Below are 57,671 nucleotides of genomic sequence, written 5' to 3' on the forward strand. Positions count from 1 at the left end.
ATGCACCAATAAAATCTTTACATGTTGATCAAATGTCTACAGCTTCTTATACAGAAGAAACTGCTAACACAGAATCAAACGAACCTGTACAAGTAACAAGAAGTAATGCACCTACTTCAAATTACTCAGAATACAGAACAACAACTGCTTCAAATATGTCTACAGGGTCAAATGCATCAACAACACCAGTTAGTGGCGATGTTGCTTCAATTGCAAATGGCATGGCAGCAGGGAAATCATATGTTTATGGTGCAAACTCAGGTTCAGCTGTTGACTGTTCAGCATTTGCACAACAAGTAATGGCTTCAATGGGTAAATCAATTCCTCGAACAACATATGCGCAAATGGCAGCTGGAACTCAAGTTTCAAATCCACAACCAGGAGATTTAGTATTCTTTAATGGTGGTAGCCATGTAGGTGTTTACATTGGTAATGGACAAATGGTAGATGCATTAAATCCATCTGAAGGTGTTAAACAACGTGCAGTAAGCTATGTAAGTGGATCAGTTACAGGCTACTATAGATATTAATTTTGTATTTAATACAATTCATAGCATATTAAAAACCACAGATTTTGAATCTGTGGTTTTTTTATGTAATTATAAGAATTTAATTGTCTGATTTTTCAAAACACAAATTATATTTTAATAATAAATGAAATGAAAAAAGAAGTATGTTTTATTTCTAATTTATGTGAGAAACATTCTAAATGAACAAAAAATTCACTAAAATCGTCGTTGTTAGCAAATTTCAATACCACTGTAATATGAATGCAAAGTTTATGTTTTTGCATAACACTTATATTACAGCTTGTTAACATTGGCTTTTTTAATCAATTTTAATGGTATTATCATTTATGTTAATAAAACAAAGTACATTTACAGAATTCACGGAGGAAAGAAACATTATGAAGAAGATTGTTATATCAATATTATCATTATTTGTAATTTTGACTACCGCAGAAATTACTGATACAAATATTATTCAAACTAAAAAAGCAGAAGCTTATGGATCATACCGTTATTCATCAAATCCATACTACTGGGGAAGTTGTGCATACTATGCATACAATCGACGTGCACAATTAGGACGTCCTGTAGGTAAGTATTGGGGCAATGCAAGAAACTGGGCATATAATGCAAGACGTGCTGGTTACAAAGTAAGTCACAAACCGAAACGTGGTGCTGTTATGCAAACAACAAAAGGTTATTATGGCCACGTTGCAGTAGTAGAGCGTATTAACCGTAATGGTAGCATTTTAGTATCTGAAATGAATTTCCCTTATCAAGGTGTTAAAACATACCGTACAATCTCTAAATATCAAAAAAAATATTACAATTACATTTATTAAAGTTAAAAAGTCCAAACACTGTTTGGGCTTTTTATTTGTATGTAAATCAATAATTTTATAGGATTAACATTAAATATTTAATTAAGTTCACTTAAGTAAATTACCCGAAACTGCTATAATATAAACAATATAAAAATAGAGGTGCAAAATGAAAAGGTTGATAACAGTCATTTTAGCGATTGTATTTGTTGTGTTATGTATTTTCTCGATTAAACAAGTGATGCAATTTAATCAGAAAGCACCCAAGCATGTGACACTACAAAAGCATGAAATAACAGGTAAAATGATTCAAGATGAAGATGTTGTTAGTTTAGATAGTTCTAAAGAAAAGTTTGGACAATATTTAACAAAAGAAATTAATGTCGTTAATATTTGGGCTTCATGGTGCGACCCATGTAAAAAGGAAACGCCCGAATTAATTCAATTTAATAAGAATTTGCCTCAAAATGTTAAGCTTATTGGTTTAAATGTTAAAGATAAAGCACAGCAAAGAAAAGCATTTCTTAATAAATATAATCCAAATTACCAAATGATAATTGCAAATGAAGCGTTTATGGAGCAATATAAAATAAATTTTGTGCCAACCACTTTATTTGTATCAAAAAAAGGTGAAGTACTTGGCGTTTATACGGGGGAACTGACAGAAGAACATTTAAAAACATTAATTGATTCAGTAAAATCTAAATTATAAGGAGGCCATTATGGGAGTACATCAATATTTTAAAAGTTTATCAGATTTAGAGAAATTAGTAAGATGTCCTGGAAAATTTAAATATCAAGAACATAATGTCGCAAGCCATTCCTTTAAAGTGACTAAAATTGCACAGTATTTAGCGACTGTTGAAGAATGTCATGGTGAAAAAATTAATTGGAAATTAGTTTATGAGAAAGCTTTAAATCATGATTATCCAGAAATTTTTACTGGAGACATTAAAACACCTGTAAAATATGCTTCCAAAGAATTGAAGCATCTATTTTCTGAAGTTGAAGAAGAAATGACGCGTAAATTTGTCGATACAGAATTTCCTGAAATGTATCGTGATATTTATCATGAACGATTAAAAGAAGGTAAAGATGATACGATTGAAGGGAAAATTCTTTCAGTTGCGGATAAAATCGATTTATTATATGAATCATTTGGTGAAATTCAAAAAAGAAATCCAGAACCATTATTTTTTGAAATTTATGAAATGAGTTTAAGGACGATTATAGAATTTGAGGAAATGCACTGTGTTCAAGATTTCTTAAATAATATTTTGCCAGAAATGTTACAGGAACGCTTTATCCCAAGGTCTGAACTTAAAGAAATTACTTATGCCATCCTTAAGATAAAAGATACACAGTAATATGACGATTTGGTATATTTTAGCATTTTTTATTCCTGCGTTGATGGTTATGGTCTTTAGTATGGTGGCGCGCAATAAATATTCTGGATTATTCATTGCGACCATTGTCATCGGCGTTTCAGTTTATAAAGGATTCTTTCATTCAGAAATGATTGTATTTTTAGACACGATGAGTTTGATTATTGGTTATTTACTTGTTGATTATTACAAAATGGATAAAGAAGAAACAAAATAAAGGCTTAAGGCCTTTTTTTGTTTTTACGAACAAATGTTTGTATTTATTTTTTGAAATTTGATAAAATATAAGACATTAGGAGGGACGTATGGAGCATAAAGATTTTGTCATTCATTCAGAGTATCACCCCGGTGGAGATCAACCTAATGCGATTAAAGCATTAGTTAAAGGAATAAAAGAAGGTAAGCGTCATCAAACTTTACTTGGAGCGACAGGAACAGGTAAGACGTTTACGATGAGTAATGTGATTAAAGAAGTAGGTAAGCCAACTTTAATTATCGCGCATAATAAAACATTAGCTGGACAGTTATACAGTGAATTTAAAGAATTCTTCCCAGAAAATAGAGTCGAGTATTTTGTGAGCTATTATGACTATTATCAACCTGAAGCTTACGTACCATCAACAGACACTTTTATTGAAAAAGATGCATCGATTAACGATGAGATAGATAAATTACGACATTCTGCAACGAGTGCATTGTTTGAAAGTGATGATGTAATTGTAATTGCCTCTGTAAGTTGTATATACGGCTTAGGGAATCCAGATGAATATAGAGATTTAGTTGTGAGTGTTCGTGTCGGTATGGAAATGGAACGCAATCAATTACTGCGTAAATTAGTCGATGTACAATATACAAGGAATGATATTGATTTTAGACGTGGTACTTTTCGCGTAAGAGGTGATGTGGTTGAAATTTTCCCAGCATCAAGAGATGAACAATGTATTCGTGTGGAGTTTTTTGGTGATGAAATCGATCGCATTCGAGAAATCAATTATTTAACAGGAGAAGTGTTGAAAGAGCGCGAACATTTTGCAATTTACCCAGCCAGCCACTTCGTTACACGTGAAGAAAAGATGCAACTTGCAATTGAACGAATTGAAAAGGAACTAGAAGTTCAACTTAAAAAGTTTCGTGATGAAAATAAATTACTTGAAGCGCAAAGACTTGAGCAAAGAACGAATTATGATTTAGAAATGATGCGTGAAATGGGCTTTTGTTCTGGGATTGAGAACTATTCTGTTCATTTAACTTTACGTCCTACAGGTTCAACACCATATACGCTTTTAGATTATTTTGGTGATAATTGGTTAATTATGATTGATGAGTCGCATGTTACACTTCCTCAAATCCGTGGTATGTATAATGGTGATAAAGCACGTAAAACAGTCCTCGTTGATCATGGATTCAGATTGCCGAGTGCTTTAGACAATAGACCATTGAAATTTGAAGAGTTTGAAGAAAAAGCACATCAGTTGGTGTATGTGTCAGCAACACCAGGTCCATATGAAATTGAACATACAGACGAAATGGTTGAACAAATTATTCGTCCAACCGGGCTTTTAGATCCTATCGTTGAAGTGAGACCTTCAGAACATCAAATTGATGATTTAATGGAGGAGATTCAACAGCGTATTGAAAAAGATGAACGTGTGTTGATTACGACATTAACTAAAAAGATGAGTGAAGATTTAACAACGTATTTAAAAGAAGCGGGTATTAAAGTGAATTACTTGCATTCAGAAATAAAGACATTAGAACGAATTGAAATCATAAGAGAATTGCGTATGGGTACATATGATGTTTTAGTTGGAATCAACTTATTAAGAGAAGGTCTGGATATTCCTGAAGTGTCATTAGTTGCTATTTTAGATGCCGATAAAGAAGGGTTTTTACGTTCTCAACGTTCGTTAATTCAAACCATTGGCCGTGCTGCACGTAATGCTGAAGGTAGAGTTATTATGTATGCAGATAAAATAACAGACTCAATGAAAATAGCACTCGAGGAAACCGCTAGAAGACGTGAAATTCAAATGGAATACAACAAAGTTCACGGCATTATACCTAAGACTATTAATAAGAAGATTCGTGATGTTATTAGTGCGACTATAGAAACAAAAGAAGATAAAAAGCCATCAAAAGCGAAAAAGAAATTAACGAAAAAAGAGCGTATTGAAACAATTGAACGTATCGAAAAAGAAATGAAAGAAGCTGCAAAAGCGTTAGACTTCGAACGTGCGACAGAATTACGTGATATCTTATTTGAATTGAAAGCAGAAGGATGATTTGATGAAAAATAAATCCATAATAGTTAAAGGTGCAAGAGCACATAATTTAAAAAATATAGATATTGAAATACCTAGAGATAAATTGGTAGTCATGACCGGCTTATCTGGATCAGGTAAATCAAGTTTAGCTTTTGATACGATTTATGCTGAAGGACAACGCCGTTATGTTGAAAGTTTAAGTGCGTATGCACGACAATTTTTAGGCCAAATGGATAAGCCAGAAGTGGATACTATTGATGGTTTATCACCAGCAATATCGATTGATCAAAAAACGACAAGCAAAAATCCTCGAAGCACAGTTGCAACTGTGACAGAGATTTATGATTATTTAAGATTATTATTCGCTAGAATTGGTGTGCCATATTGCCCAGAACACGATGTTAAAATTGAATCTCAAACGGTCACTCAAATGGTTGATCGTATCAAATCCTTAGAAGAAAGAACTAAAATTCAAGTATTAGCTCCTGTGATTAGTGGAAAAAAAGGGACGCATAAGAAATTAATTGAAGACATTTCGAAAAAAGGATATACGCGTATTCGTGTAGATGGTGAAATGTATGATGTTCATGACAATATTGATTTAAATAAAAATCAAAGTCATGATATTGAAGTCATTGTGGACCGTTTAGTTGTTAAGCCTGATATGGATGCACGTTTAGCTGATAGTTTAGAAAGTGCATTATTGTTAGGTGAAGGCAATGTATTGATTGATGTCATAGGAGGCACACCATTAAAGTTTTCTGAACATCACGCGTGCCATATTTGTGGTTTTTCGATTGATAAATTAGAACCGAGAATGTTTTCGTTCAATTCACCATTCGGTGCATGTCCAGATTGTGATGGATTAGGAACGAAATTATCTGTGGATTTAAAATTAGTTGTTCCTGATGATAAATTATCACTAAAAGAAGGTGCATTGAAACCTTGGGAACCGATTAGTTCTAATTATTATCCAACTTTATTACAACAAACATGTAAACATTTTAAGATTGATATGGATAAGCCATTTCATAAATTATCAAAAAAGCATCAAGATATTATTTTTTATGGACATCCAGATCAAATCAGCTATACATTTAAACAAGAAAATGGTGTTAAACGCGAACGTACAATGGCATTTGAAGGAATTGTCAACAATATTGAAAGAAGATATAAAGAGAGCCCTTCAGAGTACACACGTGAACAAATGAAAAAGTATATGCAAGATGAAGCATGTCATACATGTGGAGGATATCGTCTTTCTAAAGAAGCAATGAGTGTTAAGATTGATGGCTTACATATAGGTCAAGTTGTTGAAATGTCTATTGGTAAAGCATTGGCTTATTATGAACAATTGAAATTATCTGATAAAGATGCACAAATTGCGAAACTTGTTTTAAAAGAAATAACAGAGCGTTTATCATTTTTAAATAATGTAGGTTTGGAATATTTAACATTGAACCGTGCATCAGGCACATTAAGTGGTGGTGAAGCACAACGAATTCGTTTGGCAACGCAAATTGGATCAAGATTATCTGGAGTCATGTATGTATTAGATGAGCCCTCAATTGGGTTACATCAACGTGATAATGATCGATTAATCGATACATTAAAGTCAATGAGAGATATGGGTAATTCATTAATTGTTGTTGAACATGATGAAGATACAATGCTTGCAGCGGACTATTTAATTGATATCGGTCCGGGTGCAGGTGTCCATGGTGGAGAAGTGGTTGCGGCAGGCACACCAAATCAAGTGATGAAAAATAAAAAATCATTAACGGGTCAATATTTATCAGGGAAAAAGAAAATTGATATGCCTACTGAAAGAAGAAAATCAGATGGTCGTTCAATTAAAGTTTACAATGCATCAAGTAACAATTTAAAAAATGTTGATGCTGAAATTCCTTTAGGTATGATGACTGTTGTAACAGGTGTCTCAGGATCAGGAAAGAGTACTTTAGTAAATGAAGTATTATATAAAGGGTTGGCAAAATCACTGTATCAAACGAAAGCAAAGCCTGGTCAATTTGATAAAATAGAAGGTGTTGAACATATCGATAAAATCATTGATATTGATCAATCACCTATCGGTAGAACACCAAGAAGTAATCCTGCAACATATACTGGCGTTTTTGACGATATTCGAGATGTATTTACGCAAACAAATGAGGCAAAAATACGTGGGTATCAGAAAGGACGTTTCAGTTTTAACGTGAAAGGCGGTCGTTGCGAGGCTTGTCGTGGAGACGGTATCATAAAGATTGAAATGCACTTCTTACCAGATGTCTACGTGCCTTGTGAAGTGTGTGAAGGAAAACGTTATAACCGTGAAACGCTTGAAGTGTTATACAAAGGAAAAAACATTTCTGATGTATTAAATATGACGGTTGAAGATGCGTATTATTTCTTTGAAAATATTCCTAAAATAAAAAGAAAACTTAAAACGATTGTAGATGTAGGGTTGGGATATATTACTTTAGGTCAACCTGCGACGACATTATCTGGTGGTGAAGCGCAACGTGTGAAACTTGCCTCTGAACTACATCGTAGAAGTAATGGAAAAACATTATACATATTAGATGAACCAACAACAGGTTTACATGTAGATGATATTAAACGATTATTGCAAGTTTTAAATCAATTACTTGAGCAAGGTGATACAGTATTGATTATTGAACATAACTTAGATGTAATCAAAACAGCAGACCATATTATTGATTTAGGACCTGAAGGTGGAAGTGGTGGTGGAATGATCATCGCCAGTGGTACACCTGAGCAAATTATGGAAACGCCTGCATCATATACAGGTCAATATTTAAAACGACATATTGAAAGAATATAAATTCATAAGGATGAATTTAGTCGAATGCTAGGGTGAAGACTACTATAGTTCTCATCCTAGTTTTTTATGTTTGTACCATTGGATTTTCTGAATCAATTGTAATATTTTAAAACTTTCATTAAAATTAAAGTAATGAAAATTGGAGGCGTCATATGATAACGAGTAAAGCATTGTGCGAAAAATTTGATTTACAATATATTGCGGGTGATTTAAGTGAAACTCATCAAGTACAAAATACAAACATTTCACGACCTGGTCTTGAAATGGCAGGTTACTTTTCACACTATTCATCAGATCGTATACAAGTATTAGGGACTACAGAAATTTCGTTTTTTGAGATGCTCTCAAAAGAAGAAAAAGTTGATAGAATGCAAAAATTATGTCGTAAAGAAACACCTTGCATCATCATCACGAGAAACATAGAACCACCAGTTGAATTAATTGATGCATGTAATGAAAAAGGTACACCTTTACTATTAAGTAAAGATGCGACGACAAGTTTAATTAGTAAATTAACAAGTTATTTAGAACATGAATTGGCACCTACAACGAATCTTCATGGTGTATTTGTTGATGTTTATGGCGTTGGTGTCCTAATTACAGGAGATTCTGGTGTTGGTAAAAGTGAAACAGCATTAGAACTTGTAAAGCGTGGTCATCGATTAGTCGTTGATGATAATGTCATTATTAAAGAAGTTTCTAAAAATGTGTTGATGGGCTCAGCACCTAAATTAATTGAACATCTTCTAGAAATTCGAGGATTAGGTATTATTAATGTGATGACATTGTTTGGTGCAGGAAGTATCTTAACTGAAAAGCGCGTGATGCTTAACATCAATTTAGAACTTTGGGATAAAAATAAAGTCTATGATCGCGTTGGACTTGTTGAAGAAACGTTAAGTATTTTAGATTCAAAGATTACTAAAAAAACAGTACCTGTCCGACCTGGTCGAAATTTAGCTGTTATTATTGAAGTTGCTGCAATGAATTACAGACTCAATAAATTAGGTATTAATACAGCGGAAGACTTTAATAATCGCTTAAATGCACAAATTAAAAGCCAAAGTGAGGGGATGATTTAATGCCGTTTAATCCTGTTGCATTTGAATTAGGTCCTTTATCGGTGCGATGGTACGGCATTATCATTGCATTTGGCATATTAATTGGTTATTTAATTGCTCAAAAAGAAGCAAAGAAAAAAAACTACCAAGAGGAAACATTAATAGATGTGGTGATTTGGTCTGTCATCATTGGTATTATTTGTGCACGTATTTATTATGTCACGTTTGAATGGTCGTATTATAAAAATCATCTTTCTGAAATTCCGATGATTATGAATGGTGGTATTGCAATTCACGGAGGACTTATCGGTGCGTTAACAACTGCGTTTATTATTACTAAACGTAAAGGTGTTTCATTCTTCCATTTAGGTGATATCGCTGCGCCAAGTATTATTTTAGCGCAAGGTATAGGCAGATGGGGGAACTTTATGAATCAAGAGGCGCACGGTGGCGAAGTAAGTCGAGGATTTTTAGAAAGCTTACATTTGCCAAATTGGTTGATCAATCAAATGAATATTGAAGGGACTTATTATCATCCAACATTTTTATATGAATCGATTTGGAATGTCATTGGTTTTATTATATTAATCAGTTTAAGAAAGCATCTTAAAATAGGACAAACATTATTGAGTTATGCCATTTGGTATTCAATCGGTCGCTTCTTTATTGAAGGTATGAGAACGGATAGTTTAATGTTGACGGAACATTTAAGAATGGCGCAGATGATTTCCATTGTCATTATTATATTAAGTATTGGTATTATGCTTTATCGTCATTTCAAGTACCAATTACCACAATATAAAAATGTAAATCATCCTTATGGTAAAGATTATGCGAAACTATAAACAATATAAAATTGAGGGACCGAATAGCATATGGCAAATGTATCGAACGATTTCTTTTTTTAAAGTTGCCTATCAGTTTATAATTATTGAATGTTCAAGAATATGTCCGTCTGTTAAAGTAAAGCATTTCTTATATACAAAATGTTTGAAAATGAAACTTGGGAAACACACATCATTTGCATATAAAGCTATGCCAGATTTAATGTTTCCAGAAAATATTACCATCGGTGACAATTGTATTATTGGTTATAATGCAACATTACTTTGTCATGAATACTTGGTAGACGAGTATCGTATAGGAGAAATTAACATAGGTAATCATGTGTTGATTGGTGCCAATGCGATTATCCTGCCAGGGGTAACGATTGGAGATCATGCAAAAGTTGGTGCGGGGTGTGTTGTAACGAAAGATGTTCCAGCTGGCGCTTTATGTTATGGCAATCCGATGCAAATAAAATAAAGGGGGAATAGTAATGGAAAAAGTGATTGTACTGAATCAAGAAAATCATCATGTTCAAATCGGACAAAAGAAATTAAAACAACAAAATTATCAAGAAGCAATCACGCATTTTCAAATGGCTTTTTCTAAAAATCCCTCTTTTGAAATCTTAAAAAATTTATTGGATTGTTATAAGGCACTAAAACAATACAATAAAGCAGAAATGCTTGTATTTCATTATTTGGCAGATCATTTTGATGAATATGAATGCTTCTATGAATTGAGTCAAATTTATATTGGATTACGAAATGCGAATAAAGCCTTTTTATTTGGGATGTATTATGTTCAAATGGTCAATGATGAGTCTTACTTAGATGAAATGGCGACTTTATTTGAAGTGATTTATCATGACAAGGAAAGGGCAATATTTGAAAGCAAAGTCTTTGTAACGCAAATGGTTTTTCAAAATTTTTACGGTCAAGGTAGAATTGAAACGGCCCTTGATTTTATTGAAAACGCGCCATTTGAGGTACAAAATGAGTTTGATATAAGAAATTTAAAAGCAATGGCTTTACTCTTTTTAAGTCGTTATGATCAAGCTTCAAAAATGTTAGTACAGCTACTTGAAGAAAGAGAATACGATATTAACGCATTATGCCATTATACGCTTTTACTATATAACACACATCAAACAGAACGTTATGATCAATTTTTAAAGAAATTAACCAAATTGACACCAATGAATGACGATGAAAGATTAAAATTAGGTATTGTCCTGAGTTATTTAAGTGAATATGAAAGCTCGAAAGACTTGTTATATCCGCTTTATAAAAAAGGGATTCAGAGTGCACAATTACTTTATTCATTAAGTAAAAATTTATTTTACCTTGATGACGTCGACCAATCTGAAACATTATTTCAAGCATACAAAGCACTTACTAATGCACAACAACCAAGTCCAAAAGAACGATTTGAGCAAGAACAGATGGTTAACGAAAAAATATATCCATTAGTAACACATATTGATTTACATCATCGTTTATTAGGGATTTATTATATTTCTAAATATAAAGATCAATCTATTTATATTACAGATGAAATATGGGATGTATTAGAAAACATGTCTGATTTTGAGACGTTGTATTTATCTTTTATATTTAATAAACTTACTGTTAAAAAGACAGGATTTATACATGAAGGATTAGTAAAATTAGATCAACTCAACCCCAATTATGACGCGCTATTCATATACTGGATTGATAAAGCTTCTGCTATCATAGCAGCTAAATTACCTTTAAAATATAAATCCGCTTATATTGCAGCAACGTATTATTTATTTGAATCACAAGAAAGAAGTATTACTAAAAAGGAAGTAATCAATGAATTTGATGTAACGATGTATCAATTTAATAAAGCATTATTATTGTTTAAGCAAAATGATATATAAGTCATTTAAAAAAGTGTATAGTAACAGTACATATTATTGATGGAGGATATAACAATGACAGAAATTCAAACTTATGATGTAATAATTGTTGGTGCTGGTCCAGCAGGGATGACCGCAGCAGTATATGCATCACGTGCAAATTTAAAGACTGTGATGATTGAACGTGGTATGCCTGGAGGTCAAATGGCAAACACTTCAGATGTAGAGAATTTCCCTGGTTTTGATATGATATCTGGTCCGGATTTATCTACGAAAATGTTCCAACATGCACAAAAATTTGGTGCAGAATATGCATATGGAGACATCAAATCTGTTACAGTTGAAGGTAACGATAAAATTGTTGACTTAGGAGATAAAAAGTTAAAAGCAAAAGTTGTTATTATTGCGACTGGTGCAGAATATAAAAAAATCGGTGTACCTGGTGAAGCAGAATTAGGTGGCCGTGGTGTATCTTATTGTGCAGTATGTGATGGTGCTTTCTTTAAACAAAAAGACTTAATTGTTATCGGTGGTGGAGATTCAGCAGTTGAAGAAGGTATTTACTTAACAAAATTTGCTGAAAAAGTAACAATCGTTCATAGACGTGATAAATTAAGAGCTCAAAAAATCTTACAAGATAGAGCGTTTAAAAATGAGCAAATTGATTTCATTTGGAATTCAACATTAAAGTCTATTAATGAAGCGAATGGTAAAGTAGGTTCAGTCACTTTAGTTGATAACGAAGGAAATGAATCAGAAGTTAAAGCAGATGGTGTATTTATTTATATAGGTATGCAACCTTTAACAAAGCCATTTTTAGATTTAGGCATTACAGATGAAGCGGGTTACATTGTAACGAATGAAGAAATGGAAACAAGTGTACCTGGTATTTTTGCAGCTGGTGACGTGCGTCAAAAGAAATTACGTCAAATCGTTACAGCAACAGGCGATGGTAGTATTGCTGCACAAAATGCACAACATTATATTGAATCACTATTAGATTAAAACTTTGATGTAATTTTTTTATAATAATGAAATATTAAATAAAATAATTTTAAAAATAGATACGCGAGACGCGTGTCTATTTTTGTGAAATTGTGTAAAATGATAATGAACATTACTACTTACTGGAGGATACCATGACACATACAGATGAGAAAATGAAAGAATTAGTAATTGTAACAGGTATGAGCGGTGCAGGAAAATCTGTAGCAATTCAATGTTTAGAAGATTTAGGGTATTTTTGTGTCGATAATTTACCACCAATTTTATTGCCTAAGTTTGTGGAATTGATGGAAGGGAATAATCCATCTTTATCGCGTGTCGCGATTGGTATTGATTTACGTGGTCGTGATTTCTTTGAAAATTTAAGAGAAGAAATTCAAAACATTGATGCAAAAGATGTGATCGTTAAAATATTATTTATTGAGGCGAATGACAATGTACTTGTTACACGTTATAAAGAAACTAGACGTACTCATCCAATAGCAGATGGTAGAACGCCACTTGAAGCCATACATGAAGAAAAGAAATTATTAGCAGATATTCGTGGTATTGCAAATGAAATCATAGATACTACTGATTTGAAACCAAAAGACTTACGTACAAAGGTTATTGAGTTATTTGGACAAGGAAAAAATAATATCTTTAGAATTAATGTTATGAGTTTTGGCTTCAAGCATGGTATTCCAATTGATGCAGATATCGTTTTTGATGTTAGATTTTTACCAAATCCATACTATATTGAAGCATTAAGACCTTTAACGGGTATGGACATTTCAGTATATGATTATGTAATGAAATGGAAAGAAACAGATATCTTTTATCATAAATTGATGGACTTATTAAAATTTGTGATTCCTGGTTATATGCGTGAAGGTAAATCACAAGTTGTGATTGCGATAGGTTGTACTGGTGGACAACATCGTTCCGTTGCACTTGCAGAGCGTATTGGACATGATTTAAAGGATTTCTTTGATTTTGAACTCAACACCCATCATCGTGATGCCTTAATAGAAGGTAAGTTGAGTGAGACGCCTTAAACTTTGTTTAATCGGTGGTGGAACAGGTCTTTCAGTAATGGCACGTGGGCTAAAGCATTATCCTGTAGATATAACAGCGATTGTTACAGTTGCTGATGATGGGGGAAGTACAGGTAAGATTAGAGATGTTATGGATATCCCGGCACCTGGAGATATTCGTAACGTTTTAGCGGCCTTAAGTGATGTTGAACCGTTACTTGAAAAGTTATTCCAATACCGATTTAAATCAGAAGCATTAGGTAATCATCCAGTAGGCAATTTAATGATTGCTGCGATGACTGATGTGACAAGTGACTTTGGTCATGCGGTAAGTGAGCTAAGTAAAATATTGAATGTAAAAGGAACTGTCATTCCATCAACCAATACAAGTCCAATATTAAATGCGATTATGGAAGATGGAGAAATCGTTGTTGGTGAATCACTGATACCATTAAAAAACAAAAAAATTGATAGTGTATTTTTAACACCGTCACATATTAAGGCAATGGATGAAGCTGTAGATGCAATTAATGAAGCGGATTTAATTGTCTTAGGACCAGGAAGCTTATATACAAGTATAATTCCGAACATTGTATTAGAAGATATAGGTCAAGCTTTGATACACTCTGAAGCTAAAAAATTGTATGTTTCTAATATTATGACACAACCAGGGGAAACGACTGGATATACTGTATCTGATCATATAGAAGCCATTCATAAACATGTTGGAGAACCTTTTATACAATTTGTTATTGCTAATATTGAAATGTTGAATGAAAATATTACAAAAAATTATATTGCAAGAAATGCAACACAAGTTGCATGCGATATTGGTGCAATAGATGCATTAAATATTAAGCTGATTACAGATCCTGAACTTGTTTCAGTAAACATGGATCATATGGTTAGACATAATAATGAAATACTTGCAGAGATGATTTATGAACTTGCTCTGAGTGAAATTAGTACGATAGAGTTCAAAGAGGGTGAGGATTAAAGATGTCGTTTGCTTCTGAAATGAAAAATGAATTAACGAGAATAGAAACAGATGAATGTTGCATGCGTGCAGAGTTGTCTTCTTTAATTCGTATGAATGGTAATTTGAGTATCCAAAACATGAAATTTGTGATTAATGTGCAATCTGAAAATGCTGCAATTGCACGACGCGTGTACAGTTTAACAAAGAAAATATTTGGTGTTGAAATCGAATTGCTTGTTCGTAAAAAAATGAAATTAAAAAAGAACAATGTATACATTTGTCGTATTAAAATGAAAACAAAAGAAATTTTAGATGAACTTAAAATATTAAAGGATGGTCAGTTTATGCAAATGATTCATCCTGATTTGATTCAAAATGAATGTTGTAAAAGAAGCTACTTACGAGGTGCATTTTTAGCAGGAGGATCAGTAAATAATCCTGAAACTTCATCGTATCATTTAGAAATATTTTCACTTTACGAAAGTCATTCATTAGATTTAACGGCTTTAATGAATGCATATGAATTAAATGCTAAAACATTAGAACGTAAAAAGGGATATATCACTTATTTAAAAGAAGCTGAAAAAATTTCAGAGTTTTTAAGTATTATCGGTGGGTATCAAGCGTTGTTAAAGTTTGAAGATGTACGTATTGTAAGAGATATGAGAAATTCAGTTAATCGACTTGTCAATTGTGAAACAGCGAATTTAAATAAAACAATTGGAGCTGCTTTAAGACAGGTTGAGAATATTAAATTAATTGATCAAGAAATAGGGATAGAAGAATTACCTGTAAGATTAAGAGAAATTGCAAAGTTAAGAGTTGAGCATCAAGAGGTTTCATTAAAAGAGTTAGGAGAAATGGTTTCATCAGGTACCATTTCAAAATCAGGAGTGAATCATCGATTAAGAAAACTTGATGAAATCGCAGAAAAACTACGCAATGGAGAAACAATAGATTTAAAAAAATGAGGACGGGACAAAAGTGTTCAGCAACAAGTAAAAACCGAATAAGAACCAAAATCATACTTTATTTTGAGTGATTGTGAGGTTGTTTACCGCAGTTGCTGCTTTTGTACCACTGATAATACGAAAAACGAGGTAGAGACATGATGTCTCTACCTCGTTTTTCGTATTATTTTAAGAATGAGAAAATGTGTTTTGCGTTGTTAGTATTTTCTTGTGCACCACGGAATTTTTCGCTACCAGGACCATAAGCATATACATGAACTTCTTCACCAGTATGTACTAATGAACCCCAACCAGCATTTGCACGTTTGTCTACAATTTTGTTAATTGCAAACATAGTTTTTTGTTGATCTTTCGCTTTTGCAGCATCAACAATTGCAGCACGCTCTTCAGCTGTAACGTCTTCGATTTTGATGTTGTCATTGATTAATTTTTCAATATCAGCACCATCTTTAGTTAATTCAAATGATAAACCTTCTGAAGTCATTTTCATTTTATCAACAATTTGTGGGTGGAATTCATAATCTGAACCAGATCCTACTGATAAACCACCAGTTGCGTGGTCGGCTAAAGCGATAACTAAAGTGTTACAATCTTTTTTAGCGAATTTCATTGCTGATTGATATGCTTTATCGAAAGCTTGAATTTCACTCATCATACCAGTTAAATCATTTGCATGACCTGACCAATCTACTTGAGAGCCTTCAACCATTAAGAAGAAACCTTTTTTATTTTTAGATAATTTTTGAATTGCAGCTTCAGTCATATCTTTTAATGCAGGCTCTTTTGCAGGACGATCTTTATCTTTTGCCATTGCACTTGGTGCAAATAAACCGATTACTTTAGAAGATTTATCCTTTTTTAATTGAGCTGCTGAAGTAACATAGCTGTACCCAGAGGCTTTTAATTTATTAACTAAGTCTAATTTCACTTTGCCATCTTTATCTTTTTGTTTGAAGAAGTCAACACCACCACCAAGCATAACATCTACTAAGTGTGTTTTACCTTTGATTTTTTTAACCATTTGTTTTGCGATGTCCATTTCTTCTTTACGAGAAGCTTGGTGAGATGCAAAAACTGCAGGCGTTGCATGCGTTAATTCACTTGTAGCAACTAAACCAGTTGATTTACCAGCTGCTTTCCATGCTTCTAATACAGAACGTACAGGCTTTTTATTTTTGTCTACTGAAATTGCACCATTGTAAGTTTTTACGCCAGTTGCTAATGCAGTACCAGCCGCACCTGAATCAGTAATATTTAATTTAGGATCATCACTGATTGTGAAGTGTGAACCAACAAGATAGTCATCAAAAGATAAACGAGATAAACCAGCCTTTGTTGTATCATCTTTGTAATAACGGTAAGCACCTAATTGAGAAACACCCATACCGTCACCAATCATTAAAATAACGTTTTTAGGTGTTTTTTTGTTACATGTAGCAACTTTAGTACTTTTAGAAACTTTCGCAGATGCGTTCACATCATTTGCAAAAAAAGGTGTTGCTGTTGATAAAACAGTTGTTGCAACTAATGTAGATGCAGCGATTGACTTAATATTTACCATGAAAAAAAGCCTCCCAAATATTTAAGAATAATGATTACTCATTAAATATAGCAAGGCTTTGTAAATTTGTTGTTTGAATTTTGTAAATTAATTTTTAATAAAGTTTACTGTTTTGTAAATATTTTTATTTAATTAATGATTTGGATACATCACTTCATCAACTAGTCCATAAGCTTTAGCTTCTTCTGCTGATAAGAAATTGTCACGATCTGTATCACGTTCAATCGTTTCGATAGATTGACCTGTATTTTCTGCTAAAATTTTATTTAACTTTTCACGAGTTTTTAAAATGTGTCTAGCAGCAATTTCAATTTCAGTAGCTTGACCTTGAGCACCACCTAATGGTTGGTGAATCATTACTTCTGAATTTGGTAATGCAAAACGTTTACCTTTTGCACCTGCTGATAATAAGAATGATCCCATAGAAGCGGCCATACCTACACAAATTGTTTGGACGTCAGGTTTAATGTGTTGCATTGTATCATAAATTGCCATACCAGCAGTTACACTACCACCTGGTGAATTGATGTATAAGTAAATATCTTTTTCTGCATCTTGTGCTTGTAAAAATAATAATTGTGAAACGATAGAGTTTGCGACATTATCATCGATAGCTGATCCTAACATAATGATTCTATCTTTTAATAAACGTGAATAAATGTCATATGCACGTTCTCCACGGTTTGTTGATTCAATGACTGTAGGAATTAAGTTCATCTTCATCTCTCCTTTATTGATTTGATAATAATATACACTATAAAGTCAAAAATAGTCAAAGCATTTAGCTTATGTGAATTAACAATTGAAAGTTATAATGTAAGCATGTAATAAATTACGAAAGAAAATACATTTATAATCAATTTAATTATATGTTAATTAACAATTGGTGAAAATTAATATAAGAAGAAAAAATAATAATATGAAAATTGGGGAAATATTATGAATGAGAAACAAAGTAATAAGATGATTTTATTTACGCAACCGAATTGTGGCTTATGTGTTGATGCAAAAATTCAATTAGATTTGATTAAGGAAGAATTGAAATCTCAATCATTAGAAATCGAAGAAATAAATATCCAAACAAATGAAGATTTACTTCAACAATATATGTTAAGAGTTCCTGTATTAATATACCGTGATCATATCATTCAAGAAGGGAATATTGATTTTGTGACAGTTTTGGACAAACTTAAATCGCTTACATAAAAAATATTGAGATAATTATGATTAAATGACTTGATTATTAAATAGGGCCTTGTTATTATGTAAATGTAACGAGAGTTAGTTTTTGACCCATACGGGACAAAAGGAGTCCCAACTCTTGTTGAGGAGGACATATGAATCGATTATTTGAAATTCAAAAGAAACTGATGCCAGATATTTTGGATAAAATGTATCGTAGATTTATGATCTTATCCTCAATTCATACACATCAACCTATTGGTAGAAGAAATTTAAGTGAATATGTTGATTTAACAGAACGTGTTTTACGGACAGAAGTGGATTCCTTAAAGACATTTCAATTAATTCAAATTGATAAAAAAGGAATGACTGTAACAGAAGATGGTATTCAAGTGTTGAATGAAATGAAACAATATATGGATACATATATTGAAACAAAGCGTTTAGCACAAGATATTAAGTCTTTTTATGGCATTAAAGATGTCATTGTTGTAAAAGGGAATTCTGAAAAGGATCCATTAGTAAAGATTGCACTAGGAGAAACAACCAGTCAATATTTACAAAATATCGTTAAACATGATTGTTTTATCACAGTCACTGGTGGGTCTACCATGGCAAGTGTGGCCAATGAATTAAAACCGTTTAAGCATCATGTCACATTTACACCAGCTAGAGGCGGTTTAGGTGAGGATGTTGTGTACCAAGCCAATGCAATTGTTAGTACAATGGCAAAGCGATCAAATAGTACATTTCAAACTTTGTATGTACCAGATCAAGTTAGTGAATCAGCTTACCAAATGTTATTGAATGAACCGAGTGTTCATAAAAGTCTTAATGATATTAAACAAGCTGACATTGTAATACACGGTATTGGTGAAGCAATAAAAATGGCGAACAGAAGGCATTCAGATGAAACGTTAATTCAAACGTTAACTTATCAACATGCTGAAGGTGAGGCGTTTGGTTATTATTTTAACCAAAAAGGTGAAATCGTTTATAAAGTCAGAACAATTGGACTTCAATTAGATGACTTAGAATCGAAGGAGCACATTATAGCTGTTGCTGGTGGTAAGACTAAATCACGTGCGATCGCATCGTATTTAAATATTGCCCCAAAACAAACAGTACTTATTACAGATGAAGTTGCGGCAAAGGATATCGTGTCTTTATTACAGCTTCAAAAAGAAAAAAGCGAATAATAGTGTAAATATTTTTATTTTTATACTTTATTCATTATAATTAAATGGAATAAGAGGTTAACGCCTTTTAAATAACTTACACATTAAAGGAGGCCATTAATCATGGCAGTAAAAGTAGCAATTAACGGATTTGGTAGAATCGGACGTTTAGCATTTAGAAGAATTCAAGAAGTAGAAGGCATTGAAGTAGTAGCAGTTAACGATTTAACTGACGACAAAATGTTAGCGCACTTATTAAAATATGATACAACTCAAGGTCGTTTCAAAGAAGAAGTACAAGTTGTTGATGGTGGTTTCTTAGTAAATGGTAAAGAAATTAAATCATTCTCTAATCCTAACCCAGCTGAATTACCATGGGGTGAATTAGAAATCGATGTAGTATTAGAATGTACTGGTTTCTTCACAAGCAAAGAAAAAGCAGAAGCACACATCACTGCAGGTGCTAAAAAAGTATTAATCTCAGCACCAGCTACTGGCGACTTAAAAACAGTTGTTTACAATGTTAACCACGATATTTTAGATGGATCTGAAACAATCGTTTCTGGTGCTTCATGTACAACAAACTGTTTAGCACCTATGGCTAAAGCTTTACACGATAACTTCGGTATTATCGAAGGTTTAATGATGACAGTTCACGCATTTACTGGTGACCAAAATACATTAGATGCGCCACATGCTAAAGGTGACTTCCGTCGTGCACGTGCTGCTGCTAACAACATCGTTCCAAACTCAACAGGTGCAGCTAAAGCAATCGGTTTAGTTATCCCTGAATTAAAAGGTAAATTAGATGGATCAGCTCAACGTGTTCCAGTTCCAACTGGATCAGTAACTGAGTTAACTTCTATCTTAGAAAAAGAAGTAACAGTTGAAGAAGTAAATGCTGCAATGAAAGCTGCTTCTAACGAATCATTTGGTTACACTGAAGATGAAATCGTTTCTTCTGATATCATCGGTATTACTTATGGTTCATTATTTGATGCAACACAAACACGTGTTATGACTGTTGGTGACCACCAAATGGTTAAAACAGTTTCATGGTATGATAACGAAATGAGTTACACTGCTCAATTAGTACGTACATTAGAATACTTAGCATCTCAAGCAAAAGATTTATAATTGACGCGTAAGCGGGGGAAGATTACGCTTCTCTCGCTTCTTTTTATTCTTAAAGATTTATAGTAAGATAAACTTGAGTAAATAAATTTATGGGGGATTTATCATGGCTAAAAAAATCGTTTCAGATTTACAATTAAAAGATAAGAAAGTATTAGTACGTGTCGATTTTAACGTACCAATGAAAGATGGCAGTATTACAAATGATAACCGTATTGTTGAAGCATTACCGACGATTAAATACATTATCGAACAAGGTGGGAAAGCAATTTTATTTTCTCACTTAGGTAAAGTTAAAACTGAAGAAGACAAAGAAAAATTATCATTAGCACCAGTTGCAAAACGTTTAAGTGAATTATTAGAAAAAGAAGTAACATTCGTACCTGAAACACGTGGTGAAAAATTAGAATCTGCAATCGACCAATTAAAATCTGGGGACGTATTATTATTTGAAAATACGCGTTTTGAAGATTTAGATGGTAAAAAAGAATCTAAAAATGATCCTGAATTAGGTAAATACTGGGCTTCTTTAGGTGATGTGTTTGTTAATGATGCATTTGGTACAGCACACCGTGCGCATGCTTCAAACGTAGGTGTTGCATCTAACTTAGAATCAGCTGCTGGTTTCTTAATGGAAAAAGAAATTAAATTTATTGGTGATGTTGTTGCCAATCCAGAACGTCCATTCGTTGCGATTTTAGGTGGTGCGAAAGTATCAGATAAAATTGGTGTGATTGAAAACTTATTAAACGTTGCTGACAAAATTTTAATCGGTGGCGGTATGGCTTACACATTCTTAAAAGCACAAGGTAAAGAAATCGGACAATCATTATTAGAAGAAGATAAGATTGACCTTGCAAATGATTTATTAGCGCGTGCGAATGGCAAAATCGTTTTACCAGTTGATGGTTTAGTAACGAAAGAATTCTCTAATGACGGTGAAATTAAAGCAGTTTCAGTTGATGAAATTCCACAAGATTTACAATCATTAGATATTGGACCTAAAACAATCGAATTATTTAAATCAGAATTACAAGGTGCTAAAACAGTAGTATGGAACGGTCCTATGGGTGTCTTTGAAATGAGTAACTTTGCTAAAGGTACAATCGGTGTTTGTGAAGCAATCGCTGAATTAAGTGATGCAACAACAATCATCGGTGGTGGTGACTCAGCAGCAGCAGCAATGCAGTTAGGATTCGCTGAAAAATTCACTCACATTTCAACTGGTGGCGGTGCATCTTTAGAATATTTAGAAGGTAAAGTATTACCAGGTATCGATTCAATTTCAGAAAAATAAAAAGGGGTTTATATCATGAGAAAACCAATTATTGCAGGAAACTGGAAAATGAACAAAACGGTAAGAGAAGCAAAAGCATTTGCTGAACAATTACCAACATTACCATCAAGTGATGCAGTGGACACAGTGATTTGTGCCCCAGCAATTCAATTAGATGCATTAATTAGTGCAAATGTTGAAAATTTAAACATCGGTGCGCAAAACTGTTATTTTGAAACAAGTGGTGCATACACTGGTGAAACATCACCTACAGCTTTAAAAGACTTAGGTGTAAAATATGTTGTTATCGGTCATTCTGAACGCCGTGAATACTTCGGTGAAACAGATGAAGACGTAAATAAAAAAGCTTTAGCAATTTTTGAAGCGGGTATGACGCCAATCATTTGTTGTGGTGAAACTTTAGAAGAACGTGAGTCAGGTCAATTTGAAACGCGTATCGCTTCTCAAGTAAGTGCAGCTTTAAAAGGCTTCACAAAAGAACAAGTAGCACAATCAGTTATTGCTTATGAACCAATTTGGGCAATTGGTACTGGTAAATCTGCAACGAGTCAAGATGCAGAAGATTCTTGTAAATTCGTTCGTTCAGTCGTTGAACGTGACTTTGATGCAGAAACAGCTCAAGCTGTACGTATTCAATATGGTGGATCAGTGAAACCTGAAAATATTAAAGAATACATGGCAAATGAAAACATCGATGGTGCTTTAGTCGGTGGTGCATCATTAGAAGTAGACTCTTTCGTAAAATTGTTAGAAGGTGCTAAGTAATGAAAAAACCTACTGCATTAATTATTTTAGATGGATTTGCAAATCGCGATGAAGTGAAAGGAAATGCCGTAAAACAAGCGCATAAACCAAACTTCGATCGTTATTATGCGGAGTATCCACACAATGAATTAAAAGCAAGTGGATTAGATGTTGGATTACCTGATGGTCAAATGGGTAACTCAGAAGTTGGCCATTTAAATATTGGTGCTGGTCGCATTGTGTATCAATCATTAACACGCATCAATAAATCAATTGAAGATGGCGACTTCTTTGAAAACAGTGTCTTAAAAGAAACAATGGCACATGTTGTTAAAGAAGATAAAGCACTTCATTTAATGGGCCTATTATCTGATGGTGGTGTACATAGTCATTACAATCATTTATTTGCACTTTTAAAAATGGCAAAAGATGAAGGCGTTAAAAAAGTTTATGTACATGCATTCTTAGATGGTCGTGATGTTGGTCAAGAAACAGCATTACAATTTATTGAAGAAACAGAACGTCAATTTAAATCAATTGGAATTGGACAATTCGCTTCAGTTTCAGGTCGATATTATGCGATGGATAGAGATAAGCGTTGGGACCGTGAAAAGTTAGCATATGATGCAATGACTTATGGTGATGGTAAAGTATTTGCAACTGCTGCAGAAGGTGTAAAAGCAAGTTATGCAGAAGGTATTACAGATGAGTTTATTGTACCATTCGTTGTTCGTGATCATGAAGTGGGGTCTGAAAATACAGGTGTGAATGATGGAGATGCTATGATTTTCTTCAACTTCCGTCCTGATAGAGCGGCCCAATTATCTGAAGTTTATACAAATGAAGAATTTGTTGGTTTTGAAATGAATAAACGATTAATCGGTATTCAATTTGTTACGTTTACGAAATACAATGACGCTGTTAAAGCGAAAGTTGTATTTGAAAAAGAAGATTTAGTGAATACAATTGGTGAAGTTGCTGAGAAAAATCAATTAACACAATTACGTATAGCTGAAACTGAGAAATATCCTCATGTAACTTACTTCATGAGTGGTGGACGTAATGATGAATTTAATGGAGAACGTCGTGTTCTTATTGATTCACCTAAAGTCGCAACATATGACTTAAAACCAGAAATGAGTGCATATGAAGTACGAGATGCTTTATTAGCTGAGTTGGATAAAGGTGATTTAGATTTAATCATCTTAAACTTTGCAAATCCAGATATGGTTGGACATTCAGGTATGTTAGAACCAACGATAAAAGCTATTGAAGCTGTAGATGAATGTTTAGGTGCCGTTGTTGATAAAATTTTATCAATGGATGGTCATGCAATCATAACTGCCGATCATGGTAACTCAGATGAAGTAATTACTTTAGATGACAAACCAATGACTGCGCATACTACAAATCCTGTACCAGTTATTGTTACTAAAAAAGACGTTACATTACGCGACGGTGGTCGTTTAGCAGATTTAGCACCGACATTAGTTGATTTATTAGGTGTCGAAAAACCAGCTGAAATGACAGGAGAATCATTGATTCAAAAATAATTTCAGATGAAATAAATTGCAATTTATTTATGGATTTACAATAATATAAATGAATACATATTAAAAGGAGAGTTAAACATGTCAATTATTACAGATGTTTATGCACGCGAGGTATTAGATTCAAGAGGTAACCCTACAATTGAGGTTGAAGTATTAACTGAAAGTGGTGCATTTGGACGTGCATTAGTACCATCAGGTGCTTCTACTGGTGAATACGAAGCAGTTGAATTACGTGATGGAGATAAATCTCGTTATTTAGGTAAAGGTGTTTTAAAAGCAGTTGAAAATGTAAACGAAATTATCGCACCTGAAATCATTGACGGAGAATTCTCTGTATTAGAGCAAGTTTCTATCGACAAAATGTTAATCGCTTTAGATGGTACTGAAAACAAAGGTAAATTAGGCGCTAACGCAATCTTAGGTGTTTCTATGGCTGTAGCTCGTGCTGCTGCTGACTATTTAGGTCAACCTTTATACAAATATTTAGGTGGATTCAATGGTACACAATTACCAGTACCTATGATGAACATCGTTAATGGTGGTTCTCACTCAGATGCACCAATCGCGTTCCAAGAATTTATGATTTTACCTGTAGGTGCTGAAAGCTTTAAAGAAGCTTTACGTTGGGGTGCTGAAATCTTCCATAACTTAGCTAAAATCTTAAAAGGCCGTGGCTTAGTAACTGCTGTTGGTGATGAAGGTGGATTTGCACCTACATTCGAAGGTACTGAAGATGCAGTTGAAACAATCTTAGAAGCAATCAAAGCTGTTGGTTTAGAACCAGGTAAAGATGTATTCTTAGGATTTGACTGTGCTTCATCTGAATTCTTTGAAAATGGTGTGTATGACTATGCTAAATTCGAAGGTGAAAAAGGTGTTAAACGTACATCTGCTGAACAAGTAGATTACTTAGAAGAGTTAGTTAACAAATACCCAATCATTTCTATCGAAGACGGTATGGACGAAAATGACTGGGATGGTTGGAAAGCTTTAACTGAGCGTATCGGTGATCGCGTACAATTAGTAGGTGATGATTTATTCGTTACGAACACTAAAAAATTATCAGAAGGTATCGAGCGTGGTATCGGTAACTCTATCTTAATTAAAGTTAACCAAATTGGTACTTTAACTGAAACATTTGAAGCAATTGAAATGGCTCAAAAAGCGGGTTACACTGCAGTAATTTCACACCGTTCAGGTGAAACTGAAGATACTACAATTTCAGATATCGCAGTTGCAACAAATGCTGGACAAATCAAAACAGGTTCATTATCACGTACTGACCGTATTGCGAAATACAACCAATTATTACGTATCGAAGATGAATTATATGAAACAGCTAAATTTGAAGGTTTAAAATCTTTCTACAACATCAATAAATAATAATATGATGAATGAATAAAGTGGTGCATGACGATGCGCCACTTTATTTTGTTTTCAAATGTTGTAAATTGTGATAGAATAGATAAAGTTATTATAAGTAGGAGGACCATCCATGAACACGTTATTAACAGTATTGTTAGTCATCGACTGTATCGTATTGATCGCAATTGTACTTTTACAAGAAGGTAAAAGTAATGGATTAAGTGGTGCGATTAGCGGTGGTGCTGAACAGTTATTCGGAAAACAAAAAACACGTGGTGTTGATTTAATTTTAAAACGTATTACAATTGTAGCAAGTGTATTTTTCTTTTTAATCACAATTGCAATTGGTTATTTTAATCTGTAAGAGTCCGGATGTGTTTCCGGGCTTTTTTATTTTTAAATTGTTTATTTTCACGTACAATAGAATTAACATGTATTAAAGAGGAGAAGATTTATGAAAATTCAATTACCAAAACCATTTTTCTTTGAAGAAGGGCCAAGAGCAGTTTTATTTTTACATGGCTTTACAGGTAATTCATCTGATACAAGACAAATGGGGCGTTTTCTACAAAAGAAGGGTTATACTTCATATGCACCTCACTATGAAGGCCATGGAGAGCCGCCAGAAGCTTTATTGGCTTCGAACCCAAATATATGGTGGAAACAAGTATTAGAAGCATATGACTTTTTAAAAGAAAAAGGATATGAAGAAATCGCAGTGGTTGGATTATCTTTAGGCGGCGATTTCGCATTGAAATTAAGTCAGCATAGAGATTGTATTGGTATTTCGACAATGTGCAGTCCAATGTACATTAAAACGACAGGCAATATGTTTGAAGGTGTACTGGCATATGCACGTGAGTTTAAAAAGCGTGAAGGAAAGTCACAAGAGCAAATCGATTTAGAGATGTCGCACTTTCATCCAACGTCAATGTTAGAAGATTTACAAGCAACCATCCAAGGTGTAAGAGATTCATTAGGAGATGTGTATGCGCCAATTTTTGTAGTGCAATCTACAAATGATCAAATGATTAACCCAGATTCAGCAAATATTATATATAATGAAGTATCAAGTGATGAAAAATATATTAAATGGTACGAAAATTCTGGTCATGTCATCACAATAGATAAAGAAAAAGACCAGCTTCATGAAGATATGTATCAATACTTAGAAGGTTTAGACTGGTCAAATTAAGGAGGATTTAAATGCATCCATTTGAAAAAGAAATTATTGCTTATTTAAAATCATTAAACGGTAATGCGATAAGTGTAAATGAATTAGAGGCACAATTAAATCTTGATGATGCAGATGCATTTAAAGCACTCATTAAGACATTAGTTGCATTAGAACAAACAGGTCGAGTAAGTAGAACGAAAAAAGATAAATACTATATACAAGACAGTGATTATGTTGAAGGGACACTAAGTCAACATAAAAAAGGATTTGCTTTTGTAAGACCTATCATTGAAGGGACAGAAGATGTTTTTATTCCACCGAATAAAATCAATAAAGCGATGGATGGCGATACGGTTCGTGTAAAAGTCACAAAAGATCGTGATGGGCGACTTGAAGGTGAAGTGAAAACAATTGTCACAAGAGCTGTTACACAAGTGGTTGGGACATACACAGAAGCACGTCATTTTGGATTTGTTTTACCTGATGATAAGCGCATCACACAAGATATCTTTATTCCTAAAGGAAGAAATTTAGGCGCAGTTGAAGGCCATAAAGTGTTAGTAGAAATTACGGAATATCCAGATGGTACAAACAATCCTGAAGGCTTTGTTAAAGCGATATTAGGGCATAAAAATGATCCTGGTGTCGATATATTATCAATCATATATCAACATGGCATTAACATTGAATTCAATGAAGCAACCATTGAAGAAGCAAATCAAGTACCTGATGAAATATCGCCGAACGATTTAGAAAATCGTGTCGATTTAAGAAAGCAATTGACGATTACGATAGACGGTGCTGATGCGAAAGATTTAGATGATGCAATCAGTGTTGAAAAGTTAGACAATGGTAATTATCGATTGATAGTATCTATTGCAGACGTAAGTCATTATGTAACAGAAGGATCTGCTTTAGATGCAGATGCTTATGAACGTGGTACGAGTGTATATTTAGTTGATCGTGTCATTCCAATGATTCCACATCGACTCAGTAACGGTATTTGCTCATTAAATCCTCATGTTGATCGACTTACATTAAGCTGTGATATGGAAATTAACACAGAAGGGAAAGTCATTAAACATGAAATTTATCAAAGTGTGATTCATTCTGATGAACGTATGACGTATGACAATGTGAATAAAATTCTTGAGGATCAAGACGAAATTTTAATACACGAATATCAACATATCGTTGAAATGTTAAGACATGCTAAAGACTTAGCAGATATATTAAAGTCAATGCGTGTCAAACGTGGAGAAATCGACTTTGACTTAACAGAAGCTAAAATAATGGTCGATGAAGTGGGTGTACCTAAAGATGTATTGATTCGTAACCGTGGATTAGGAGAACGTTTAATCGAATCGTTTATGCTGATTGCGAACGAAACAGTTGCACAACACTTCCATGAAATGAAAGTGCCATTTATCTATCGTATTCATGAAGAACCAAAGGCAGATCGATTAAAACGATTCTTTGAATTTATTACGAACTTCGGTATTTTAGTAAAAGGTGGCACGGAAAATATTCATCCAAAGACACTACAAAATATTGGACAAGAAATTAAAGGGAAACCAGAAGAATTGGTTATTTCAACTTTAATGTTACGATCAATGCAACAAGCGAAATATTCTGATGAATCATTAGGCCATTTCGGCTTATCAGCTGAGTATTATACGCATTTCACATCACCTATTCGACGATATCCTGACTTAATTGTACATCGATTAATCAGAAAATATTTAATCGAACATTCAATGAATACTGCTCAAAAAGAAAAATGGGCAGATCAATTGGTAGATATTGCAGAACATACATCAAAACGTGAACGACGTGCGATAGAAGCTGAAAGAGATACAGATGATTTGAAGAAATCAGAATATATGATTCAGCATTTAGGTGAAACATTTGATGGCATTATCACTTCAGTCGCAAATTTTGGTATGTTCGTTGAATTACCAAACACCATTGAAGGTATGGTGCATAATTCTAATATGACTGATGACTATTATCGATTTGAAGAGAGACATATGGCATTAATCGGTGAACGTACGGGTAAAGTATTTAGAATTGGTGATAAAGTTAAAGTCAAAGTCGTGAATGTCAATGTTGATGAGCGTATGATTGATTTTGCAATTGTTGGCATGGACATGAATAAAATAGAACGACGCATTAAAGAAGTGAAATTAAAAACAGAGCAACGCGGTAGTAAAGAAGAACGTCCACGCAAAAAAGGACGCGGTAAAGCAGCGGGTTTTAAAAAAGCGACACGAAATAAAAAGAAAAATATCGGTGCAAATAATAAACAAGGTGATAAACCTTTTTATAAATCTAAAGCCGTTAAAAAGAAAAGAAAACGCAAATAAAGCAGCGTATTAAGAAGGTGAAATAATGCCAAAAGGTGAAGGTAAAACTCTTGCTCAAAACAGAAAAGCAAGTCATGACTATACCATTGAAGATACAATAGAAGCGGGTATTGAACTTCAAGGGACAGAAATTAAGTCTATTAGACGTGGTAGTGCCAATTTAAAAGATTCTTATGCGAGAGTACATAAAGGTGAAATGTTTGTTTACAATATGCATATCGCACCATACGAAGAGGGCAATCGATTCAACCATGATCCACTTCGAACACGTAAATTATTACTTAAGCGTAAACAAATTGATAAACTATTTGGACAAACACGTGAACAAGGTTATGCATTAGTACCACTTAAATTGTATATTAAGAATGGCTATTGCAAAATGTTATTAGGGCTAGCAAAAGGTAAAAAAGATTACGATAAGCGACATGCGCTAAAAGCAAAAGAAGCAAAACGAGAAATGGATAGAGCGTTGAAAGGTAAATATTAAAAGATATCGGTACGATATTGGTACATACTTTTTATCAAAATATTATTTTGGAGGTATTGCTAATGTTAAATAGACAGCTTGAATATTTAAATGAACATATTGTTAAAGAACAAAAATTTGATGAAATCTTAAATGTATTTGAAAAGATGTGTCAGGATAAAATCTCTGGATTAGATAAATATGAAGATATGATTTTATTTGAAGCTGGCGTTTATAACTTTACTGGTCAAGATTTGTTTCATGTTTCTTTAACGAGGCAAGTACCTAATGAAGATGAATTTTTTCAGTTATCAGTCACATTACTTTTTGAAGTAGATATAGAAAATGAACAATATCAAATTACTATTTGGGACTGTGATTTAGATAATAATATCTTTGAATATATTAAATCAACAGATGTATTTAAATATGCGAATAATACAAGATATAAAAATATTGAAATCGTACTAGATGAAACATAGTGTTTAATCATCTTAATAAATTTTAAAATTATTATATTAATTAAGAACACCTATAAAAATGGGTGTTTTTTTGTATAATCTAAAATTAAGGAAACTAAAATAAAAACCGCTCAACCATGCGGTTAAGCGGCTAATGTATGGAGACGGCGGGAGTCGAACCCGCGTCCAAAGATCCTGCAATTGATACTTCTACGTGTGTAGTCCTGTTATTAAGTTTCGCTATAAATCTGAAAACGGACATCCCAATTTATAACTAGCCCGATTGATCTCTTACTAACAGACTCCAGGCGGAAGTGTTAGCCGTATCCTACTAAGAGTGAACCTCTACATCAGGCACATAGGCGATGCTTGAGAGAGGTGCAGAGTGCGATTAGGCAGCTACTGCGAAATTGTTTGTTTTGCCAGTTATTATAACTGATGTGTTGATAACGAAGACAACCCTCCGACACGCTATACCAACCCAAGTGACCCCTGTCGAATCCGTAACGCCCCCTGGATACTATTTATAAAAACTAGCATCTTTTAATATAACAAAAGTTATTATTATTTTCAACTTATTCGTTTATTTATTGTTGAAAAGAAAGGCTATAAAAACGATAGAAATAGACACAAAATAATTCCAAAATGACCGTCAATACGTTATGATTATAAGGAATATAAGGAGGTCGTGATTTTGGATATTATGAATAATGTAAAGCCTAAAATTGTAGTAACATTTACGAAAGCTTTCAACGAAAATCAAAAAGAGATTGACGAAATTAATGCTAATGAAGCATTTATAGATATTATTGAATATCGTGCAGATTTAATTGAAGGTGATGTCACTACGTATATCAATGATATTAAAGCATTAAAAGCTCAATTTCCTAATATAAAAATCATGTTCACTTACCGTACACAAGGTGAAGGTGGTAAAGGGAATAATGATACGAAACCTTATTTTGACTTATGTATGAAAATGATTGATTCTAAATTAATTGATATTTTGGATATTGAGTTAATGATTTATGCAGATTTAATGGATCAATTATTAAAACATTCAAGAGAAAATGGTGTAGAGATTTTATTAAGTCACCATGATGTGTTATTCACACCACGTATTAAAGACATGATGGCGATTTATGATAAAATGCGAAAATTAGGTGCGGACTATTGTAAGCTTGCGGTCATGCCACTTGATGGTAGAGATGTTGTTAATTTATTATCTGCAGTTTATGAAACGAAACAAAAATGTGATTTGAATATTGTAGGTATTGCTATGGGTGAATTAGGTAAAATTACGAGATTAGCGGGTGGCGTATTTGGATCATATTTAACATATGCACATTTAGGTACACAAGCAGCACCAGGTCAATTACATGTAACGGATTTAAAGACCCATTTAGAGTTATTCAATATTAAGTAAAAAATAAAATTAATAAACAATAAATATTTTACGAAATCATCTCCTTAGGATACAATGATAATGATTATCAATTATGCTAAGGAGATTTTTATATGGATTTTGAAACATTAGTTAAAACAAGACGTAGTATTAAGCAATACGAAGATACAACTGTAAATGATCAAGATGTTCAAGATGCTATTGAACTTGCTACATATGCACCAAACCATGGTATGAGAGAACCTTGGCGTATTGTTTGGGTGAAAAAGCATCGTGTCGCTGATTTTAGTCAGTTATTTGGTTCATTAAGTTTTAAAGGACAAACGGAAAAACAAGCACAATTTAATGATAAGTTAGCGCCATTGGCAGGTGTGTTGCTAGTTGTGGGTCCTAGAGACCGTCGCCAGAAAGAGCATTTAGAAGATGTTTTAGCTGTTGGTGGATTTATGCAGACTTTATCACTTGCTTTACATCAAAAGTCGATTGGAAGTTGTATTAAAACGCCAGGAACGATGTTTATTCCAGAGCTTAATGATGCTTTAAATATTCAAAAAGAAGAAATGCTTTATGGGCTTATTTATTTAACAGCGCAAACAAGTAATGAGATTAAAGAAAGAAAAAATAGCAATTTAATTAGCGAATTCTAAAGAATGCGTTAAAAAAAGAGGAACCGCAGTTCCTCTTTTTTATTGGATATTTTCTTTTAAAAATGCTTTAACTGATTCTGGTGTTTTAGCATTTGCTGAATGTAAATGCGCTAATTTTTCGCCATTTTTAAATAATAAAATACTTGGAATACCCATTACATCATTTTCTGTCGCTGCTTCAGGTACTTGGTCGCGATTAATTTTGTACCATGTATATTCGTTATATTCATCAACGATTGGATCTATCCACATATCCATACGTGTACAATCTGGACACCAGTCCGCAAAGAATTTAACGATTACGATTTCATCTTGATTAATAATTTCTTGAAACTCTAAATATTGGCTGATTGTTCTCACAATAATTCCCCATTCTTTTTGTATTGATTTTATTATAGCGAAATTTGCGTATAGATTCAAAATTTAGACTTTCAGTTGTTAGAAAATTGAAATATTGATACTATATTGTTAAGGATATGAGGAGGAATATAATGATTAAATTTTATCAATTACCAAATTGTAGTACTTGTCGTACTGCTGCAAAATTTTTAAAAGACAATGGTGTGAGTTTTGAACCTATTTCAATTGTTGAACATACACCAACTGCAAAAGAATTTAAAGCAATCATTGATCAAACGGGTGTCGCTATTGATAAGTTATTTAACGCTAATGGGACAAAGTTTAAATCACTTGGATTAAAAGAAAAATTATCAACATTACCAGAGGATGAAAAATTAGAATTATTAACATCAGACGGTATGTTAGTGAAGCGTCCACTTGCAGTTAATGGTAGCGCTATCACCCTTGGTTTTAAAGAAGATGAGTACCGTAAAACTTGGTTATAAAATATATTGAATATTTAACCTACATGTGAGATTATTATAAGTGTTAGATAAAATACTTGGAGGGGAATTGTAATGACTACAAAATTTTCTAAAGACCATGAATGGGTAAAATCTGAAGGATCTGTAAAAACAATTGGTATTACTGACTTTGCACAATCTGAATTAGGGGATATCGTTTTCGTTGAGCTTCCTGAAGTTGGAGACGAAATCAAAGCTGGTGAACCATTTGGTAGTGTTGAATCAGTTAAAACTGTTTCTGAATTATACGCACCAATCACTGGTAAAGTTGTTGAAATCAACGAAGAACTTGAAGATAGTCCAGAATTAGTTAACGAATCTGCAATGGACGGCGCTTGGATGGTTAAAGTTGAAGCGGCTGACGAAGCTGAGTTAGATGAGTTAATGGATCAAGCACAATATGATGAAATGATTAATGCATAAATGTTATAATTTCCTTGATGAGATATCATCAAGGATTTTTTTATAACTTCATAATGAAAAGGTGATTATATGTCTGTAATTCAGAAAGTCATTATTGTTGAAGGTAAGAATGACAAGTTGAAATTAAAAGAGGTATTAAATGAACCGGTGCATATTATTTGTACGCATGGCACGATGGGTATTGCGAAACTTGATAATATGTATGACGATCTTATCGGTAGCCAAGTCTTTGTGATGACTGATCCAGATAAAGCAGGTCGTAAGATTCGTAGTTGGTTTAAGCGTCATTTAAGTGAAGCAGCACATATATATATTGATTCAAAGTATGGAGAAGTAGGCAATGCACCTGTAGATTATTTAGCGAAAATATTAACAAAAAATGATTTTGAAGTGTTGCCATGTTTTGAAATGAAAGGTAAAAATTTTAATTATGAGTTTAATCAAAGATTTGCAAATGGATTCGCCATCTAATATACAGATTATATTTGGCTTTACACCATTTTGCGCAACGTGTAAAATGGCCGAACATATGTTGAAGATTGCAACTGAAAGTTTAAGTTTAACATATGCTGCGATTGACCTAAATTACGAACAATCATTTATTGCGCAAAATGAGATTATGAGTGTGCCTGTGTTGGTTATCATCCAAGAACAAGAAGTGAAAGAAATCATTTATCGATTTGAATCGGTCATGAATTTATATCAAATTTTAAAAAAATACGTTGACTAGTTATCGGGAATGTTTTATTATTGTAACTAATTTAATAACTTAATACTCTTATCAAGAGTGGTGGAGGGATGTGCCCTATGAAGCCCGGCAACCGTCTGTAAAGAAATGGTGCCAATTCACATAAAGTAGATGACTTTAGAAGATGAGAGAGATGGTTTTCGACGTCTTTCTTATGTTTTTTTAAGAAAGACTTTTTTTATTGAGGAGGAATCAAATTGATTCAATTAGTAGATGTTGTTAAACAATTTACAACACGTAAAGGAAAGATTACTGCAGTTGATCATGTCAATTTAAATATTGAAGATGGTCAAATATACGGCATTATTGGTTTTAGTGGTGCAGGTAAAAGTACATTAATTCGAATGTTTAATGGTCTGGAATTACCTACTTCAGGCGATGTTATTATTCACGGAGATAAAATTAATCAATTATCTAAGCAAGCTTTATTAAAGAAAAGACAAAAAATATCTATGATATTCCAACATTTTAATTTATTGTGGAGCAGAACGGTATTTGACAATATCGCATTACCTTTAGAAATCGCGGGCGTTGATAAATCGACTCGTATAAAGAAAGTGAATGAATTGATTAAACTTGTTGGTTTAGAAGGAAGAGAACATGCATATCCGTCAGAGTTGTCTGGTGGACAAAAACAGCGCGTAGGTATTGCGCGTGCATTAAGTAATGATCCAACAGTGTTGCTTTGTGATGAAGCGACAAGCGCATTAGACCCACAAACGACTGATGAAATATTAGAATTACTTGTTAATATTAACAAACAACTTAACTTAACAATCGTTTTAATTACACATGAAATGGAAGTTATCCGTAAAATTTGTCATCGTGTAGCGGTAATGGAGCATGGTAAAGTTGTTGAGGAAGGTACAGTATTAGATGTGTTTAATCATCCTAAAACAGAAATTTCTAAACGATTTGTAAGAGATGATATTCAAGACAGTGAGATTGAAACATCAATTGAAGAAATTAAAGAAGCATATCCTACAGGAAGTATTTTGAGACTTAAGTTTGTAGGGTCATCAACAGGTCAACCAATTGTTAGCCGTGTGATTAAAAAGTATGGATTAGATATGAATATTCTTGCAGGTAATGTCAAACATACTCAAGCAGGATCATTTGGAAATCTAATTGTTCATGTTGAGGCGGTAAATGGTTCGTTAACACCTATTACTGAAGAATTAAGAGATCACGGTGTAGAAATGGAGGTTGAACGCCATGGATAGTTTTATTCAAACATTAACAGATATGTTAAGCATGAAAAATGTCGTATGGGAAGATGTGTGGACAGCAACTTTTGAAACATTATCCATGACATTTATTTCAGCATTTTTTACATTTATCTTTGGTTTAATTATCGGATTAATTTTATTTTTAACATCTAGAAGTCAATCTAAAGTTGCAAGAATTTTTTATAGTATTACTGCATTTTTAGTAAATTTATTTAGAGCGATTCCTTTTATCATTTTAATCTTATTGTTATTCCCGTTTACGAATTTGATTATGAATACAATCAGTGGCGTTAAAGGAGCTTTACCAGCTTTAATTATAGGAGCAGCGCCATTTTATGCACGATTAGTTGAAATTGGATTAAAAGAAATAGATAAAGGGGTTATCGAAGCGGTTGAATCAATGGGAGCGAACACTTGGACTTTAATTAGAAAAGTATTGATACCAGAGAGTTTACCAGCAATTGTATCAGGAATAACAGTAACAACGATTGCACTTGTTGGATCAACTGCAATTGCCGGCGTAATTGGTGCAGGTGGTTTAGGTAACTTAGCGTATTTAGTTGGATTCACACGTGCACAAAATGATGTTATTTTTGTTTCAACAATTTTAATTTTAGTAATTGTATTTGTGATTCAACTTGTGGGTGACGTACTTACAAAAAAACTTGATAAACGTTAATTTAGTATCTTCATCCTAACGGGTGTAAATATAAATAAATAAAAAATAAGGGAAGTGTCTAAATGAAAAAATTATTTTATTTCGTATTAACAGCAGCATTAATTTTAGTTTTAGCAGCATGTGGAAAAGAAGATAAATCAAAAGATGATAAAACGATTACAGTCGGAGCATCTCCAACACCTCATACTGAAATTTTAGAACAAGCAAAAGCAGCACTTAAAAAAGAAGGTTATACATTAAAAATTAAAACAATTAACGATTACACAACACCTAACCGTTTAGTAAATGATGGTGATATTGATGCGAACTTCTTTCAACATACACCTTATTTAGAAACTGAGAAGAAATCAAAAGGATATAAAATCGAATCTGCAGGTAACGTTCATATCGAACCAATGGCTGTATACTCTAAAAAAATTAAAGATTTAAAAGACTTGAAAAAAGGTGCAACAGTTTATGTATCTAATAACCCAGCTGAAGAAGGTCGATTCTTATCATTCTTCACTAAAGCAGGTTTGATTACATTAAAAGACGGTGTTGATCCTGTAAAAGCAACATTTAAAGATATTAAAGAAAATAAAAAAGATATTCAATTCAACAATAAACAAGCAGCAGAATTTTTAGCTAAAACATACAACAATGGTGAAGGCGATGCAGTCATCATTAACTCAAACGTAGCATTAGCGAACAAATTAAATCCAGTTAAAGATTCAATTGCAATTGAAAGCAAAGATTCACCTTACGCAAATTTAATTGCAGTTCAAGAAGGTCATAAAAATGATGAAAAAATTAAAGCATTAATTAAAGTACTTCAATCTAAAGAAATTCAAGATTTCATTACAAAAAAATATGACGGTTCAGTTATTCCAGCGAAATAATCACCGTACCAAACACTCACATCATGTGAGTGTTTTTTTGTTAAAAAAATTGATGCAATGCTAATTGAGTAAATTATCATTTACCAATTCTATGATTCATCTTAATGTAGTAAACAATTTACACTATTTTATATATTTTTTTGACTCAATTAATTCATTCTACTAGGTATTTACGTTATAATGAAAAGGTGATTGAAATCTAGTGCTTTTGACTCTAGATTAAAATTATTATAAACTAAAAGACACGAATATAAATATATGCTGGAGGGAAATACATTATGGCATCAGTTTTAGAAATTAAGGATTTACATGTTCAAATCGAAGGTAAGGAAATTTTAAAAGGGGTTAACCTTACTATTAAGCAAGGTGAAGTTCATGCAATCATGGGACCAAATGGTACTGGTAAATCAACTTTATCAAGCGCAATCATGGGTCACCCTAAATATGAAGTGACTAAAGGTGAAGTTTTATTAGATGGCGAAAACGTATTAGAAATGGAAGTTGACGAAAGAGCACAAGCAGGTCTTTTCTTAGCGATGCAATACCCATCTGAAATTTCAGGTGTTACAAATGCAGACTTCTTACGTTCTGCGATCAACTCACGTCGTGAAGAAGGTCAAGAAATCAACTTAATGCAATTCATCAAAAAGTTAGATAAGAAAATGGAATTTTTAGAAATGGATTTAGACATGGCACAACGCTATTTAAATGAAGGTTTCTCAGGCGGAGAAAAGAAACGTAATGAAATCCTTCAATTAATGATGTTAGAACCTAAATTCGCTATTTTAGATGAAATTGACTCAGGTTTAGATATCGATGCATTAAAAGTTGTTTCTAAAGGAATCAATGAAATGCGTGGAGAAAACTTTGGTTGCTTAATCATTACGCACTACCAACGTTTATTAAATTACATTACACCTGATTTCGTTCACGTTATGATGCAAGGTAAAGTTGTTAAATCTGGTGGAGAAGAGTTAGCAAAACGTCTTGAAGCTGAAGGTTACGACTGGATTAAACAAGAATTAAACATCCAAGATGCAGAAGTGAAGTAATTAACTAGGAGGAACTGTAATGAGTGAAGTAATCGATGTAACAAATGATATTTTGGTTCAGTTCTCAAAAAAGTATAATGAACCAACTTGGATGTCTGAATTACGTACGAATGCATTTGAACGTTTAAATTCAATTGACATGCCAAAACCTGATAAAACTAAAATTGATAAATGGGCTTTCAATAAAGTTCATCATAAAGATGTTGAAAGTACTGTATATAATTCTAAATCTGAATTGCCTGAAGCGGTTAAAAATGTTGTAGATTTAGATACAATTAAAAATTTATACGTTCAACACAACAATACAAAAGCATTTTTAGAATTAGATGCTGCATTAGTTGAACAAGGTGTGATTGTTGATAACATTCAATCAGCAATGGAAAAACACAGCGATTTAGTAAAAGAATACTTTATGACTGATGGTGTAAAAGTTGATGAACATCGCTTAACTGCATTACATGCAGCATTATTAAACGGTGGTATCTTCGTTTATGTACCTAAGAATGTTGTGATTGATACACCAATTCAAATGGTTGTTTTACATGACGATGAAAAAGTAAATTTATTTAATCATGTATTAATTGTTGCAGATGAGAGTGCAGAAGTAACTTATGTTGAAAACTACATTTCTACTATTGAATCTACTGATAAACAATTAAATATCATTTCAGAAGTAATTGCTAAAGACAATGCAAAAATTACATATGGTGCAGTAGATTTCTTGTGTAAAGGATTTACTGGACATGTAATGCGTCGTGGTGTCGCAGCGAAAGACGCAACTATTGACTGGGCTTTAGGATTAATGAATGATGGCGATACAATCAACGATAATACAACTTATTTAATGGGTGATAACTCATCATCTGACTTAAAAACTGTTGTTGTTGGTCGTGGTAAACAAAAATTAAACTTTACGACTCAAATTATTCAATATGGTAAAAATTCAGTAGGCCATATTTTAAAACATGGTGTTATGAAAGATGAAGCATCTTCAATCTTCAATGGTATCGGTCATATTAAACATGGTGGTACTAAAGCAGATGCACAACAAGAATCACGTGTATTAATGTTATCTGAAAAAGCACGTGGAGATGCAAACCCAATTTTATTAATTGATGAAGATGATGTAACAGCAGGACATGCTGCATCAGTTGGTAAAGTTGATCCAATGCAATTATTCTATTTAATGAGTCGTGGTATTTCTAAACAAGAAGCTGAGCGTTTAGTCATTCACGGTTTCTTAGCACCGGTTGTAAACGAATTACCAATCGAAGCAGTTAAACGCCAGTTAACAGATGTTATTGAATTAAAAGTTAGAGGATAGAAAGGTCTTGATAGTATGACCCATTTAGATATAGAAGCAATTCGCAAAGATTTTCCAATCTTAAATGAAGAAATTAATGGACGTCCATTAATTTATTTAGATACTTCAGCGACAAGTCAAAAGCCTCAAAGTGTGATTGATATTACAACAGAATATTACACACACAATAATGCCAATGTACACCGTGGTGTGCATACGCTTGGCACGCGTGCAACAGATGGGTATGAAAAAGCGCGTGAAACAGTACGCCAATTTATTCATGCGAAATATTTTGAAGAAATTATTTTTACACGCGGAACAACAACAGCGATTAATACCATTGCACATAGTTTTGGTGATATATTTGTTTCTGAAGGTGATGAAATTGTGATTACTGAAATGGAACATCATGCGAACTTAGTGCCTTGGCAACAATTAGCAAAGCGTAAAAAAGCAGTGTTAAAATACATTCCAATGAATGAAGATGGCACACTTTCATTAGAACAAGTGAAAGAGACGATTACCGAAAAAACTAAAATTGTTTCTGTAGCACATGTATCTAACGTACTTGGAACGATTAATGATATTCAATCAATTGCCAAAATTGCGCATGAAAATGGTGCAGTGATGGTTTCAGATGGTGCTCAGGCTGTACCGCATATGCAAGTTGATGTACAAGCATTAGATGTTGATTTTTACGCATTCAGTGGTCATAAAATGCTTGGACCAACAGGTATCGGTGTATTGTATGGTAAGAAAAAATATCTTGATCAAATGGAACCGATTGAATTCGGTGGTGATATGATTGATTTTGTAGGATTACAAGATTCTACTTGGACCGAATTACCAACTAAATTTGAAGCGGGTACACCATTAATTGCTGAGGCAATTGGTTTAGGTGAGGCAATTCGCTACTTACAAAAAGTGGGGTTAGATGCGATTGCTGAATATGAACATGAATTAACTGCATATGCATATGAAAAAATGTCTGAAATTGAAGGACTTGAAATTTATGGACCTTCAGCTGAGCAACGCGCTGGATTGATTACATTTAATTTAGCGGGCGTTCATCCTCATGATTTGGCTACTGCCTTAGACAGTCATGGAATTGCTGTACGTGCGGGACATCATTGTGCACAGCCATTAATGAAATGGTTAAACCAATCATCAACAGCGAGAGCAAGTTTTTATATTTATAATACAAAAGAAGAAATCGATCAATTTATCACAAGTTTAAAAGAAACAAAGGAGTTTTTCAGTTATGAGTTTTAATAATTTAGATCAATTATATCGCTCAGTGATTATGGATCATTATAAAAACCCTAGAAATAAAGGGGTTATTGAAGATGGTTCAATGACAATCGATATGAATAACCCAACTTGTGGCGATCGTATTCGTTTAACTTTAGATATTGTTGACGATGTTGTAAAGAATGCAAAATTTGAAGGTGAAGGATGTTCAATCTCAATGAGTTCAGCATCAATGATGACTGAAGCAATTAAAGGACATACGATTGAAGAAGCACTTAAAATGAGCGATGAATTTACGAAGATGATGCTAGGTGAAGATTATGAAATCACTGAAGATATGGGTGATATTGAAGCCCTTAGCGGTGTTGCTAAATTCCCGGCTCGTATCAAATGTGCTACGTTAGCATGGAAAGCATTTGAACGTGGTACAAAATCAAGCGATGAAACAACAATTGAAGAAGTTATTACAGATAACGAATAATTTAAAAGGAGTGATTTAATTTGGCTAAAAAAGCACCTGATGTAGGGGATTACAAATATGGATTCCATGATAAAGACGTTTCTATTTTCCGTTCTGAACGTGGATTAACTGAAGAAATCGTACGCGAGATATCAAAAATGAAAGAAGAACCTGAGTGGATGTTAAACTTCCGCTTAAAATCATTAAAACAATTCTATAAAATGCCAATGCCAATGTGGGGTGGAGATTTATCAGAATTAAACTTTGATGAAATCACATACTACGTTAAGCCATCTGAGCATACAGAACGTTCTTGGGATGAAGTGCCTGAAGAAATTAAAAATACATTTGATAAATTAGGTATTCCTGAAGCTGAACAAAAATATTTAGCGGGTGTATCTGCACAATATGAATCTGAAGTTGTTTACCACAACATGCAAGAAGATTTAGAAGCTCAAGGCATTATCTTTAAAGATACAGATTCAGCATTACGTGAAAATGAAGATATTTTCAAAGAGCATTTTGGAAGTGTTATTCCGCCTGCAGATAATAAATTCGCAGCGCTAAACTCAGCAGTTTGGTCTGGTGGATCATTCATTTACGTACCTAAAAACGTTAAATTAGAAACACCATTACAAGCATACTTCCGTATCAACTCTGAAAACATGGGTCAATTTGAACGTACATTAATCATTGTTGATGAAGGTGCAAGTGTACATTATGTTGAAGGTTGTACAGCGCCAGTTTATACAACAAATTCATTACACTCAGCAGTTGTTGAAATCATTGTTAAAAAAGACGCATATTGCCGTTATACAACAATTCAAAACTGGGCAAATAACGTGTATAACTTAGTTACAAAACGTACATTTGTTTATGAAAACGGAACAATGGAATGGATTGATGGTAACATCGGTTCTAAATTAACGATGAAATACCCAGCATGTTATTTATTAGGTGAAGGTGCTCGAGGTATGACATTATCTATCGCTTTAGCTGGTAAAGGACAAGTTCAAGATGCTGGTGCAAAAATGATGCACATGGCTCCAAACACGTCTTCTACAATTGTTTCTAAATCGATTTCTAAACAAGGTGGTAAAGTAGTATATCGTGGTATCGTTCATTTTGGACGTAAAGCTACAGGTGCACGTTCAAATATCGAATGTGATACTTTAATTATGGATAATGAGTCTACATCAGATACGATTCCATATAATGAAGTAATGAATGATAACATCTCATTAGAACATGAAGCGAAAGTTTCTAAAGTATCAGAAGAACAATTATTCTACTTAATGAGCCGTGGTATTTCAGAAGAAGAAGCAACTGAAATGATCGTAATGGGCTTTATTGAACCATTTACAAAAGAATTACCAATGGAATATGCAGTAGAAATGAACCGTTTAATCAAGTTTGAAATGGAAGGTTCTATCGGATAATTTCAGTTGAATTTTAAGAGATCAGTATATGCTGGTCTCTTTTTTATTGTTTCTATCAGTAAAAAATGTAGCATTTATTTAATTTTTAGGGTAACCTATTTAAGTACGAAAAGAGAGGAGGGCATTTCATGATAACTACATATGTAAACTCTGATGAAATGACAATGATTAAATCTGATAAGTTCCAGTACAATAACTGGGTCAATTTAATACAACCCTCCCGTGAAGAAATGGAAGAAGTTGCTGAATACTTCAATATTCCTATTGAGTTTATTGAAGACCCATTAGATCCTGAAGAAAGTGCACGTATTGAATATGATGAAGATACGAATAGTACGTTAATTATTAGTGACTTTCCAATCGTTGATAAAAATATTAGACAAACAGAATCATATATTACAGTGCCAATCGGTATTATTTTAAGCAAAGGCTATATTATTACGATTTGTTCTCATGAACATGATATGTTTAATAAATTGATTAACCGTAAATTTGATTTAAGAATGAAATCTCGATTTTTATTAGAAGTTTTATTAACAGTATCTACTAAATACAATAATACATTAAAGAAAATCAATCGTGAGCGAGTAAAGATTGAAAGTAATTTGAGACATTCTTTAACGAGTAAGCAATTGTATGAATTAATGGAAATTGAAAAATCTTTAGTTTATTTCTTAACATCGTTAACAGCAAATGGAGATACGATTAAAAAAATATTCAGATCAAGATCAATCAAACTTTATGATGAAGATAAAGAATTACTTGAAGATTTAATGATTGAAAACACACAAGCAATGAATACAACAGAGCTTTATACACGAATTTTAGAAAGTATCACAGGCTCATATTCATCTTTAATAAGTAATGAAATGAACAATATCATGAAAGTATTAACATTATTTACGGTGTTTTTAACTTTACCGACACTTGTTTTTAGTTTCTTTGGTATGAATGTACATTTACCGAATTTAACTTGGATTGGTACAATCGGTGTTGCTTTTGTGATGATGTTTTTAACGTTTCTATTTTTATTGCAAAGAAATATTTTTAAATAGCACAAGGTCCCTTAAATTTAAGGGCCTTATTTTTATGTTAAAATAATAACAGGTGATCATATGATTTATATTGGATTAACAGGTTGGGGAGATCATGATTTACTTTATGAGGATTTGAGCAATAAGAAAGATAAATTAAGAACGTATGGTGCACACTTTCCAATTGTAGAATTAGATGCAACGTATTACTCGATACAACCTGATCGTAATATACAAAAGTGGTTGAAAGAAACACCAGAAAAATTTAAATTTATTGTGAAAATTCATCAAGCGCTTACGACCCATGCGCCCGTTGAAGATTTTGCAGAAAGTCGTGCAGCATTGATGCAACAATTCATTCAAATGATTGAACCGATGTATGTCAGTGGAAAGTTAGGTGCAATTTTAATACAATTTCCCCCATGGTTCGATTGTAATACAAAACATATCAATTATATTTTATATTTAAAGGAACACTTAAAAAGATATCCATTAACGATTGAATTTAGGCACACTAGTTGGTTTGAAGGCGATATGAAAGAGCATACGTTAACGTTTTTATATGAGCAACAACTTATTCATGCTGTTTGTGATGAGCCACAAGTAGGTACTGGATGCATACCATTTGTTAATCGTGTAACACATAGTACTGCTTTTGTAAGGTATCATGGTCGAAATGTTCACGGATGGACAAAGCAAGATATGAGCGATCAAGAGTGGCGAGATGTCAGGTATTTATATGATTATAATAAAGCGGAACTTCAAAGTTTAGCAGAGTCGATTCGTATATTAGCACACAAATGTGAGGATATTTATTGTGTCTTTAATAATAATAGTGGTGGGCACGCAGCGAAGAATGCAAAACGATTTATAGAAATATTAAATCTGCATTATGAAGGTTTAAATGATATGCAACTCAGTTTATTTTAATTAAGGAAGTGTCTTATGAGTATTACAACAATTTTAATTTTAATAGCGCTCGGTGTGGGTTCTGCGATAATCGGTGCTATCGTTGGTATCGGTGGCGGTATCATCATTGTACCAACGCTTATTTTTCTTGGTGAACATGCGATACTTCATGGTATTACACCACAAACAGCCATTGGGACGTCTACAGTGATATTAATATCCACAGGACTATCAGCATCAATCGCTTATTTAAAGAACAAACAAGCAGATCTAAAAAATGCATTTATTTTTATGATAGGTATTATTCCTGGGGCGATTGTTGGAGCATACTTTAGTCAATTTTTAACCATTCATAGCTTTAATTTGTATTTTGGTATGTTCTTAATCTTTATGAGCATTATATTAATGGTTAGAAATCGATTTAAACCGATAAAACTGTTTCAAAATGAAGCATATACGAAGACGTTTACTGATAAAGAAGGAAAAGTTTATCACTACAGTATCGCTCCAATTCCAGCAGTCATCGCAACGTTTTTTGTAGGTTGTTTAACAGGATTGTTTGGTATTGGTGGTGGTGCATTAATGACACCATTAATGATTATCGTCTTTTTAATGCCACCACATATTGCTGTTGGAACGAGTATGATTATGATTTTTGTTTCCAGTTTAACAGGTGCAACAAGTCATATTATTCAAGGGCATGTGATGTGGGGTTATGCAGTAATCTTAATTATTGCAAGTATTATCGGTGCAAATATTGGTGTTAAAGTGAATAAAAATATCAAATCCGATACCGTTGTATTGTTACTTAGACTGATCCTAATGGCATTAGGTGTATATTTGATAATCAAATCTGTGATGGGATAAAAATAGGTTGAGACATAATGTCTCAACCTATTTTTCGTATTATCAGCGGTCGCCAAACGCTTTTGTTCCGTCCTCATTGTTTCGTTGTTTCTTTTTCATATAATCCAATAAATTGCATATGTTGATTGAATAATGTTTTATAGCTAAGAAATCCAACAATGACACTTGAAAGTGTGGCAGCGGTCATTAACAAGAATAGTACGAGTATTTGAAATTGAACAGCTACCATCGGATCAGCACCACCAATAATTTGACCACTCATCATTCCTGGAAGTTGCACTAACCCCATTGTTTTCAAACTTTCTATGGTCGGTATCATCGCATTTTTAATTGCACTCATTAAAGCATTATGGATAGCTTGTTTTTCATTACCGCCTAAACTTAAAATCAATTCAATTTGGTCTTGTTGATGTGTAACTTCACTAGTAAATCGATTTAAAAATAGTAAACTTAACACCATTGAGTTACCGATCATCATGCCACTAATTGGAATGACATACCTTGCTTCAAACGGAATGATGTGAAAGATGAGTAAGACACCTTGTGTAATGATTTCTACAGAAATCATTGAAAGCATAATCATCCATGTAATGCCTTTTATGCCCTTTCCTTTTTTTATGATATTTTGAGTAGCGGCAACAATCATTAATAGAATCATCAAAAGCATATAGATTGGATGATTACCATCAAACACAAATGTTAGTAGGTAGCCGACTAACAATAATTGTATCGTACTTCTTATAGTTGCAATCAGGATATCTTTTTCTAAACCGAGTTTTAATGTATAGCTTAGTACTAAAGGAATTAATACAAATATTAATGTAAGAGATAGTTGAAAATAGGTCATTGTACGTCCTCCAAAAATTGCTGTAACGTATGATTTGTTGATTGAAATAAAGTATTGGAATCCCCTTGTGTAATAAACGACCCTTCTTTTAACATTATGAATTCATCGCTCATACGTGACGCTTGATGAACATCATGGGTAATCCAAATGACCGTTAATTTGTATTTTTGTTGGATGTCTCGGACTAACTTTTCAATGGTTTGAACGTTCTTAACGTCTAAACTTGACGTGATTTCATCAAGTAGTAAAATACTTGGTCGATTCACAAGTGTTCTTGCAATACTTAATCTTTGTCTTTGTCCACCTGAAAGTTTTGAGACATCTTGGGTGAGTTTGAGATCATTTAATTGAACGGAATCGAGTAATTGCTGTGCTTCTAAATCTGATAATGTTTGCTGAAATAATTTTTTTGGCAAGTTTAAATTGTCGAAAACAGAGCCATAAATCATAGGTGCACTTTGCAATGCAAATCCGATACTTTTACGATGTTCAATAATGTTGATGTCATGTATTGAACGCTCATCGATTAAAATATTACCGCTCGTTGGACTAATCAAAGTGCTGATTAATTTTAATAAAGTACTTTTACCTGCACCTGAAGGTCCGATGAGTGCAGTGATTTTTTGTGGAGGGATTGTAAAATTTAAATTAGACAAAATGACTTGATCATCAATTTGGTATGTAACATTTTTAAATTGAATCATGTTTTGACTCCTTAATATGAAAATATTCGATTGTGAAACAACTTGTGATACTATTAGTTTAACAATTATTTTAATAGTATCATAAGTAAACGTGCATCATAACGTCGGGGGATTCAATATGGAAATTAAATTATTTCATTCAAACGATATACATAGTTACTTATCAAATTATGATAAAATCTCAAGATATATTAAAGATCAACGTTCAGAATATAAGGCATTGTTATATGTAGATATTGGAGATCATGTTGATAGGAGTCATCCTTATACAGAAGCGACTTTAGGAAAAGGAAATATTGATATATTAAACGCGAGTACAGTAGACGTTGTAACGATTGGCAATAATGAAGGCATCACATTAAATTTTGATGATTTCAATACTTTATATGATCATGCAGAATTTGAAGTGACGTGTTGCAACTTATTTGATGAAAAAAATCAGTTACCAAACAATATTAAAAAATCTGTTATTAAGGAAATCGAAGGCATCCGTCTTGGATTTATTGGTGCAACAGCTGAGTTTACACCGTTTTATAAATCATTAGGATGGATAGTGACTGAACCGATAGAAGCGATTAAAGATGAAGTAGAAGCAATTAAATCACAAGTAGATGTCATCGTGATTTTAAGTCACTTAGGCAAGTTTGCTGATAGAAGAATCGCTGAAGAAATCAATGGCATTGATATAATTTTAGGTGCACATACACACCATTATTTCGAAACAGGTGAATATGTCAATGGCGTCTTGATTGGTGCAGCAGGAAGATATGGTAATTACTTAGGTGAAATGACTTTAACTTTTGAAGGCAATCAATTATGCAACAAGACTGCTAAATTGATTGATACAGATGCACTTCGAAATATGAGTGATGATTATTATGAACGTGGGAAAAAGCTTTTAAGTGAGGAAGTTACCAAGGGTTCATTTGAATTACCGAGACGATTATTCAGTGCCTCATATTCGACAGCATTTTTAGCACATGCTTTAAAAGAATATTTAAATGCGGATTGTGCCCTTATTAATTCTGGATTAATTGTAAAAGGTTATTCAGGTGAGCACTTTACAAATTATCACCTTCATGCAATGTTGCCACATCCTATAAATCCTGTAAAAATTAAATTATCGGGTCGTGAATTAAAAGAAGTTATTAATATGAGCTTTCAACATGAACATAAACATGATGTGATTAAAGGCTTTGGTTTTAGAGGAGATGTATTTGGTATGTATGTTTTAGATAATATTGGTTACATTAAATCTTCACAAAGTTATTTTGTCGATAATAAATTAATAGATAATCATAAGACTTATATTCTAGCAACGCTAGATATGTATACATTTGGTCGATTTTTCCCACAATTTGTGCATAACGAAAAAGAGTATATCATGCCAGAATTTTTAAGAGATGTTATGGCATCAGCTTTAATTGAAAGTAAATAGTGGTAATTATATAAAATTTAACAACAATGAGTTTTCAATCAGTTAAATGTTCGATATAATGAACTCAACACTGGAGGGATTAGATTGGCAACGAAAAATGAAGAGATTTTAAGAAAACCGGAATGGTTAAAAATAAAATTAAATACAAATCAAAATTATACTGGACTTAAAAAAATTATGCGTGAGCGTAATTTACATACAGTATGTGAAGAAGCAAAATGTCCTAATATTCATGAATGCTGGGCAGAACGTCGTACTGCGACATTTATGATTTTAGGTGCTGTGTGTACACGTGCTTGTCGATTCTGTGCGGTAAAAACAGGTTTACCAAATGAACTTGATTTACAAGAACCAGAAAAAGTAGCAGAGTCAGTAGAATTAATGAACTTAAAGCACGTCGTTATTACTGCCGTTGCTCGAGATGATTTAAAAGATGGTGGCGCAAATATTTATGCTGAAACAATTCGTAAAGTTCGCGAACGTAATCCTTATACATCAATTGAAGTATTACCATCAGATATGGGTGGTAGTTTCGAAAACTGGGAAACTTTACTTGCAGCGAAACCAGATATTTTAAACCATAACATTGAAACAGTAAGACGCTTAACACCAAGAGTTCGTGCAAGAGCGACTTATGATCGTTCTTTAGAAGTATTACGTCGTTCTAAAGAATTACATCCAGAAATCCCAACAAAATCAAGCTTGATGGTTGGTTTAGGAGAAACTTGGGAAGAAATTTTAGAAGTTATGGATGATTTAAGAGCAAACGATGTTGATATTATGACGATTGGGCAATATTTACAACCAACACGTAAACATCTTAAAGTACAAAAATACTATACACCATTAGAATTCGGTAAATTACGCAAAATTGCTATGGAAAAAGGCTTTAAACATTGCCAGGCTGGGCCAATGGTTAGAAGTTCGTATCATGCAGATGAGCAAGTTAATGCTGCAGCGAAGCGTAGACACGAGATTGGTGAATCGTTACTGAAGTAGGTGAGAATTTGATACAAGTTGGCGAACACTACTTTGAATTGTTAGTAAATCATAAAGAAGGATTTAATTTAGAACAATTTAAAAATAGATACAGTGAAGTACTTGATCGATATCCATATATTGTTGGTGACATTGGTTTTGAACAATTAAGGTTACGAGGTTTTGTTGAAGACAATAAGAAAAATTCTGAAGTGAATAAACGTTTTTCAACTATTCTAGACTACATCTATGAATCTTGTAATTTTGGTTGTGCATATTTTGTTCTAAGACGCCTTAATGCATCAGAAGTTACGAAACTTAAGCAACCAGAAACCATTACAGATGTTCCAACGGAGACGGATTCTGATTATAATGAATTTATTCAAGAAGAGGTACACCAAACCGAGCAACAAGTAGAATTGATTACTGAAGAGCCTATTAAAGTACCTATACAAAAGGATGAACAAGTAGATGTAGAACTATTATCTACTGACCAAGATGACTCAGATGTTGATAATAAAACATTTAAATATTTTTTAAAGTAAATTTAAGAGAGAGGCTGGGACATAAGTGTTCTGCCACAAGCAAAAACCGGACAAAACGTATAAATCGCTTTTTGATTTATCGTTTTTGTTCGGTTTTTGTTGTAGTGGCAACTTATGTTCCGCCGTTTAGACTGTTTATCATTAGGTGATAATAACTTTTGTCTCAACTTTTTTCATTTGATTTTCATATACTCATCTATATTTTCTCATTTGGTTTACATATAATAGCATTATCTAAATAAGGAAGTGATGAAATGCGCATAACATTAGACATGATTTATTTACATCATTTGATACAACAATTACAAATGAATAGTGCCAAGCAACGATTTGCATCAAACTCAACCTTAGATGAGGCAACACAACAAAGTATTATTCAGTTACTAAAGCACTCACATTTTAATGGCCAATTGATTATCGAAAAAAATAATACTTATTTTGAATGGGTACAAGGGTTTGAAAATTTATCTCATAAAACGTTAATTGGTGAAGATGCCATTTATTATGCAGGTTCAATTTCAAAATTTGTCACAGGTATTATTATTGAACAATTAATAGATGAAAAAGAATTGAGTTATTCAGATTCAGTTTCGAAATATATCCCATTGTTTAACTATCCTGAAGTGACCATTGAGGATCTATTGTTGCATCGAAGTGGATTGGAAACATATGAAACGAAAAATAATATTCATGGTATTGATGAAGCCATTTTGAATATTTGTACGCTAACACGTAATAACAAACCTAAATACGTGTATAATGATGCCAATTATGTACTTTTAGCAAAAATTATCGAAATTTTAACAAAGCAAAGTTATCAATCTGTTGTTACAGAAAGACTGATTAACCCTTATGGATTAAATGAAACCTATTTTGAAAATCATAAAATCAATTTAATAGGTAGTTATAAAAAAGGGATGTTACTTATAGAGTATAGAAAAGAAGATTTAGATCAATATATAGGTGCAGGCCACTTAAAAATGTCATTAAAAGATATTCAAAAATTAAGTAAGGCATTTGTTAATGGTGATATTTTTAATGAAGAGAAAATGAATCATATTTTAAGAGCATTACCTTACAAATCACAAAAATACCGAAATGGTATTTCAGTGAGAGATGGTTATTTACGTATACGAGGCTGTATTCATGGATTTGATGTGATTAATTATTTTAACAAGGATATGAACATTATTATTGGGACTAATATGAGTGATACAAATGACAGTGGAAAACTAGAAGATATATTAAAGTCAATTTTTGAATTAATTAAATAATTGATTCATTAATAAATTTGATTGACATTTTTTACAATTTGCTTTACTTTTTTAATATAGTTTTGAAATAGGGATGGTTACGATGAATAAAAAATGGATGATGAGTATTGTAAGTATTTTCATATCTTTAGTCGTTTTGAGTTCAGCAATTGCAGTTGGTGTATTAGCAAAAAAACAATTTCATTTGAACAATCAACGACAAACAGTGATGGCGAAAGAAACGATACCTAAAGCAACTAATAAAAAAATGTACAAAGAAATTGATCAAATGTTAAAGAAAAATCACTTTAACGGTAATGTGTATGTGTTATATAAAAATAAAGAAATCATGAATCAAGCTTATGGATATGCTTCACCTGACCATTCTAAGCGATTAACAAAAGATAGTATGTATTTAATTGGCTCATCAAATAAGATGTTAACTGGGATGCTTATTAAACAACTTGAACTTGATGGAAAAATTAACGTTAATGATCCTGTAAAAAAATATATCCCCAACTTCCCATATGTAACAATTCGTATTAAAGATTTATTACTACATCAAAGCGGACTGCAGCCGTTTAAAGCTCGAGAAGCAGGTCCTGGATTAGATGGTGCAGTTAAAAAAATTATTGAAAATGGTGTTAACCCAAAAAATTATGGTAAATTTGTATATAGAGATGTGAACTATATATTACTTGCAAAAGTAATTGAAAATGTGACACATCAACCTTATGAAGTCGTCTTACAAAATAACGTTTTTAAGCCGCTTCATTTAAATCAATCTGGTTTTTTTGATAATCCAAACTTTAAACGTTATTTTGTTACAGGATTAAAATATTCAAACAATCAATGGATTTATGACCCTGCCCAGTTTTTAGACCGTTTTTATGGTGCTGGTAATGTATATATGTCGAGTAAAGATATTGGTCAATTTGCGAATCAATTTATTCATGGAAAGTTATTTAATCCAGTCGTGATGCAACAAATCTTGTCTAATGATTTTACAGAACAAGCATATCGCTATGGTTTCTATAAAAAGCCAGGATACTATCGTATGAGAGGCTATTTCTTTGATACGGATAGTGTATGTTGGTTTAATAGAAATGTTGTTGTAGTTTTGAATAATAATAAATTGAAACCTTCTGAAATTAAAAATAATGAAAATTTATTAGGTAAAATATTTAAAAAAGTTGAAAAAAATATGAATCAAAAAGCTTATCAATAATTAATTAAAATTAAAGCGTCTAAGACAATAATACTGTCTTAGACGCTTTATTATTTTTATTTAGTTATGAATAAAAATTAGCCGATGACATCATTAAGAAATGATTTAATTTCTTCAGCATCGGTCTCTGACACTCCCAGTGCGTATTCAATATATCCTGGCTCTTCTAAATCATCACGACCAATAATACCGAATTTATTGGATTGTGTGTTTAATACGATGGTCTTGCCGTAATGGCGGTCAGTTTGAATCAAAGTAAGATCATGTCTACTTTCGCCTACAAAACTTACAAATCTAATTTTCGCATTTTCTTCATCATCATATAAGAATAAATCTATCATCATTTACCTCCAGTTCACCATTTAGTATACATTGAAGTGTACATGAATTCAAAATTTGATAAACTATTCATGGAGGCGATGAAATGTATTTTGTGGATCAAGAAGTATTAAATGAAAAGTTAGACTATATTGATGGTTTGGCGAATCGAGTTGAATTAGAAACAGGGTTTGCATTAGAGCGTGTATGCCATATGTTAATTGAAAGTGTCGTTGATGTTGGAAATATGATTATTGACGGATTTATTATGAGGGATCCTGGCAGTTATCAAGATGTAATCGACATTTTAGAAATGGAACATGTAATTTCAACAGAACACAAAGTAATGATAAGTAATACATTATACTTAAGACAATGGTTTGTAAGAGATTATATCAATATTAAACATGATGAAGTGAAGCGTGTATTTTTAGATAATATTGATGCGTATCAATCATTTAAGGAATCAGTAAATACATTTATTGAAAAAGAATTACCGCCAGTAACTGCATTTGGAAAGGGTGGAAAAAATGAAAAAATATAAAGGATTCTTTTTAGACTTAGATGGAACGATGTACGCAGGTACGCGTGTAATTGAAGGTGCTAAAGAATTTATTGATTATTTAGCCCAAGAACAAATTCCATATTTATTTGTGACAAATAATGCTTCAAAAACACCTGAAGAAGTAAGTGATAAATTAACGAAAATGGGCTTTGTTTCAACACCTAATAACGTAGTAACAAGTGCAATGGCAACGGCTTCTTATATTAAAGAAACCTCACCAGGTGCTTCAGTTTATTGTATCGGTGGTTCGGGTATTAAAACAGCTTTAAAAGAAGAAGGACTCGTATTAAAAGATGACGAACATGTGGACTATGTGGTAATCGGTTTAGATGTTGAAATCAATTATGAGAAATTAGCGGTTGCATGTTTAGCAGTTCGTAACGGAGCGAAGTTTATTTCAACGAATCCAGATTTATCAATTCCAACTGAACGTGGATTTTTACCAGGTAATGGTGCTTTAACAAGTGTTGTTTCTGTATCGACTGGTGTGACACCTATGTTTATTGGTAAACCTAATGCACCAATAATGAACAAAGCCATTGAGATGATTGGTTTAAATAAATCAGACGTCGTAATGGTTGGAGATTTATATATGACCGATATTATGAGTGGCATTAATGCTGGCATTGATACGTTGCATGTCCAAACGGGTGTATCAACATATGATCAAGTTATGCAAGAAAAAGTACCGCCAACATATTCAGTGAAAGACTTGAATGAAGTCTTAAAGTATTATACAGAAGGTTAATATTATGAAAATATTAATCACGAGAAAGTTACCTGAAAAATTCATTAATCAACTTAGTGATTATAAAGTTGATATGTATGATAGCACGTTAGAACCGATGCCAAAGGACTTATTGAATAAAAAAGCAAAGCAAAGTGATATCGTTATTACCATGTTAAGTGATCAAATTGATGAGTCGTTTTTAAAAGAGAATAGACATTTAAAGGCTATTATCAATCTAGCAGTTGGTTATGACAATATTGATATTGATTGCGCGCATGAATTAGGCATTATCGTTTGCAATACACCAGATGTACTTACAGAAACTACGGCGGAACTTGCTTTTACATTAATGCTCACTACTGCGAGAAGAGTGATTGAGGCGAGTCAAATGTTACATAATGGTAAATGGGTAGGGTGGTCACCTTACTTATTAGCAGGCAGTGATGTTCATCATAAGACAGTTGGTATTTTTGGTATGGGGAAAATTGGTTTAGCTTTTGCCAGAAGATGCAAAGGCTTTGAAATGAATGTATTATATCATAACCGTTCAAAGTCAAAAGAAGCGGCATCTGTGAATGCAACTTATGTTTCATTTGAAGAATTATTAGAAAAAAGTGACTACATCATTTGTTGTGCGCCTTTAACAGAATCAACAAAAGGTATTTTTAATCAATCCGCTTTTAAGAAGATGAAAAAAACAGCTTATTTTATTAATATTGGCCGAGGTGGACACGTTGTAGAGCATGATTTATTGCATGCGATTCAAGATGGTGATATTCTAGGTGCAGGATTAGATGTGTATCAAACGGAACCGATTGATATGAACCATCCATTTTTAAATGAACCTAATATTACAATGTTACCGCATATCGGAAGTAGTACAACTGAAACAAGAGATGCGATGATTCAGGTGTGTATTGATAATGCATTAAGTATTGCTAGAGGAAAGCAACCAAAGACACAAATTATAATTTAATCCATTAATAAATTCCAACGTACAAATCTTTATGAAATGTACGTTGTTTTGGGTTTTATGTTGTTTTATTTTATAATCGTGACAAAAATGTGAACGAAATGATTACGATAAAACCAACGATTTGTAAGTAAATGGTGCATATGCATGCAAAAATATTTAATTAATCTAATATTAACATTTGAAATATAATTGTAATATTATATAATAAGTTCATTGATTATAAGAGGTGAACATATGAAAAATGAAAATTTAAAGTTGTTTTTATTAACCTTATTATATCTATCGATTTTATTTGCGCTATTTTGGATTTATGCAGGTGGCGTTGTTGAAAATAACTTTATTTATAATGAATTTTAATTGAGGTGAAAAAAATGGATTTATTAAAGCGAATTAATGAAATTACAGAAACATCACCAGATAAATTATGTTTTATTCACCGTGATGAAACAATGACGTATGGTGAGCTCAATGGTTATTCTAATGATTTAGCAGACAAGTTAAAGCATTCCAATAAACCATTAATTGTTTACGGCCATATGTCAAAATGGATGATTGTAGGGATGATAGCTGGATTGAAGAGTGGATTAGGTTATGTGCCTATTGATACATCAATTCCAATGGATCGTGTTGAAAAAATCATCGAAAAAGTACAACCTGAATTTATTTTAGGTGCTGCGCCAATTACATTTGATGGTATAGAAACTATTCAACCTGAAACATTAGCAATGTCAGATATCAAATTTGACGGAATTAAAGAAGATGATGTTGCTTATACAATTTTCACTTCAGGTTCAACAGGTATGCCAAAAGGTGTTAGCATTTTAATGGCATCTTTAAATGAATTTACTGAATGGATGAACGGTTTATATATTAATCAAGAAGAAAACTATTGGTTAAACCAAGCACCGCTTTCATTTGACTTATCAGTAATGGCAGTTTATCCTTCTTTAGTAACGGGCAGCGCGCTTGTAATGATTGATAAAGAAATGATTAAAAAACCAGCAATGATTTATGAAACTTTAAATAAATACCCAATTTCAGCGTGGGTTTCAACACCTTCATTCATGGAAATGGGATTATTATTACCAAACTTTGATGAATCACATTATCCAAACTTGAAACATTTCTATTTCTGTGGAGAAGTGTTAAAACATAAGACAGCACAAAGTTTATTTAATAAATTCTCAAATAGTGCAATCTACAATACATATGGTCCTACTGAGGCAACAGTTGCTGTTACTGGGATTCAATTAACAAAAGAAATTATTGAAACATACAATCCACTACCAGTTGGTTATGCGAGAAACAATGTGACGCTTTCTTTAACGGATGAATCAGAATTAGTCATTGCTGGTAAGGCAGTGAGTATTGGTTACGTTAAAGACGAAGAAAAAACAAAAGCACAATTCTATACTGAAAATAATGTACGCCACTATAAAACAGGTGATAAGGCAAGCATACAAGATGGCCTTGTTTTTATAAATGGCCGTATTGATTATCAAATCAAATTAAATGGTTATCGTATGGAATTAGAAGAAATTGAACACACGATTACGGAATTAGAAGGTGTTGCACAAGCAGTTGTGACACCGATTGAAAAACAAGGCAAAGTACAATTTTTAATTGCTTCAGTCGTACTGAATGACCAAACAGTAGATGAAGCGGCGATTAAAGCAGCATTACAAACAAAATTACCTGAATATATGATTCCAAGAAAAATCAATATTACAGATATGATACCGATGACACCAAACGGTAAAATAGATAGAAAACAATTAAAAGAGGTTCTTTCATGATTCCTTATGGCGATTTTCTATTTTTCTTTATAGCATTAGGGCTATTATTACCGGTCATTTTATTAGGATTCTTTGGGAAACGTAACGATATTTTAAATACCATTGTGACCTTTATTATGATCATGTTGATTTTTAAGGATCCTAATAAAAATTTATTTAATATTTCGATATTATCTTACGAAATGGTTAGCTTCATTTTGTTTGTAGTGTTCCAAATTGTACTGATAAAGTCTTATGTAAAGATTGTAAAAACGAAAAATACTTCAAGTATTTTTTACACAGTAATTTTCTTATCAATTTTACCTTTAGCAATTGTAAAAATTGTGCAAAGTTCAATGTTTGGTTTTCATTCTGTTCAAGTAAATGGATTGCCGATTAAATCAATGATTGGTTTCTTAGGTATCTCTTACATTATGTTTAAATGTATTCAAATATTAATGGAAATCCGTGATAAGCGTATAAAAGAGATAAAAGTATTTGATGTAGTACGTTTCTTAACGTTTTTCCCTACGATTTCATCTGGACCAATCGATCGTTTTAAACGTTTTAACAAAGATGAAACTAAAGGATTTACGAGAGAGAAATATTTAGATTTACTTCAAAAAGCAATTCACTATATTTTTATGGGCTTTTTGTATAAATACATTATTGCTTATTTAATCAATCAAAAAGTCATTTTGATGATTAACTTTGATAGTGCATCGTTGTTTATGAAATTGATTTACATGTATGCCTATAGTTTCTATTTATTCTTTGACTTTGCAGGGTATTCTTTATTTGCAATTGCATTTAGTTATATTATGGGTATTGAAACACCTCCTAACTTTAATCAACCTTTCAAATCAAAGAATATTAAAGACTTCTGGAATCGTTGGCATATGAGTTTATCATTCTGGTTCAGAGACATGGTTTACATGCGTTTTGTATTCTTTGTTACAAAGAAGAAGTTAATTAAAGATAAGCTATTAATTTCAAATATTGGCTTTATGTTAAACTTTATGATTATGGGTATTTGGCACGGTGTCGAATGGTTTTATATTGTATATGGTTTGTACC

At 32.7% G+C, this 57,671-nt stretch carries 60 protein-coding genes, 1 other RNA gene, 1 pseudogene and 1 riboswitch (2 of these 63 running past the window's edge); of the genes and pseudogenes, 55 read left to right on the plus strand and 7 right to left on the minus strand.

Annotation, left to right across the window (positions count from 1 at the left end):
* The 15 genes from ER639_RS07610 to whiA form a co-directional block, all read left to right on the plus strand.
* On the plus strand, positions 1 to 530 hold the 3' portion of the coding sequence (locus tag ER639_RS07610) for a C40 family peptidase (protein WP_129065185.1). Its footprint begins 397 nt before the window's first position; the window shows 530 of its 927 coding nt (coding positions 398-927); its start codon lies off the left edge, out of view; its stop codon occupies positions 528 to 530.
* Positions 531 to 907: 377 nt separating this feature from the next.
* A complete protein-coding gene (locus tag ER639_RS07615) occupies positions 908 to 1,351 on the plus strand; it encodes a CHAP domain-containing protein (protein WP_129065186.1) in 444 nt (147 codons plus the stop codon).
* A 148-nt stretch (positions 1,352 to 1,499) separates the two neighbouring features.
* Complete coding sequence (locus ER639_RS07620) at positions 1,500 to 2,042, plus strand: TlpA family protein disulfide reductase (RefSeq protein ID WP_129065187.1); 543 nt, start codon at positions 1,500 to 1,502, stop codon at positions 2,040 to 2,042.
* Between the two features lie 10 nt (positions 2,043 to 2,052).
* Positions 2,053 to 2,697, plus strand: coding sequence for a YfbR-like 5'-deoxynucleotidase (locus ER639_RS07625; RefSeq protein ID WP_129065188.1), 645 nt, complete (start codon positions 2,053 to 2,055; stop codon positions 2,695 to 2,697).
* 1 nt (position 2,698) lies between these two features.
* Positions 2,699 to 2,932 carry a CsbA family protein gene (locus ER639_RS07630; RefSeq protein WP_129065189.1) on the plus strand — a complete coding sequence of 78 codons (234 nt, stop codon included), beginning with the start codon at positions 2,699 to 2,701 and terminating at the stop codon, positions 2,930 to 2,932.
* Positions 2,933 to 3,020: 88 nt separating this feature from the next.
* Entirely contained in the window at positions 3,021 to 4,997 is a 1,977-nt protein-coding gene (gene uvrB, locus ER639_RS07635) for an excinuclease ABC subunit UvrB (protein WP_129065190.1), read from the plus strand.
* Between the two features lie 4 nt (positions 4,998 to 5,001).
* On the plus strand, positions 5,002 to 7,824 hold the full coding sequence (uvrA, locus tag ER639_RS07640) for an excinuclease ABC subunit UvrA (RefSeq protein WP_129065191.1): 2,823 nt from the start codon (positions 5,002 to 5,004) through the stop codon (positions 7,822 to 7,824).
* 152 nt (positions 7,825 to 7,976) lie between these two features.
* Positions 7,977 to 8,906 carry an HPr(Ser) kinase/phosphatase gene (gene hprK, locus ER639_RS07645; protein WP_129065192.1) on the plus strand — a complete coding sequence of 310 codons (930 nt, stop codon included), beginning with the start codon at positions 7,977 to 7,979 and terminating at the stop codon, positions 8,904 to 8,906.
* A complete protein-coding gene (gene lgt / locus ER639_RS07650; protein ID WP_129065193.1) occupies positions 8,906 to 9,730 on the plus strand; it encodes a prolipoprotein diacylglyceryl transferase in 825 nt (274 codons plus the stop codon). Before hprK ends, lgt begins: the two co-directional genes overlap by 1 nt.
* Positions 9,717 to 10,190, plus strand: a complete 474-nt coding sequence (locus ER639_RS07655; RefSeq protein WP_129065194.1) for an acyltransferase — start codon at positions 9,717 to 9,719, stop codon at positions 10,188 to 10,190. Before lgt ends, ER639_RS07655 begins: the two co-directional genes overlap by 14 nt.
* A gap of 13 nt (positions 10,191 to 10,203) precedes the next feature.
* The gene (locus ER639_RS07660) at positions 10,204 to 11,616 is read left to right on the plus strand and encodes a tetratricopeptide repeat protein (protein WP_129065195.1); all 1,413 of its coding nucleotides are present in this window, start codon (positions 10,204 to 10,206) and stop codon (positions 11,614 to 11,616) included.
* 54 nt (positions 11,617 to 11,670) lie between these two features.
* The gene (trxB, locus tag ER639_RS07665) at positions 11,671 to 12,600 is read left to right on the plus strand and encodes a thioredoxin-disulfide reductase (RefSeq protein WP_129065196.1); all 930 of its coding nucleotides are present in this window, start codon (positions 11,671 to 11,673) and stop codon (positions 12,598 to 12,600) included.
* Positions 12,601 to 12,734: 134 nt separating this feature from the next.
* Positions 12,735 to 13,637 carry an RNase adapter RapZ gene (rapZ, locus tag ER639_RS07670; RefSeq protein ID WP_129065197.1) on the plus strand — a complete coding sequence of 301 codons (903 nt, stop codon included), beginning with the start codon at positions 12,735 to 12,737 and terminating at the stop codon, positions 13,635 to 13,637.
* Positions 13,624 to 14,613: a gluconeogenesis factor YvcK family protein gene (locus ER639_RS07675; RefSeq protein WP_129065198.1), complete on the plus strand. Its 990-nt coding sequence runs from the start codon at positions 13,624 to 13,626 to the stop codon at positions 14,611 to 14,613. Before rapZ ends, ER639_RS07675 begins: the two co-directional genes overlap by 14 nt.
* 2 nt (positions 14,614 to 14,615) lie before the next feature.
* The gene (gene whiA, locus ER639_RS07680) at positions 14,616 to 15,566 is read left to right on the plus strand and encodes a DNA-binding protein WhiA (protein ID WP_129065199.1); all 951 of its coding nucleotides are present in this window, start codon (positions 14,616 to 14,618) and stop codon (positions 15,564 to 15,566) included.
* Between the two features lie 163 nt (positions 15,567 to 15,729).
* Here whiA and ER639_RS07685 read toward each other — a convergent pair whose 3' ends face one another.
* Together ER639_RS07685 and clpP are read right to left on the minus strand one after the other, a co-directional pair.
* Entirely contained in the window at positions 15,730 to 17,127 is a 1,398-nt protein-coding gene (locus ER639_RS07685) for an alkaline phosphatase (RefSeq protein WP_129065200.1), read from the minus strand.
* Between the two features lie 132 nt (positions 17,128 to 17,259).
* Positions 17,260 to 17,844 (minus strand): ATP-dependent Clp endopeptidase proteolytic subunit ClpP, encoded by a 585-nt coding sequence (clpP, locus tag ER639_RS07690; protein WP_129065201.1) that lies wholly within the window; start codon positions 17,842 to 17,844, stop codon positions 17,260 to 17,262.
* A 222-nt stretch (positions 17,845 to 18,066) separates the two neighbouring features.
* On the opposite strand from clpP, the gene ER639_RS07695 reads away from it, so the two are divergent.
* The 12 genes from ER639_RS07695 to ER639_RS07750 all read left to right on the plus strand — a co-directional run bounded on the left by ER639_RS07695 (position 18,067) and on the right by ER639_RS07750 (position 30,071).
* Entirely contained in the window at positions 18,067 to 18,333 is a 267-nt protein-coding gene (locus ER639_RS07695; RefSeq protein ID WP_240664010.1) for a glutaredoxin family protein, read from the plus strand.
* 131 nt (positions 18,334 to 18,464) lie between these two features.
* Positions 18,465 to 19,508, plus strand: a complete 1,044-nt coding sequence (locus ER639_RS07700) for a sugar-binding transcriptional regulator (protein WP_129065202.1) — start codon at positions 18,465 to 18,467, stop codon at positions 19,506 to 19,508.
* Positions 19,509 to 19,610: 102 nt separating this feature from the next.
* A complete protein-coding gene (gene gap / locus ER639_RS07705) occupies positions 19,611 to 20,624 on the plus strand; it encodes a type I glyceraldehyde-3-phosphate dehydrogenase (RefSeq protein ID WP_129065203.1) in 1,014 nt (337 codons plus the stop codon).
* Positions 20,625 to 20,727: 103 nt separating this feature from the next.
* Positions 20,728 to 21,918, plus strand: a complete 1,191-nt coding sequence (locus ER639_RS07710; RefSeq protein ID WP_129065204.1) for a phosphoglycerate kinase — start codon at positions 20,728 to 20,730, stop codon at positions 21,916 to 21,918.
* Positions 21,919 to 21,933: 15 nt separating this feature from the next.
* On the plus strand, positions 21,934 to 22,683 hold the full coding sequence (gene tpiA, locus ER639_RS07715) for a triose-phosphate isomerase (RefSeq protein WP_129065205.1): 750 nt from the start codon (positions 21,934 to 21,936) through the stop codon (positions 22,681 to 22,683).
* Positions 22,683 to 24,215 (plus strand): 2,3-bisphosphoglycerate-independent phosphoglycerate mutase, encoded by a 1,533-nt coding sequence (gene gpmI / locus ER639_RS07720; protein WP_129065206.1) that lies wholly within the window; start codon positions 22,683 to 22,685, stop codon positions 24,213 to 24,215. The genes tpiA and gpmI overlap by 1 nt, the downstream gene beginning before the upstream one ends.
* A gap of 78 nt (positions 24,216 to 24,293) precedes the next feature.
* The gene (gene eno, locus ER639_RS07725; RefSeq protein WP_129065207.1) at positions 24,294 to 25,598 is read left to right on the plus strand and encodes a phosphopyruvate hydratase; all 1,305 of its coding nucleotides are present in this window, start codon (positions 24,294 to 24,296) and stop codon (positions 25,596 to 25,598) included.
* Positions 25,599 to 25,710: 112 nt separating this feature from the next.
* Positions 25,711 to 25,944, plus strand: coding sequence for a preprotein translocase subunit SecG (gene secG / locus ER639_RS07730; protein ID WP_129065208.1), 234 nt, complete (start codon positions 25,711 to 25,713; stop codon positions 25,942 to 25,944).
* Between the two features lie 90 nt (positions 25,945 to 26,034).
* Entirely contained in the window at positions 26,035 to 26,775 is a 741-nt protein-coding gene (locus ER639_RS07735; RefSeq protein WP_129065209.1) for an alpha/beta hydrolase, read from the plus strand.
* A gap of 11 nt (positions 26,776 to 26,786) precedes the next feature.
* On the plus strand, positions 26,787 to 29,123 hold the full coding sequence (gene rnr, locus ER639_RS07740) for a ribonuclease R (protein ID WP_129065210.1): 2,337 nt from the start codon (positions 26,787 to 26,789) through the stop codon (positions 29,121 to 29,123).
* Positions 29,124 to 29,148: 25 nt separating this feature from the next.
* A complete protein-coding gene (gene smpB / locus ER639_RS07745) occupies positions 29,149 to 29,610 on the plus strand; it encodes an SsrA-binding protein SmpB (protein ID WP_129065211.1) in 462 nt (153 codons plus the stop codon).
* A 62-nt stretch (positions 29,611 to 29,672) separates the two neighbouring features.
* The gene (locus ER639_RS07750) at positions 29,673 to 30,071 is read left to right on the plus strand and encodes a hypothetical protein (RefSeq protein ID WP_129065212.1); all 399 of its coding nucleotides are present in this window, start codon (positions 29,673 to 29,675) and stop codon (positions 30,069 to 30,071) included.
* 135 nt (positions 30,072 to 30,206) lie between these two features.
* Here the strand turns inward: ER639_RS07750 and ssrA are convergent.
* Positions 30,207 to 30,564: a transfer-messenger RNA gene (gene ssrA, locus ER639_RS07755) on the minus strand.
* Between the two features lie 189 nt (positions 30,565 to 30,753).
* Between ssrA and aroD the strand changes: the two genes are divergently transcribed.
* The gene (gene aroD / locus ER639_RS07760) at positions 30,754 to 31,476 is read left to right on the plus strand and encodes a type I 3-dehydroquinate dehydratase (protein WP_240664013.1); all 723 of its coding nucleotides are present in this window, start codon (positions 30,754 to 30,756) and stop codon (positions 31,474 to 31,476) included.
* Between the two features lie 92 nt (positions 31,477 to 31,568).
* Positions 31,569 to 32,102 (plus strand): nitroreductase family protein, encoded by a 534-nt coding sequence (locus ER639_RS07765; RefSeq protein ID WP_129065214.1) that lies wholly within the window; start codon positions 31,569 to 31,571, stop codon positions 32,100 to 32,102.
* A gap of 39 nt (positions 32,103 to 32,141) precedes the next feature.
* Here ER639_RS07765 and ER639_RS07770 read toward each other — a convergent pair whose 3' ends face one another.
* Positions 32,142 to 32,462, minus strand: coding sequence for a thioredoxin family protein (locus ER639_RS07770; RefSeq protein WP_129065215.1), 321 nt, complete (start codon positions 32,460 to 32,462; stop codon positions 32,142 to 32,144).
* 131 nt (positions 32,463 to 32,593) lie between these two features.
* Here ER639_RS07770 and ER639_RS07775 point away from each other — a divergent pair, with 131 nt between their 5' ends.
* The 15 genes from ER639_RS07775 (at position 32,594) to ER639_RS07845 (ending at position 45,237) form a co-directional block, all read left to right on the plus strand.
* A complete protein-coding gene (locus ER639_RS07775; protein ID WP_129065216.1) occupies positions 32,594 to 32,947 on the plus strand; it encodes an arsenate reductase family protein in 354 nt (117 codons plus the stop codon).
* Between the two features lie 72 nt (positions 32,948 to 33,019).
* A complete protein-coding gene (gene gcvH / locus ER639_RS07780; protein WP_129065217.1) occupies positions 33,020 to 33,388 on the plus strand; it encodes a glycine cleavage system protein GcvH in 369 nt (122 codons plus the stop codon).
* 69 nt (positions 33,389 to 33,457) lie between these two features.
* Positions 33,458 to 33,859: a ribonuclease M5 gene (locus ER639_RS07785; RefSeq protein ID WP_129065218.1), complete on the plus strand. Its 402-nt coding sequence runs from the start codon at positions 33,458 to 33,460 to the stop codon at positions 33,857 to 33,859.
* Positions 33,843 to 34,118: a thioredoxin family protein gene (locus ER639_RS07790; protein WP_255420566.1), complete on the plus strand. Its 276-nt coding sequence runs from the start codon at positions 33,843 to 33,845 to the stop codon at positions 34,116 to 34,118. The genes ER639_RS07785 and ER639_RS07790 overlap by 17 nt, the downstream gene beginning before the upstream one ends.
* Positions 34,119 to 34,163: 45 nt before the next feature.
* Positions 34,164 to 34,267: riboswitch (SAM riboswitch) on the plus strand.
* A 66-nt stretch (positions 34,268 to 34,333) separates the two neighbouring features.
* Complete coding sequence (locus tag ER639_RS07795) at positions 34,334 to 35,359, plus strand: methionine ABC transporter ATP-binding protein (RefSeq protein ID WP_129065220.1); 1,026 nt, start codon at positions 34,334 to 34,336, stop codon at positions 35,357 to 35,359.
* Positions 35,352 to 36,044 (plus strand): methionine ABC transporter permease, encoded by a 693-nt coding sequence (locus tag ER639_RS07800; RefSeq protein ID WP_129065221.1) that lies wholly within the window; start codon positions 35,352 to 35,354, stop codon positions 36,042 to 36,044. The genes ER639_RS07795 and ER639_RS07800 overlap by 8 nt, the downstream gene beginning before the upstream one ends.
* A gap of 62 nt (positions 36,045 to 36,106) precedes the next feature.
* Positions 36,107 to 36,922, plus strand: coding sequence for a MetQ/NlpA family ABC transporter substrate-binding protein (locus ER639_RS07805; RefSeq protein ID WP_129065222.1), 816 nt, complete (start codon positions 36,107 to 36,109; stop codon positions 36,920 to 36,922).
* Positions 36,923 to 37,197: 275 nt separating this feature from the next.
* Positions 37,198 to 37,974, plus strand: coding sequence for a Fe-S cluster assembly ATPase SufC (sufC, locus tag ER639_RS07810; RefSeq protein ID WP_129065223.1), 777 nt, complete (start codon positions 37,198 to 37,200; stop codon positions 37,972 to 37,974).
* A gap of 19 nt (positions 37,975 to 37,993) precedes the next feature.
* A complete protein-coding gene (gene sufD, locus ER639_RS07815) occupies positions 37,994 to 39,298 on the plus strand; it encodes a Fe-S cluster assembly protein SufD (RefSeq protein WP_129065224.1) in 1,305 nt (434 codons plus the stop codon).
* A 15-nt stretch (positions 39,299 to 39,313) separates the two neighbouring features.
* The gene (locus ER639_RS07820; protein ID WP_129065225.1) at positions 39,314 to 40,549 is read left to right on the plus strand and encodes a cysteine desulfurase; all 1,236 of its coding nucleotides are present in this window, start codon (positions 39,314 to 39,316) and stop codon (positions 40,547 to 40,549) included.
* The gene (sufU, locus tag ER639_RS07825) at positions 40,539 to 41,009 is read left to right on the plus strand and encodes a Fe-S cluster assembly sulfur transfer protein SufU (RefSeq protein ID WP_129065226.1); all 471 of its coding nucleotides are present in this window, start codon (positions 40,539 to 40,541) and stop codon (positions 41,007 to 41,009) included. The genes ER639_RS07820 and sufU overlap by 11 nt, the downstream gene beginning before the upstream one ends.
* 20 nt (positions 41,010 to 41,029) lie before the next feature.
* Positions 41,030 to 42,427 carry a Fe-S cluster assembly protein SufB gene (gene sufB, locus ER639_RS07830; RefSeq protein WP_129065227.1) on the plus strand — a complete coding sequence of 466 codons (1,398 nt, stop codon included), beginning with the start codon at positions 41,030 to 41,032 and terminating at the stop codon, positions 42,425 to 42,427.
* Positions 42,428 to 42,555: 128 nt separating this feature from the next.
* Entirely contained in the window at positions 42,556 to 43,482 is a 927-nt protein-coding gene (locus ER639_RS07835; protein WP_129065228.1) for a magnesium transporter CorA family protein, read from the plus strand.
* 60 nt (positions 43,483 to 43,542) lie between these two features.
* Positions 43,543 to 44,391, plus strand: coding sequence for a DUF72 domain-containing protein (locus tag ER639_RS07840; protein WP_129065229.1), 849 nt, complete (start codon positions 43,543 to 43,545; stop codon positions 44,389 to 44,391).
* Positions 44,392 to 44,406: 15 nt separating this feature from the next.
* Positions 44,407 to 45,237, plus strand: coding sequence for a sulfite exporter TauE/SafE family protein (locus ER639_RS07845; RefSeq protein ID WP_129065230.1), 831 nt, complete (start codon positions 44,407 to 44,409; stop codon positions 45,235 to 45,237).
* 73 nt (positions 45,238 to 45,310) lie between these two features.
* Here ER639_RS07845 and ER639_RS07850 read toward each other — a convergent pair whose 3' ends face one another.
* On the minus strand, positions 45,311 to 46,084 hold the full coding sequence (locus ER639_RS07850; protein ID WP_129065231.1) for an ABC transporter permease: 774 nt from the start codon (positions 46,082 to 46,084) through the stop codon (positions 45,311 to 45,313).
* Positions 46,081 to 46,788 (minus strand): ABC transporter ATP-binding protein, encoded by a 708-nt coding sequence (locus ER639_RS07855; protein ID WP_129065232.1) that lies wholly within the window; start codon positions 46,786 to 46,788, stop codon positions 46,081 to 46,083. Before ER639_RS07855 ends, ER639_RS07850 begins: the two co-directional genes overlap by 4 nt.
* 118 nt (positions 46,789 to 46,906) lie before the next feature.
* Between ER639_RS07855 and ER639_RS07860 the strand changes: the two genes are divergently transcribed.
* The 5 genes and pseudogenes from ER639_RS07860 (at position 46,907) to ER639_RS07880 (ending at position 52,230) form a co-directional block, all read left to right on the plus strand.
* On the plus strand, positions 46,907 to 48,226 hold the full coding sequence (locus ER639_RS07860; RefSeq protein WP_129065233.1) for a bifunctional metallophosphatase/5'-nucleotidase: 1,320 nt from the start codon (positions 46,907 to 46,909) through the stop codon (positions 48,224 to 48,226).
* Between the two features lie 84 nt (positions 48,227 to 48,310).
* The gene (gene lipA / locus ER639_RS07865) at positions 48,311 to 49,225 is read left to right on the plus strand and encodes a lipoyl synthase (RefSeq protein WP_129065234.1); all 915 of its coding nucleotides are present in this window, start codon (positions 48,311 to 48,313) and stop codon (positions 49,223 to 49,225) included.
* Positions 49,226 to 49,233: 8 nt separating this feature from the next.
* A pseudogene (locus ER639_RS12425) lies at positions 49,234 to 49,611 on the plus strand (YutD family protein); the annotation flags it as partial.
* A 392-nt stretch (positions 49,612 to 50,003) separates the two neighbouring features.
* Positions 50,004 to 51,023: a serine hydrolase domain-containing protein gene (locus ER639_RS07875; RefSeq protein ID WP_129065236.1), complete on the plus strand. Its 1,020-nt coding sequence runs from the start codon at positions 50,004 to 50,006 to the stop codon at positions 51,021 to 51,023.
* Between the two features lie 82 nt (positions 51,024 to 51,105).
* A complete protein-coding gene (locus ER639_RS07880) occupies positions 51,106 to 52,230 on the plus strand; it encodes a serine hydrolase domain-containing protein (protein WP_164993393.1) in 1,125 nt (374 codons plus the stop codon).
* A gap of 77 nt (positions 52,231 to 52,307) precedes the next feature.
* Here the strand turns inward: ER639_RS07880 and ER639_RS07885 are convergent, their stop codons facing one another.
* Positions 52,308 to 52,571, minus strand: a complete 264-nt coding sequence (locus tag ER639_RS07885) for a DUF3055 domain-containing protein (protein ID WP_129065238.1) — start codon at positions 52,569 to 52,571, stop codon at positions 52,308 to 52,310.
* Between the two features lie 83 nt (positions 52,572 to 52,654).
* On the opposite strand from ER639_RS07885, the gene ER639_RS07890 reads away from it, so the two are divergent.
* The 6 genes from ER639_RS07890 to dltB form a co-directional block, all read left to right on the plus strand.
* On the plus strand, positions 52,655 to 53,092 hold the full coding sequence (locus tag ER639_RS07890; protein WP_129065239.1) for a DUF86 domain-containing protein: 438 nt from the start codon (positions 52,655 to 52,657) through the stop codon (positions 53,090 to 53,092).
* The gene (locus tag ER639_RS07895; RefSeq protein WP_129065240.1) at positions 53,079 to 53,861 is read left to right on the plus strand and encodes a TIGR01457 family HAD-type hydrolase; all 783 of its coding nucleotides are present in this window, start codon (positions 53,079 to 53,081) and stop codon (positions 53,859 to 53,861) included. The genes ER639_RS07890 and ER639_RS07895 overlap by 14 nt, the downstream gene beginning before the upstream one ends.
* Positions 53,862 to 53,865: 4 nt before the next feature.
* The gene (locus tag ER639_RS07900; protein WP_129065241.1) at positions 53,866 to 54,819 is read left to right on the plus strand and encodes a 2-hydroxyacid dehydrogenase; all 954 of its coding nucleotides are present in this window, start codon (positions 53,866 to 53,868) and stop codon (positions 54,817 to 54,819) included.
* Positions 54,820 to 55,053: 234 nt separating this feature from the next.
* Positions 55,054 to 55,176 (plus strand): teichoic acid D-Ala incorporation-associated protein DltX, encoded by a 123-nt coding sequence (dltX, locus tag ER639_RS07905; protein ID WP_129065242.1) that lies wholly within the window; start codon positions 55,054 to 55,056, stop codon positions 55,174 to 55,176.
* A 14-nt stretch (positions 55,177 to 55,190) separates the two neighbouring features.
* Complete coding sequence (gene dltA, locus ER639_RS07910; RefSeq protein ID WP_129065243.1) at positions 55,191 to 56,615, plus strand: D-alanine--poly(phosphoribitol) ligase subunit DltA; 1,425 nt, start codon at positions 55,191 to 55,193, stop codon at positions 56,613 to 56,615.
* Positions 56,612 to 57,671, plus strand: the 5' portion of a protein-coding gene (dltB, locus tag ER639_RS07915) for a D-alanyl-lipoteichoic acid biosynthesis protein DltB (protein WP_129065244.1). It continues 155 nt past the right edge of the window; only the first 1,060 of its 1,215 coding nucleotides appear in the window; it begins with the start codon at positions 56,612 to 56,614; its stop codon lies off the right edge, out of view. Before dltA ends, dltB begins: the two co-directional genes overlap by 4 nt.

This window comes from Macrococcus sp. DPC7161, from assembly GCF_004117835.1.
GTDB lineage: Bacteria > Bacillota > Bacilli > Staphylococcales > Staphylococcaceae > SDSC01.

What these genes read in the sequence shown, in the direction of transcription:
- uvrA (WP_129065191.1), top strand. Translation starts at nt 5,002, where the DNA reads ATGAAAAATAAATCCATAATAGTTAAAGGTGCAAGAGCACATAATTTA.
- dltX (WP_129065242.1), top strand. Translation starts at nt 55,054, where the DNA reads ATGAAAAATGAAAATTTAAAGTTGTTTTTATTAACCTTATTATATCTA.
- ER639_RS07890 (WP_129065239.1), top strand. Translation starts at nt 52,655, where the DNA reads ATGTATTTTGTGGATCAAGAAGTATTAAATGAAAAGTTAGACTATATT.
- ER639_RS07710 (WP_129065204.1), top strand. Translation starts at nt 20,728, where the DNA reads ATGGCTAAAAAAATCGTTTCAGATTTACAATTAAAAGATAAGAAAGTA.
- trxB (WP_129065196.1), top strand. Translation starts at nt 11,671, where the DNA reads ATGACAGAAATTCAAACTTATGATGTAATAATTGTTGGTGCTGGTCCA.
- ER639_RS07850 (WP_129065231.1), bottom strand. Translation starts at nt 46,084, where the DNA reads ATGACCTATTTTCAACTATCTCTTACATTAATATTTGTATTAATTCCT.
- ER639_RS07805 (WP_129065222.1), top strand. Translation starts at nt 36,107, where the DNA reads ATGAAAAAATTATTTTATTTCGTATTAACAGCAGCATTAATTTTAGTT.
- ER639_RS07625 (WP_129065188.1), top strand. Translation starts at nt 2,053, where the DNA reads ATGGGAGTACATCAATATTTTAAAAGTTTATCAGATTTAGAGAAATTA.
- sufD (WP_129065224.1), top strand. Translation starts at nt 37,994, where the DNA reads ATGAGTGAAGTAATCGATGTAACAAATGATATTTTGGTTCAGTTCTCA.
- clpP (WP_129065201.1), bottom strand. Translation starts at nt 17,844, where the DNA reads ATGAACTTAATTCCTACAGTCATTGAATCAACAAACCGTGGAGAACGT.
- whiA (WP_129065199.1), top strand. Translation starts at nt 14,616, where the DNA reads ATGTCGTTTGCTTCTGAAATGAAAAATGAATTAACGAGAATAGAAACA.
- lgt (WP_129065193.1), top strand. Translation starts at nt 8,906, where the DNA reads ATGCCGTTTAATCCTGTTGCATTTGAATTAGGTCCTTTATCGGTGCGA.
- uvrB (WP_129065190.1), top strand. Translation starts at nt 3,021, where the DNA reads ATGGAGCATAAAGATTTTGTCATTCATTCAGAGTATCACCCCGGTGGA.
- tpiA (WP_129065205.1), top strand. Translation starts at nt 21,934, where the DNA reads ATGAGAAAACCAATTATTGCAGGAAACTGGAAAATGAACAAAACGGTA.
- ER639_RS07800 (WP_129065221.1), top strand. Translation starts at nt 35,352, where the DNA reads ATGGATAGTTTTATTCAAACATTAACAGATATGTTAAGCATGAAAAAT.
- ER639_RS07655 (WP_129065194.1), top strand. Translation starts at nt 9,717, where the DNA reads ATGCGAAACTATAAACAATATAAAATTGAGGGACCGAATAGCATATGG.
- ER639_RS07860 (WP_129065233.1), top strand. Translation starts at nt 46,907, where the DNA reads ATGGAAATTAAATTATTTCATTCAAACGATATACATAGTTACTTATCA.
- smpB (WP_129065211.1), top strand. Translation starts at nt 29,149, where the DNA reads ATGCCAAAAGGTGAAGGTAAAACTCTTGCTCAAAACAGAAAAGCAAGT.
- dltA (WP_129065243.1), top strand. Translation starts at nt 55,191, where the DNA reads ATGGATTTATTAAAGCGAATTAATGAAATTACAGAAACATCACCAGAT.
- ER639_RS07785 (WP_129065218.1), top strand. Translation starts at nt 33,458, where the DNA reads ATGTCTGTAATTCAGAAAGTCATTATTGTTGAAGGTAAGAATGACAAG.
- secG (WP_129065208.1), top strand. Translation starts at nt 25,711, where the DNA reads ATGAACACGTTATTAACAGTATTGTTAGTCATCGACTGTATCGTATTG.
- ER639_RS07695 (WP_240664010.1), top strand. Translation starts at nt 18,067, where the DNA reads ATGAATGAGAAACAAAGTAATAAGATGATTTTATTTACGCAACCGAAT.
- ER639_RS07900 (WP_129065241.1), top strand. Translation starts at nt 53,866, where the DNA reads ATGAAAATATTAATCACGAGAAAGTTACCTGAAAAATTCATTAATCAA.
- gpmI (WP_129065206.1), top strand. Translation starts at nt 22,683, where the DNA reads ATGAAAAAACCTACTGCATTAATTATTTTAGATGGATTTGCAAATCGC.
- ER639_RS07685 (WP_129065200.1), bottom strand. Translation starts at nt 17,127, where the DNA reads ATGGTAAATATTAAGTCAATCGCTGCATCTACATTAGTTGCAACAACT.
- ER639_RS07855 (WP_129065232.1), bottom strand. Translation starts at nt 46,788, where the DNA reads ATGATTCAATTTAAAAATGTTACATACCAAATTGATGATCAAGTCATT.
- aroD (WP_240664013.1), top strand. Translation starts at nt 30,754, where the DNA reads ATGAATAATGTAAAGCCTAAAATTGTAGTAACATTTACGAAAGCTTTC.
- sufU (WP_129065226.1), top strand. Translation starts at nt 40,539, where the DNA reads ATGAGTTTTAATAATTTAGATCAATTATATCGCTCAGTGATTATGGAT.
- ER639_RS07835 (WP_129065228.1), top strand. Translation starts at nt 42,556, where the DNA reads ATGATAACTACATATGTAAACTCTGATGAAATGACAATGATTAAATCT.
- ER639_RS07660 (WP_129065195.1), top strand. Translation starts at nt 10,204, where the DNA reads ATGGAAAAAGTGATTGTACTGAATCAAGAAAATCATCATGTTCAAATC.
- ER639_RS07885 (WP_129065238.1), bottom strand. Translation starts at nt 52,571, where the DNA reads ATGATAGATTTATTCTTATATGATGATGAAGAAAATGCGAAAATTAGA.
- ER639_RS07630 (WP_129065189.1), top strand. Translation starts at nt 2,699, where the DNA reads ATGACGATTTGGTATATTTTAGCATTTTTTATTCCTGCGTTGATGGTT.
- hprK (WP_129065192.1), top strand. Translation starts at nt 7,977, where the DNA reads ATGATAACGAGTAAAGCATTGTGCGAAAAATTTGATTTACAATATATT.
- ER639_RS07880 (WP_164993393.1), top strand. Translation starts at nt 51,106, where the DNA reads ATGAATAAAAAATGGATGATGAGTATTGTAAGTATTTTCATATCTTTA.
- ER639_RS07895 (WP_129065240.1), top strand. Translation starts at nt 53,079, where the DNA reads ATGAAAAAATATAAAGGATTCTTTTTAGACTTAGATGGAACGATGTAC.
- ER639_RS07750 (WP_129065212.1), top strand. Translation starts at nt 29,673, where the DNA reads ATGTTAAATAGACAGCTTGAATATTTAAATGAACATATTGTTAAAGAA.
- ER639_RS07845 (WP_129065230.1), top strand. Translation starts at nt 44,407, where the DNA reads ATGAGTATTACAACAATTTTAATTTTAATAGCGCTCGGTGTGGGTTCT.
- ER639_RS07790 (WP_255420566.1), top strand. Translation starts at nt 33,843, where the DNA reads ATGGATTCGCCATCTAATATACAGATTATATTTGGCTTTACACCATTT.
- ER639_RS07735 (WP_129065209.1), top strand. Translation starts at nt 26,035, where the DNA reads ATGAAAATTCAATTACCAAAACCATTTTTCTTTGAAGAAGGGCCAAGA.
- ER639_RS07840 (WP_129065229.1), top strand. Translation starts at nt 43,543, where the DNA reads ATGATTTATATTGGATTAACAGGTTGGGGAGATCATGATTTACTTTAT.
- ER639_RS07620 (WP_129065187.1), top strand. Translation starts at nt 1,500, where the DNA reads ATGAAAAGGTTGATAACAGTCATTTTAGCGATTGTATTTGTTGTGTTA.
- ER639_RS07615 (WP_129065186.1), top strand. Translation starts at nt 908, where the DNA reads ATGAAGAAGATTGTTATATCAATATTATCATTATTTGTAATTTTGACT.
- ER639_RS07765 (WP_129065214.1), top strand. Translation starts at nt 31,569, where the DNA reads ATGGATTTTGAAACATTAGTTAAAACAAGACGTAGTATTAAGCAATAC.
- ER639_RS07820 (WP_129065225.1), top strand. Translation starts at nt 39,314, where the DNA reads ATGACCCATTTAGATATAGAAGCAATTCGCAAAGATTTTCCAATCTTA.
- ER639_RS07775 (WP_129065216.1), top strand. Translation starts at nt 32,594, where the DNA reads ATGATTAAATTTTATCAATTACCAAATTGTAGTACTTGTCGTACTGCT.
- rnr (WP_129065210.1), top strand. Translation starts at nt 26,787, where the DNA reads ATGCATCCATTTGAAAAAGAAATTATTGCTTATTTAAAATCATTAAAC.
- rapZ (WP_129065197.1), top strand. Translation starts at nt 12,735, where the DNA reads ATGACACATACAGATGAGAAAATGAAAGAATTAGTAATTGTAACAGGT.
- eno (WP_129065207.1), top strand. Translation starts at nt 24,294, where the DNA reads ATGTCAATTATTACAGATGTTTATGCACGCGAGGTATTAGATTCAAGA.
- gcvH (WP_129065217.1), top strand. Translation starts at nt 33,020, where the DNA reads ATGACTACAAAATTTTCTAAAGACCATGAATGGGTAAAATCTGAAGGA.
- ER639_RS07700 (WP_129065202.1), top strand. Translation starts at nt 18,465, where the DNA reads ATGAATCGATTATTTGAAATTCAAAAGAAACTGATGCCAGATATTTTG.
- gap (WP_129065203.1), top strand. Translation starts at nt 19,611, where the DNA reads ATGGCAGTAAAAGTAGCAATTAACGGATTTGGTAGAATCGGACGTTTA.
- ER639_RS07875 (WP_129065236.1), top strand. Translation starts at nt 50,004, where the DNA reads ATGCGCATAACATTAGACATGATTTATTTACATCATTTGATACAACAA.